At 65.6% G+C, this 57671-nt stretch carries 49 protein-coding genes and 1 pseudogene (1 of these 50 running past the window's edge); 38 read left to right on the top strand and 12 right to left on the bottom strand.

What is annotated here, in order from left to right; genetic code table 11:
* The 8 genes in view from mnhG to G3446_RS12140 are tightly spaced (at most 14 nt apart) and all read left to right on the top strand, a layout consistent with a single transcriptional unit that may run on beyond the window.
* Positions 1–253 carry the 3' portion of a monovalent cation/H(+) antiporter subunit G gene (gene mnhG / locus G3446_RS12175; RefSeq protein ID WP_164453104.1) on the top strand. The gene continues 92 nt to the left of window position 1, outside the view, so only the last 253 of its 345 coding nucleotides appear in the window; its start codon lies beyond the left edge, outside the window; it ends in the stop codon at positions 251–253.
* 14 nt (positions 254–267) lie between these two features.
* Entirely contained in the window at positions 268–828 is a 561-nt protein-coding gene (locus G3446_RS12170) for a DUF4040 domain-containing protein (RefSeq protein WP_245232469.1), read from the top strand.
* Positions 821–1237 (top strand): Na(+)/H(+) antiporter subunit B, encoded by a 417-nt coding sequence (locus G3446_RS12165; RefSeq protein WP_164453103.1) that lies wholly within the window; start codon positions 821–823, stop codon positions 1235–1237. The genes G3446_RS12170 and G3446_RS12165 overlap by 8 nt, the downstream gene beginning before the upstream one ends.
* Position 1238: 1 nt before the next feature.
* Entirely contained in the window at positions 1239–1592 is a 354-nt protein-coding gene (locus tag G3446_RS12160; protein ID WP_164453102.1) for a cation:proton antiporter subunit C, read from the top strand.
* A complete protein-coding gene (locus G3446_RS12155; protein WP_342450106.1) occupies positions 1589–3079 on the top strand; it encodes a monovalent cation/H+ antiporter subunit D family protein in 1491 nt (496 codons plus the stop codon). The genes G3446_RS12160 and G3446_RS12155 overlap by 4 nt, the downstream gene beginning before the upstream one ends.
* Positions 3076–4569 (top strand): proton-conducting transporter transmembrane domain-containing protein, encoded by a 1494-nt coding sequence (locus G3446_RS12150; protein WP_164453101.1) that lies wholly within the window; start codon positions 3076–3078, stop codon positions 4567–4569. The genes G3446_RS12155 and G3446_RS12150 overlap by 4 nt, the downstream gene beginning before the upstream one ends.
* Before the next feature lie 11 nt (positions 4570–4580).
* Positions 4581–4841 carry a hypothetical protein gene (locus G3446_RS12145; protein ID WP_164453100.1) on the top strand — a complete coding sequence of 87 codons (261 nt, stop codon included), beginning with the start codon at positions 4581–4583 and terminating at the stop codon, positions 4839–4841.
* Entirely contained in the window at positions 4834–6522 is a 1689-nt protein-coding gene (locus G3446_RS12140; protein WP_164453099.1) for a Na(+)/H(+) antiporter subunit D, read from the top strand. Before G3446_RS12145 ends, G3446_RS12140 begins: the two co-directional genes overlap by 8 nt.
* 559 nt (positions 6523–7081) lie before the next feature.
* Here G3446_RS12140 and G3446_RS28030 read toward each other — a convergent pair.
* A complete protein-coding gene (locus G3446_RS28030; protein ID WP_342450105.1) occupies positions 7082–7477 on the bottom strand; it encodes a Uma2 family endonuclease in 396 nt (131 codons plus the stop codon).
* 2346 nt (positions 7478–9823) lie between these two features.
* Here G3446_RS28030 and G3446_RS12130 point away from each other — a divergent pair.
* The 11 genes from G3446_RS12130 (at position 9824) to G3446_RS12080 (ending at position 24344) form a co-directional block, all read left to right on the top strand.
* Entirely contained in the window at positions 9824–10126 is a 303-nt protein-coding gene (locus G3446_RS12130) for a hypothetical protein (RefSeq protein WP_164453098.1), read from the top strand.
* 25 nt (positions 10127–10151) lie between these two features.
* A complete protein-coding gene (locus G3446_RS12125; protein ID WP_164453097.1) occupies positions 10152–13202 on the top strand; it encodes a PhoPQ-activated protein PqaA family protein in 3051 nt (1016 codons plus the stop codon).
* A 196-nt stretch (positions 13203–13398) separates the two neighbouring features.
* Positions 13399–14886, top strand: coding sequence for an MFS transporter (locus tag G3446_RS12120; protein ID WP_164453096.1), 1488 nt, complete (start codon positions 13399–13401; stop codon positions 14884–14886).
* Positions 14883–16034, top strand: coding sequence for an alpha/beta hydrolase (locus tag G3446_RS12115; protein WP_164453095.1), 1152 nt, complete (start codon positions 14883–14885; stop codon positions 16032–16034). The genes G3446_RS12120 and G3446_RS12115 overlap by 4 nt, the downstream gene beginning before the upstream one ends.
* Entirely contained in the window at positions 15968–17086 is a 1119-nt protein-coding gene (locus tag G3446_RS12110) for a hypothetical protein (RefSeq protein WP_164453094.1), read from the top strand. The genes G3446_RS12115 and G3446_RS12110 overlap by 67 nt, the downstream gene beginning before the upstream one ends.
* Positions 17087–17193: 107 nt before the next feature.
* The gene (locus tag G3446_RS12105) at positions 17194–17526 is read left to right on the top strand and encodes an STAS domain-containing protein (protein ID WP_164453093.1); all 333 of its coding nucleotides are present in this window, start codon (positions 17194–17196) and stop codon (positions 17524–17526) included.
* A gap of 7 nt (positions 17527–17533) precedes the next feature.
* Complete coding sequence (locus tag G3446_RS12100; protein WP_164453092.1) at positions 17534–17977, top strand: ATP-binding protein; 444 nt, start codon at positions 17534–17536, stop codon at positions 17975–17977.
* Positions 17974–19941 (top strand): SpoIIE family protein phosphatase, encoded by a 1968-nt coding sequence (locus tag G3446_RS12095; RefSeq protein ID WP_245232467.1) that lies wholly within the window; start codon positions 17974–17976, stop codon positions 19939–19941. Before G3446_RS12100 ends, G3446_RS12095 begins: the two co-directional genes overlap by 4 nt.
* A 471-nt stretch (positions 19942–20412) precedes the next feature.
* Positions 20413–21801, top strand: coding sequence for a L,D-transpeptidase (locus G3446_RS12090; RefSeq protein ID WP_164453091.1), 1389 nt, complete (start codon positions 20413–20415; stop codon positions 21799–21801).
* Complete coding sequence (locus G3446_RS12085) at positions 21798–22922, top strand: aminotransferase class V-fold PLP-dependent enzyme (protein ID WP_164453090.1); 1125 nt, start codon at positions 21798–21800, stop codon at positions 22920–22922. Before G3446_RS12090 ends, G3446_RS12085 begins: the two co-directional genes overlap by 4 nt.
* A gap of 120 nt (positions 22923–23042) precedes the next feature.
* A complete protein-coding gene (locus G3446_RS12080) occupies positions 23043–24344 on the top strand; it encodes a glycerophosphodiester phosphodiesterase family protein (protein ID WP_164453089.1) in 1302 nt (433 codons plus the stop codon).
* A gap of 463 nt (positions 24345–24807) precedes the next feature.
* On the opposite strand, the gene G3446_RS12075 is transcribed toward G3446_RS12080, so the two are convergent.
* On the bottom strand, positions 24808–25248 hold the full coding sequence (locus G3446_RS12075) for an acyl-CoA thioesterase (RefSeq protein WP_164453088.1): 441 nt from the start codon (positions 25246–25248) through the stop codon (positions 24808–24810).
* Between the two features lie 249 nt (positions 25249–25497).
* Here G3446_RS12075 and G3446_RS12070 point away from each other — a divergent pair, with 249 nt between their 5' ends.
* Entirely contained in the window at positions 25498–28575 is a 3078-nt protein-coding gene (locus G3446_RS12070) for a PAS domain S-box protein (protein WP_164453087.1), read from the top strand.
* A gap of 86 nt (positions 28576–28661) precedes the next feature.
* On the opposite strand, the gene G3446_RS12065 is transcribed toward G3446_RS12070, so the two are convergent.
* From G3446_RS12065 to G3446_RS12055, 3 genes are all read right to left on the bottom strand, one after another.
* On the bottom strand, positions 28662–29162 hold the full coding sequence (locus G3446_RS12065; protein ID WP_245232466.1) for a hypothetical protein: 501 nt from the start codon (positions 29160–29162) through the stop codon (positions 28662–28664).
* A 160-nt stretch (positions 29163–29322) separates the two neighbouring features.
* Complete coding sequence (locus tag G3446_RS12060; RefSeq protein WP_164453085.1) at positions 29323–30183, bottom strand: pirin family protein; 861 nt, start codon at positions 30181–30183, stop codon at positions 29323–29325.
* A 10-nt stretch (positions 30184–30193) separates the two neighbouring features.
* Positions 30194–30799: an FMN-dependent NADH-azoreductase gene (locus G3446_RS12055; protein WP_164453084.1), complete on the bottom strand. Its 606-nt coding sequence runs from the start codon at positions 30797–30799 to the stop codon at positions 30194–30196.
* Positions 30800–30908: 109 nt separating this feature from the next.
* Here G3446_RS12055 and G3446_RS12050 point away from each other — a divergent pair, with 109 nt between their 5' ends.
* The 5 genes from G3446_RS12050 to G3446_RS12030 all read left to right on the top strand — a co-directional run bounded on the left by G3446_RS12050 (position 30909) and on the right by G3446_RS12030 (position 36606).
* The gene (locus tag G3446_RS12050; RefSeq protein ID WP_164453083.1) at positions 30909–31814 is read left to right on the top strand and encodes a LysR family transcriptional regulator; all 906 of its coding nucleotides are present in this window, start codon (positions 30909–30911) and stop codon (positions 31812–31814) included.
* 552 nt (positions 31815–32366) lie between these two features.
* On the top strand, positions 32367–33401 hold the full coding sequence (locus G3446_RS12045) for a phytanoyl-CoA dioxygenase family protein (protein WP_209262379.1): 1035 nt from the start codon (positions 32367–32369) through the stop codon (positions 33399–33401).
* Between the two features lie 115 nt (positions 33402–33516).
* Positions 33517–34347 carry a methyltransferase domain-containing protein gene (locus G3446_RS12040; RefSeq protein WP_164453081.1) on the top strand — a complete coding sequence of 277 codons (831 nt, stop codon included), beginning with the start codon at positions 33517–33519 and terminating at the stop codon, positions 34345–34347.
* Positions 34348–34427: 80 nt separating this feature from the next.
* Positions 34428–35717, top strand: coding sequence for an MFS transporter (locus tag G3446_RS12035; protein WP_164453080.1), 1290 nt, complete (start codon positions 34428–34430; stop codon positions 35715–35717).
* Positions 35704–36606 carry a class I SAM-dependent methyltransferase gene (locus G3446_RS12030; RefSeq protein WP_164453079.1) on the top strand — a complete coding sequence of 301 codons (903 nt, stop codon included), beginning with the start codon at positions 35704–35706 and terminating at the stop codon, positions 36604–36606. The genes G3446_RS12035 and G3446_RS12030 overlap by 14 nt, the downstream gene beginning before the upstream one ends.
* A 1170-nt stretch (positions 36607–37776) precedes the next feature.
* On the opposite strand, the gene G3446_RS12025 is transcribed toward G3446_RS12030, so the two are convergent.
* Positions 37777–38181 carry a hypothetical protein gene (locus G3446_RS12025; RefSeq protein ID WP_164453078.1) on the bottom strand — a complete coding sequence of 135 codons (405 nt, stop codon included), beginning with the start codon at positions 38179–38181 and terminating at the stop codon, positions 37777–37779.
* Positions 38182–38191: 10 nt separating this feature from the next.
* A complete protein-coding gene (locus G3446_RS12020) occupies positions 38192–39499 on the bottom strand; it encodes a hypothetical protein (protein ID WP_164453077.1) in 1308 nt (435 codons plus the stop codon).
* Positions 39500–39725: 226 nt separating this feature from the next.
* On the opposite strand from G3446_RS12020, the pseudogene G3446_RS12015 reads away from it, so the two are divergent.
* The 3 genes and pseudogenes from G3446_RS12015 to G3446_RS12005 all read left to right on the top strand — a co-directional run.
* A pseudogene (locus tag G3446_RS12015) lies at positions 39726–39794 on the top strand (methyl-accepting chemotaxis protein); the annotation flags it as partial.
* A gap of 37 nt (positions 39795–39831) precedes the next feature.
* Complete coding sequence (locus G3446_RS12010; protein WP_164453076.1) at positions 39832–40074, top strand: hypothetical protein; 243 nt, start codon at positions 39832–39834, stop codon at positions 40072–40074.
* Between the two features lie 391 nt (positions 40075–40465).
* Entirely contained in the window at positions 40466–41140 is a 675-nt protein-coding gene (locus G3446_RS12005; RefSeq protein WP_164453075.1) for a cysteine hydrolase family protein, read from the top strand.
* A 9-nt stretch (positions 41141–41149) separates the two neighbouring features.
* Here the strand turns inward: G3446_RS12005 and G3446_RS12000 are convergent, their stop codons facing one another.
* Positions 41150–42112, bottom strand: a complete 963-nt coding sequence (locus G3446_RS12000; RefSeq protein WP_164453074.1) for a cation diffusion facilitator family transporter — start codon at positions 42110–42112, stop codon at positions 41150–41152.
* 56 nt (positions 42113–42168) lie between these two features.
* Positions 42169–43068, bottom strand: a complete 900-nt coding sequence (locus G3446_RS11995; protein ID WP_164453073.1) for a cation diffusion facilitator family transporter — start codon at positions 43066–43068, stop codon at positions 42169–42171.
* A gap of 289 nt (positions 43069–43357) precedes the next feature.
* On the opposite strand from G3446_RS11995, the gene G3446_RS11990 reads away from it, so the two are divergent.
* On the top strand, positions 43358–45811 hold the full coding sequence (locus G3446_RS11990) for a glycoside hydrolase family 31 protein (protein WP_164453072.1): 2454 nt from the start codon (positions 43358–43360) through the stop codon (positions 45809–45811).
* An 11-nt stretch (positions 45812–45822) separates the two neighbouring features.
* Here G3446_RS11990 and G3446_RS11985 read toward each other — a convergent pair whose 3' ends face one another.
* Complete coding sequence (locus tag G3446_RS11985) at positions 45823–46278, bottom strand: hypothetical protein (RefSeq protein WP_164453071.1); 456 nt, start codon at positions 46276–46278, stop codon at positions 45823–45825.
* Positions 46279–46483: 205 nt separating this feature from the next.
* On the opposite strand from G3446_RS11985, the gene G3446_RS11980 reads away from it, so the two are divergent.
* From G3446_RS11980 to G3446_RS11950, 7 genes are all read left to right on the top strand, one after another.
* Positions 46484–47014: a DUF805 domain-containing protein gene (locus G3446_RS11980; RefSeq protein WP_164453070.1), complete on the top strand. Its 531-nt coding sequence runs from the start codon at positions 46484–46486 to the stop codon at positions 47012–47014.
* Positions 47015–47084: 70 nt separating this feature from the next.
* Positions 47085–48281 carry a Bcr/CflA family multidrug efflux MFS transporter gene (locus G3446_RS11975; protein ID WP_164453069.1) on the top strand — a complete coding sequence of 399 codons (1197 nt, stop codon included), beginning with the start codon at positions 47085–47087 and terminating at the stop codon, positions 48279–48281.
* 17 nt (positions 48282–48298) lie between these two features.
* The gene (locus G3446_RS11970; RefSeq protein WP_164453068.1) at positions 48299–48988 is read left to right on the top strand and encodes a Crp/Fnr family transcriptional regulator; all 690 of its coding nucleotides are present in this window, start codon (positions 48299–48301) and stop codon (positions 48986–48988) included.
* A gap of 261 nt (positions 48989–49249) precedes the next feature.
* Positions 49250–49432, top strand: coding sequence for a YgaP family membrane protein (locus G3446_RS11965; protein WP_164453067.1), 183 nt, complete (start codon positions 49250–49252; stop codon positions 49430–49432).
* 191 nt (positions 49433–49623) lie between these two features.
* Entirely contained in the window at positions 49624–50766 is a 1143-nt protein-coding gene (locus tag G3446_RS11960) for a GGDEF domain-containing protein (protein WP_164453066.1), read from the top strand.
* A gap of 469 nt (positions 50767–51235) precedes the next feature.
* Positions 51236–52876, top strand: a complete 1641-nt coding sequence (locus tag G3446_RS11955; protein ID WP_164453065.1) for a tetrathionate reductase family octaheme c-type cytochrome — start codon at positions 51236–51238, stop codon at positions 52874–52876.
* Positions 52876–53529 carry a cytochrome b/b6 domain-containing protein gene (locus G3446_RS11950; protein WP_164453064.1) on the top strand — a complete coding sequence of 218 codons (654 nt, stop codon included), beginning with the start codon at positions 52876–52878 and terminating at the stop codon, positions 53527–53529. The genes G3446_RS11955 and G3446_RS11950 overlap by 1 nt, the downstream gene beginning before the upstream one ends.
* Positions 53530–53596: 67 nt before the next feature.
* Here the strand turns inward: G3446_RS11950 and ubiT are convergent, their stop codons facing one another.
* Positions 53597–54070 carry a ubiquinone anaerobic biosynthesis accessory factor UbiT gene (gene ubiT / locus G3446_RS11945; RefSeq protein ID WP_164453063.1) on the bottom strand — a complete coding sequence of 158 codons (474 nt, stop codon included), beginning with the start codon at positions 54068–54070 and terminating at the stop codon, positions 53597–53599.
* Between the two features lie 138 nt (positions 54071–54208).
* On the opposite strand from ubiT, the gene G3446_RS11940 reads away from it, so the two are divergent.
* A complete protein-coding gene (locus tag G3446_RS11940) occupies positions 54209–55150 on the top strand; it encodes a DUF808 domain-containing protein (RefSeq protein ID WP_164453062.1) in 942 nt (313 codons plus the stop codon).
* A gap of 374 nt (positions 55151–55524) precedes the next feature.
* On the opposite strand, the gene G3446_RS11930 is transcribed toward G3446_RS11940, so the two are convergent.
* A complete protein-coding gene (locus G3446_RS11930; RefSeq protein ID WP_164453061.1) occupies positions 55525–55671 on the bottom strand; it encodes a hypothetical protein in 147 nt (48 codons plus the stop codon).
* A 1606-nt stretch (positions 55672–57277) separates the two neighbouring features.
* On the opposite strand from G3446_RS11930, the gene G3446_RS11925 reads away from it, so the two are divergent.
* Positions 57278–57671: hypothetical protein (locus G3446_RS11925; RefSeq protein ID WP_425338396.1), on the top strand; the 394-nt coding region annotated here is incomplete at its 3' end.

Below are 57671 nucleotides of genomic sequence, written 5' to 3'. Positions count from 1 at the left end.
CGTGCTGCGCTTCCCAGATTTCTTCACCCGGCTGCACGCCGCCGGCGTCACAGATACCCTGAGCGCCGGGATGATCCTGGCCGCGCTGATGCTGCAGGCCGGCCTGTCGCTGATCAGCGTCAAGCTCGCCTTCATCCTGCTGTTCCTCTTGTACACGAGCCCTGTGGCCAGTCATGCACTGGCGCGCGCCGCCGTCCATGCGGGCGTCAAGCCGGTCGATGCCAAGCCGGGAGAGTCGTCATCGCCCAGCTGATCGACATCGTCCTGTTGACCTTCCTGGTCGCGACCGCGATCGCTATCGTGCGGATGCGCTGCCTGTTCGCGGTGGTCATGCTGTCGGGGATCTACAGCCTGACCACGGCCGGGGTCTTCATCATCCTCGATGCCGTGGATGTCGCCTTCACCGAGGCCGCTGTCGCCGCTGGCGTCTCGACGATGCTGATGCTCGGCAGCCTGACGCTGACCGGGCACCGCCAGGCACCTGCGCGGATCGCCCCGATACTGCCGCTGACGGTGGTGATCCTGACCGGCGTCGTGCTGCTCTGGGGCACCAGCGACATGCCACGCTTCGGCGACCCCGAGGCGCCGGTCCACCGCCACGTCGCACCTCGGTACATCCAGGACTCACCGGGCGAGATCGGGGTGCCGAACATGGTCACCTCGGTGCTCGCCAGCTATCGTGGTTTCGACACCCTAGGCGAGACGGTCGTCGTCTTCACCGCCGGCATCGGCGTGCTGGCGCTGCTCGGCATCGGCGGCCGCCGCGGCCGCTCCGCGAAAGACGATCCGGACGACGTCGCCAAGCGACCCACAGACGACCATGAATGACGACATCGTCCTGACGGTGATCGGCAAGCTGCTGATTCCCTTCATCCTGCTGTTCGCACTCTATGTGCAGTTCCACGGTGATTTCGGACCCGGCGGCGGCTTTCAGGCCGGCGTGCTCTTCGCCGCGGGCATCATCCTCTATGCCTTGACCAACGGCACCGCCGCGGCGATGCGCCTGATACCGCCCGGACTCCTGGCCCCGCTCGCGGCGCTGGGCGTGCTGCTCTACGGCGGCGTCGGCGTCGCCACCATGCTGCTCGGCCGTCATTTCTTGAACTACAGCGTGCTCGCCCAGGACGCCGTGCACGGCCAGCACTACGGCATCCTGCTCATCGAGCTCGGCGTCGGCATCACCGTCGCGGCCGTCATGCTGCTGATCTTCTTCGCCTTCACGAGCCGGGAGGACTGAGGTGGATTGGATCGGGCAGTACAACTACTACGTCGTCTTCTTCCTGATGATGACCGGGTTCTATGTGGTCGTCGCCCAAGGCAACCTGGTCAAGAAGATCGTCGGGCTGAACATCTTCCAGTCCTCCGTCTTCCTGCTCTACATCTCGATGGGCAAGGTGCAGGACGGCACGGCGCCGATCCTGCTCGACGGCGAGGCGGTCTACTCCAACCCGCTGCCCCATGTGCTGATCCTGACCGCGATCGTCGTCGGCGTCGCGACCACGGCGCTCGGCCTGGCGCTTGTGGTGCGCATCAAGGAGGCCTATGGGACGGTCGAGGAAGATGAGATCCGGGAGCGGGATGACGACGCGTGATCGCTGAGAACCTGCCCGCACTGCTGGTGGTCATGCCCCTGCTCGGGGCACCCCTCTGCATCCTGCTCGCGCGTGGCCGCTGGGCCTGGCTGCTGGCAACCCTGATCAGCTGGGCCGTGCTCGCGACCAGCATCGCCCTGCTGTGGCAGGTGCGCGAGGGCGCTGAGCTGCACTATGCCTTCGGCGATTGGGAGCCGCCCTGGGGCATCGACTACGTCGTCGACCGTCTCGCGGCCTATGTGCTGCTGATCGTGTCGCTGATCGGCGCCGTCGTGGTGCCCTATGCCGGGCGCAGTGTGAGCACCGAGCTGCCGTCACGCCTGCAGGCGCTGTTCTACGCCTTGCTGCTGCTGTGTCTGGCGGGGCTGCTCGGCATCGTTATCACCGGCGATGCCTTCAACCTCTTCGTGCTGCTCGAGATCTCGTCGCTGGCCACCTATTCGCTGATCGCCCTGGGCCGCGATCGCCGCGCGCTGACCGCCGCCTACCAGTACCTGATCATGGGCACCATCGGCGCCACCTTCTATCTCATCGGCATCGGTCTGCTGTACATGCTGACCGGCACGCTGAACATGGCGGATCTCAGTGAGCGCGTGCCCGCGCTGACTGGCTCCAGCACCCTGCACACTGCCTTCGCCTTCATCACCGTTGGCCTCGCGCTGAAGCTCGCGATGTTCCCGCTGCACCTCTGGCTGCCGAACGCCTATGCCTTCGCGCCCTCGGTGGTCAGTGCCTTCCTCGCGGCAACGGCGACCAAAGTCGCGCTGTACGCGATGATCCGCTTCATCTACTCGGTGTTCGGCGTCGAGTTCACCTTCACCGAGATGCACATCCAGGCGCTGCTGCTGCCGCTGGGGATCGCCGGCGTGCTGATCGGCTCGGTCGTCGCCGTGTTTCAGCACGGCGTCAAGCGCATCCATGCCTATTCGTCGGTGGCCCAGATCGGCTACATGCTGATCGGCATCGGCCTCATGAGCGTGACCGGCCTGACCGCCACGCTGCTGCACCTGTTCAACCATGCCTTGATGAAGGCCGCGCTCTTCCTGGCGATCGGCATCCTGTCCTTCCGTTTGGGCGACACCTGCTTAAGGTCCCTGTCCGGCATCGCCAGGGAGATGCCCTGGACCATGGCGGCCTTCGTCGTCAGCGGCCTGAGCCTGATCGGTGTGCCAGGCACGGTCGGCTTCGTGTCCAAGTGGTACCTGATCCTGGGCGCGCTCGAGCAGGGCTGGTGGCCGCTGGTCGCGCTCGTGATCCTTGCCTCGCTGATCGCCGTGCTCTACATGGGGCGCGTCATCGAGGTCGCCTATTTCGGCCAGCGCCCGGACGATGCCCCGCCGGTGCGCGAGGCGCCGCTGGCGCTGCTAGTCCCGACCTGGATCATGGTCGCGGCCAACCTCTATTTCGGCATCGAGACCAGCGTCACCGTCGGCCTCGCCTCCGAGATCGCCACTGGGCTCATGGGCACGGCCGCGGGGACCCCATGAGCACGCTCGGCGACGAGACATTGCGCCTGGCACTGGCCCTGCTGCTGCCGCTGATCGGCGCGCTCGGCATCTGGCTCGCCGGGCGCCGGCCCGATGTGCGCGAGACGGTGACGCTGTCGATCGCGTCCCTATTGTTCTTGGTGGTGGCGAGCCTGGTGCCGGCCGTGCTCGGCGGCGCCCGTCCCGAGCTGATCGTCGCCGAGCCCTTTCCGGGTATCCAGCTGGCGTTTCGGCTCGAGCCGCTCGGGATGCTGTTCGCGGCGGTCGCCGCGCTGCTGTGGCCGATCAACTCCATCTATTCCATCGGCTACATGCGCGGCAATGCCGAGCAGCACCAGACCCGCTTCTACGTCTTCTTCGCGGTCGCGCTTTTCGCCACCATGGGGATCGCCTTCGCGGCCAACCTGGTCACGCTGTTCCTCTTCTACGAGATCCTGACCCTGTCGACCTATCCGCTGGTCACCCACAAGGGCAGCGACGCGGCGCGGGACGGCGGGCGTGTCTATCTCGGCATCCTGATCGGCACCTCGATCGGCCTGCTGCTGCCGGCGATCATCTGGACCTGGTCGCTGGCCGGCAGCACCGAGTTCGTCCCCGGCGGTCTGCTGGCGAGCCTGCCCGAGCCGCTGTCGCCCACGCTTCTTGGGGTGCTGCTGCTGATGTTCATGTACGGCATCGGCAAGGCGGCGCTGATGCCGGTCCACCGCTGGCTGCCGGCGGCGATGGTCGCGCCGACACCGGTCAGCGCGCTGCTGCACGCCGTGGCCGTCGTCAAGGCCGGCGTCTTCACCGTGGTCAAGGTGATCGTCTACACCTTCGGCGTCGAGACGCTGCAAGGGGTGCCGGCGGCGCAGTGGCTGCTCTACATCGCGGGCTTCACCGTCGTCGTCGCCTCGCTGATCGCGCTGCGCCAGGACAACCTCAAGCGGCGCCTCGCCTATTCGACGATCAGTCAGCTCTCCTACGTCGTGCTCGGCGCCGCGCTGTTGGCACCCCTGTCGCTGGTCGGGGCCGCGCTGCACATCGCCGCCCACGCCTGCGGCAAGATCACGCTCTTCTTCGCCGCCGGCGCCATCTATACCGCGGCGCACAAGACCGAGGTCTCGCAGCTGCGCGGCATCGGCTGGCGGATGCCCTGGACCATGGGCGCCTTCACCGTCGGCGCGGTGTCGATGATCGGCCTGCCGCCGGCGGCCGGTTTCATCTCCAAGTGGTATCTGCTGGGCGGTGCACTGGAGACGGGGCAGCTCGTCGCCATCGGCGTCATCGTGCTGTCGACGCTGCTGAACGCGGCCTATTTCGCGCCCATCGTCTTCAACGCCTTCGCCCGCCCCGCCGCCGAGGATGCGGCCGATCACGGCGAGGCGCCCCGGCCGATCGTCATCGCGCTGACCGCCACCGCCGCGCTGACCCTGGCCCTGTTCCTGTTCCATCAGGTGCCGCTCGCGCTGGCCGGGCAGATGCTGGCCGGGCCCGCCCAGAACGGCTGAGGAGGTTCGCGATGACCGAGCGCACGCACTGGCTGTATCGCCCTGAAAACCGGCCCAAGCTCTGGGCACTGCTGATGGTCATCCTGGCCCTGGTGCTGCTGCCGGAGCTCTTTGTTCATCACCATGCCCACTTCCCGCAGCTCGGCTTCGAGCTCGACACCCAGGTCGGCTTCCATGCCTGGTACGGCTTCATCGCCTGTGCAGCGATGGTCGTCGCGGCCAAGGTGCTCGGCATCTTCCTGAAGCGCCCGGACGACTACTACGATGATTGAGCCCGTGCTGCCGCCCGCGCTGGTCATGGTGCTGGGTGCCTCGCTGATCCCGGCCGTCCGCGGCAAGTGGCGAACCGCGCTGGTGCTCGGGCTGCCGCTGCTGACGCTGTTGCTGGTGTGGCTGGTGCCCGAGCAGGCCGGGCTGATGCTGCCGTTCCTGGGACTGGAGCTGATTCCGAGCGCGGCCAGCGCGGAAGGGCGGCTGTTCGCGACCGTCTTCGCGCTGATGGCCGCCGTCGGGGGGCTCTACGCCCTGGGCTCGAAGGCACGCCCGCTCGAGCTGGCCGCAGCCTATATCTACGCCGGATCGGCGATCGGCGTCACCTTCGCCGGCGACTTGGTGACGCTGTTCATCTTCTGGGAGCTGATGGCGATCGGCTCCACGGCGGTGATCCTGCTCGCCGACACCCAGAAAGCACGCAAGGCGGCGTTCCGCTATCTGCTCGTGCATCTGCTCGGCGGAGTGCTGCTGATGGGCGGCATCATCGCCCACTGGCTCGACACCGGCAGCATCGCCGTCGCGGTCATGGCGCCGGAATCCCTCGGCACCATGCTGATCCTGGGCGGCATCCTGGTGAACGCGGGTGCACCGCCCCTGTCGGCCTGGATCGCCGACGCCTACCCCGAGGCCTCGCCCAGCGGCACCGTGTTCCTGTCCGCGTTCACGACCAAGACCGCCGTGTTCGCGCTGCTGGTGCTGTTCCCGGGCACCGAGCTGCTGATCTGGGTCGGGCTGTACATGGTGTTCTACGGCATCATCTACGCGCTGCTCGAGAACGACATGCGGCGCATCCTGGCCTACAGCATCGTCAACCAAGTCGGCTTCATGGTCTGCGCCATCGGCATCGGCACCGAGCTGGCGCTGAACGGCGCCGCGGCCCACGCCTTCGCGCACATCATCTACAAGGCGCTGCTGCTGATGTCCGCCGGCAGCGTGCTGATGATGACCGCGAGGCGCAAGTGCACGGATCTCGGCGGGCTCTTCCAGAGCATGCCGCAGACGGCCCTATACGGGATCATCGGCGCGCTGGCGATCTCGGCGTTTCCCTTCACCTCCGGGTTCGTGACCAAGTCGCTGGAGACCGCGGCGGCCGCCGAGCAGGGTCTGCTGGTGGTCTGGATGCTGCTGCTCGCCGCCTCCGCCGGCGTCTTCCTGCACGCCGGCATCAAGTTCCCCTGGTTCGTGTTCTTCCAGAAGGACTCCGGGCTGCGCCCGCCGGAGCCGCCGGCGGCGATGCGCTGGGCCATGGCCATCTTCGCGGTCGCCTGCATCGCGCTCGGTGTGTTCCCGCAGCCCCTGTACGCCATCCTGCCCTACCAGGTCGACTATCAGCCCTACACGGTCGGACATCTGGTCAGCCAGCTCCAGCTGCTGCTGTTCTCCGGATTCGCCTTCTTCGTGCTCTTGGGGCAGATGCGGCGCACCCTGACCATCAGCCTGGATTTCGACTGGTTCTATCGCAGGTTTATGAACGCGCTCGCGGAGGAGTTCGCGCTGCGCGCGGCGCATGCGTTCGAGCGTCTCGAGGCGCGCGCCGCCGGGCGCCTGCGCGCCCTGATCGACGACCTCTATGTCCACCACGGCCCCCAGGGCATCCTGGCGCGCAGCTCACCCACCGGAAGCATGGTGCTGTGGGTCGCGCTCATGCTCGGCTGCACTCTGCTGCTCTATATCTTCTGACCGCACCCTCCGCGCAATGCCGACGCAAGGCTGCTCGTCGACGCGCCCCGCGTTCTCCCGGGGCGGCGCCATCCGCCCCAGGTGAATGCGAGCTCCAGGGCGGCCAGCGGGCCGAGCAAGAAGGACTGGGTCATCTTGCAGGTTTCGACGAGCTCTGATCTCGGGCGCGAAGGGAGGTGCCGGTGGCACCAGGCCGAACCTTGTCAGAGATGCAGTTGTCCGCCAGCGCGAGGAGCGACACAGCCACTCGAATTCAAGGATCACGGTGATCGCCGCGGGCCGTGCGTCGTCCGGATCGTCGCTAAAGAAGCGCCAAAGAACTTGCGTGTCGAGGGCCTTCTCGAACTGGCCAGGGACGTTGTGTTGAGCCCGGCGCGGGCCAGGACGATTCAGGAAGGCAGGGGACCGACAGCGGAGCACTGATCGGGCGATAGCCGGTCGACCTAATCGGAGCATTCAGCTTGCAGCTCTTTCTAAGGTCAACGGCCTGCCCCCGTGGGACTGGACGATCTGGATGCCACTACCCGAAACTGGCCTGGCGTTCTCGGCGGACGCGTGTCTAATCATACCCCGCCGCGCCGTCGGACTCTGCGATGCTCCCGGGAGTTGGCAGCCACAAGCTAGCAAGATCAAGCGTGATAGCATCGAACGGCGAAATCGCGGCCCTGTCGGTATCGGAGACACGGCCAATCTGGTGCCAGCTGCCGGATCGAAGTTGAACGGCCTCCAACGTCCGTTGGCTCGGATCGACGAGCCACCCGAGCGCGACCCCGTAATGCGCGCAGAGCGGCATCTTGATCCGACGATCCCGACTCTCGGTGGAGGGCGATAGGATCTCGCACACCCAGTCGGGCACGACGTCGAAGCGCTGATCCTCCGGCGGCATCGGCATCCGCTCGCGCTTCCAGCCGGCAAGATCGGGGACCGCAACCTCAGTGTCGCGGACGAAGTGCACCTCGGGCTCAACGAAGATCCACCATCCTCCAGGACCGTCGGTGCTATCGTCATAGCTGCGTTCGATGGTGCGGTCAAACCGCGACGCGACGCGACGCGGGCATGCGGGCCCGTGGGTCGTGGCTGGGTGTGCAGCTGGGCGTTGAGAATCTCACCGATCAGCGCCGGAGGCAGGGCCTCGGGCTGTTCGTACGGGGTCGGTTGCAGGACCGGTTGCATCGATGACGGCGCTCGTTCTCAGAAGCCGGCGATCATGGACAGCCTGCCAAGAGCAGCCGACGGCGTGAGTCGGCTCGCTTGGCCCCGGGGCCGCCGTGCGGCCGACAACGCATATCCGGATCAACGACAACAGATGAAGCCTCGGGCACAACGATGCGCCATGCGAGCTGGAAAGCTGGATCTTTCGTTGAGGTATTGCAGCGTTATATGGGAGACCTGATAAGCATCTAGCCGCCCCCTCCGCTGGGTTGTACGTTTATCGGGCGGCGACGCCGAGCCCGCCGTGGGGTTGGCTGACAACCATCAGAACTGATTCGGCCGGCGTCGTCTCCCATCAACCGACGTCAAGAGCAGGTTGAGACGGATGCGCCTCTGTCATGAGCCACGAAGGGGTTGGACTTCCACCGCGCAAGGAGTCAGCGATCTGTTAGGTGGGGCGGCGCCAGTGAAGAGGGCTTGCCCCGAGACACTTGGACATGGCAGGGAACCGACGCATTTCTGGGGCTCAAGCGAGCTAGGGGCCGGCTGTCGACCTCCCGCGAGGCGAGGCCAGTGCCTTGATCCAGAAGGGTGACTGGTGCGGATCCACGAGAGTCCGTCACCGACGAAATGAACGCCGAAGGCGCGCACAACGTCGCCGACTGAGCGTGACGCCTACTCAGGAACATGGAGTCAGCCATGAACGAAGAAGTGCGTTTTGTTGATCGGGGGCAGCTAAATGGTGACCCTGGGGAGGTATGCATCTGGCGTATGCATCTGGCGCAAGTGGCTGAACCGTCGCTCCTATCGGCCTTCGCTCGACTGGGAGGCTTTTGCGCGCCTGATCCAACGCTATCCTCTGCCGCCCGCACGTTTTATTCATAGCAACGCTGTCGCGTAGCGACTGCTCAACCGAGGAGCCGTGTACGGTAGTCCCGCACGTCCGGATCTGTGGAAGCCGCGGGTGCTTGAGCACCCGCGGCCACCCGGTGCCAGTCGTCTCCGGGAGCCACCAACGCCGGCGCGGGATTCGGTGGACTTCGCTCTCGCTCGTCGACCCTGCCGGCCAAGCTGATGACCAAGGCCCGTCCCCTCGTCGCTGACGGGTCTCCCGACAGGGGCCGCTCGGCGCCGAGCGGCTCAGCCGTCTTTCGAGCCGACACCGCCGAAATCTGGAGGCAATTGCTGGACGGCTCTTGGCCAGGCATGCCGATGGCACGCTCTCCTGCGAGCACTGGAAACCTGGATACAAACTCGGTTTTCGTCCCTACTTTTTCCTTTATCGTCGACTGAAAGTTCGGGATCTTGCCGCCAACTTCCAGCGGCAAAGGGTTAAGGAACCGGCGGACCATGATGGGGAGGCGAGCCCGTGAAGCTCTACCGCGCAGTGATGCGTGACGGATGGACGACCTCACCGACTCTTTGGCGTCACGATTGGGATCTGCGGCATGTCGCCCCCTCGATCGAGCGGATCTATGTCGCGAATCGGCCACGTGAATGGTATCAGTGGAATGGAGCACACTGGGAGCCTGGTCCGACTGCAGTGCGGCCGAGCCCGCGCCGGCGACGTAACGACCCGAAAGTGCCCTTGCCGAGCGCCTAGCATCGATCTTTCTCCCGCTCGGCTGCCTGTGTAGAGCGCATCACCATTTGACGAAAGTGGTGAATTGCGGCTTGACGGACCTGAGCCCCTCTCCTAGCTTCATATCACCCATAGGTCATATTCAGTGCCTCGAGAGGGAGTGGTGGTATCTGGTCCGAGTGATCTCTACGCCCCAGCCGCACGGGCGGCCGATGCCGGCCCCGATGCCGCAAAGACGTCGCCCAGACGCTATGTGCCGAGCAGCGACATCCCCGCGCTCTTGGACAGCGCCGAGCGGCGTCTCGCAGGGATCAGGGTTGAGATTTCGCGTCTGCAGCAGATCGCAACGCAGAGCCTTGCCACGAACAGGCAAGTGGCTCTTGCGCTGCGGGAGTCTCGCGAAAGCCATCGCCAGCCAGGCGAAAGCTCAGGCCCTCGGCCAGCTGTTTTGAGGCCTCTCGGGTGGAGCTATCCTCGGGATCGACACTGACTCAGCGCCTATCTCGACCCGACGCCATCAATGCGCATCGCCCCAGATGCGCATTGCCCCAGATGAGCCACCCCCAGATGCACCGCTTCAGAGCTGCCCTGCCGCCCGACACGTCCCGTCGACTTGAAGACGTTTCCCAGGAATGGGAGGAGGCGCGAAGAGCCGCACTGCGCATCCTCGAGCTGGACTCCAATGCGCTCAGGAAGAGTATCGAGAACATCGAGACGGCCGAGGCCATGCTCTGGCTCTATGAGCAGATCAACGACATCGTCGCTTGGCACCAGGCGGAGTCCAAGCTCCTGAAGACGGCCGCAGAGCGTCTGCTATGCGTCCTGAACGACTCCATCGACGAGATGCGGGACGACGGGCCGCCGGACTGAAGCACGTCCTCGCCGGAGAGCTCCTATGACGAAAGGCTGGATCTGCGCCTTGGCGCTGCTCTTGCCCGCGGTTCTGCTGCCACCACAGGCAATGGCGGAGACCACGGCGCTCGACGACTATGTCGCCAAGGCGGACCCGAGCTACGGCTACGGCCACAGCGCGACGCGACATGGCTGGGGCTACAGCGTGCATGTCGTCGACATGACCTCTCAGCAATGGCGCTCGTCCGCGGAAGTCGATCGGGTGGCCTGGACGCACGAAGTCTTGATCGCCGTTCCCTGGGCCTTTCATTCGGGCAATCAGAATACCGCCATCCTCATCGTGAACGGCGGCCACAACGGGGGTGCCGCCGGGACGGAGAACGACGAGCTCATGGGCGTACTGGCGAGTGCGACCGGCTCTGTGGTCGCCATGATCAGTCAGGTTCCCAACCAGCCGCTCCAATTCGCCGATGAAGCCGCCCCTCGCGAGGAGGACGCCATTCTCGCCTACGGCATGGACAAGTACCTGCTGACCGGCGACCCGGAATGGCTCGCTCAGCTCCCCATGACCAAGGCCGTGATCCGCGCCCTGGACACGGTGCAGACATTCTCCGCGACCTATCCAGAGATCCTGCCGAGACTGCCGCGTATCGACGACGCCGTCGTGCTTGGCGGCTCCAAACGCGGCTGGACGACCTGGCTGACAGCGGCGGTCGAGTCGCGCAAAGGGCCGGGCTCCAGGGTCAGGGCCATCATTCCGCCCTCCATCGACCTGCTGAACATCGCCGAGCAGTTCACCCACCATTGGGAGGCCTACGGCTTCTACTCGGACGCGGTTCAGGACTACGTCGCCTTCGACCTGCCGTGCCGAGCCAGAACCCCCGAGGCGCGGGCGATGCTGGAGATCATCGATCCCTACGCCTACCGCGACCGCTACACCATGCCGAAGCTGGTGCTCAATTCGGCCGGAGATCAGTTCTTCCTGCCGGATTCTTCCCGGTTCTACTGGCGGGGGCTGCCCGGACCCAAGCACCTGCGCTACTCGCTCAACACGGATCACGCGCAAGACCAGGATTTGACGGGCATCATCCTGCCGACACTCTCCTGGCTGAGCGATGTGCTGGACGACAAGGCCAGCCCGCAGATCGACTGGAGCTTCGCGCCCGACGGCTCCATTCATGTCTGGACGGATAGGCCGCCCCAAGGCGTCAGGCTCTGGCAAGCGACGAATCCCAGGGCGCGCGATTTTCGCTTGGAGACCATCGGGGCCGCCTGGACCAGCAGCCAGCTCGAGCCAGGTCCGGACGGCACCTATGTCGGCTATGTCCCACCGCCCCCTGAGGGCTGGACGGCCTTCACGGTCGAGGTGACCTTCCCCGGCTCCACCCTCATCCCAACCCCCTTGGAGAGCGACCAGGTCTTCGCCACCGGCATCCGTGTGACCCCTGATCTCCTGCCGTACGAAGGCACCTCCTGCCCAGACGATGCCGACGTGCCGATATGGCCCTCGGACGGCCCGGCGGCCGTCGATCACCGCTGGTCCTTCATCGAAGCAGCCTCCGGATTTCCCGAAGCAGTGGTCATCGCCGGGCCGCCGAGCTACCGCGGCAGCCATCCGGGTGTCGCGCGCCTGCAGCATGTCGGGCCGAGCGGATTCGAGCTGAGGTTTCAGGAATGGGACTACCTGGCACGGGATTTCGGTGACCGCGATCACGCGCTCGAAGAGATCCCCTTCCTCGTCCTCCAGTCCGGCCGCCATATGCTGAGCGACGGCTCCCTCTGGGAGGCCGGCACCTTCAGGCTCGGCGGAGCCCAGGCCTGGAGCGCCGTCCCCTTCACTGGGCCCTTCGCGGACCCGCCGGCCCTCTTCCTGACTGTCCAGACCACCAACGGCGGTCAAGCCGTGTCCGCGCGTGCGCGCAATGTGACAGCGACCGGCTTCGAGGCGGCGCTCTTCGAGGAGGAGGCCCTGAACGACGGTCACAACGACGAAATCGTCGGCTATCTGGCCATCCATAGCCCGTCCGGCTCGGGCCTGCTCGAGCTCCACGACCAGCGGGTGCCCTACCTCTTGCAGCGGCTTGTGGGCGACGAGCGCTGGACGCCGGTTCTGAGTCAACGTCTCAAGGTCGAGGAAGAGACCTCGCGCGATAGCGAGGTCGATCACGCCGACGAGAGGCTGCATGTCCTAGCACTCGGCACCGAGCTCTTCGCCCAGCAGGTCAGCAGCGAAGGCGCCGACACCACGGCCATCCGCCGGCTCGAGCCGACCGCCGACGCACCGCTGGAGTGGGGGCTGCTCAGAGACGTCGATCGGAGCTGGCAGGTGCTCCCCTTCGCCAAGCGCTACACGGATCCTGTCGTGGTGGCCCAGCCGGTGTCGCGCGCCAGTGCCGAGCCAGGTGTCATTCGCCTCACGAATATCGGCGCCGACGCCGCGTGGCTGCGCTTCCAGACCTGGGATGATCGCGACAGCCCGACCGCACCCGAAGGTGTCTTCTACATGGTCGCCGAGGCCACGCGGCCAACCGTCGGTGCCCACCGCTTGGGCGGGCTCACCGTGGAAGCGCATCAGCTCAGCACAGATGCCCTCGCGCCCTCGAGCCAATGGGAAGGCGTCACCTTCTCCGCCAATCTCGCACCAGACGGACTCACCGCGCCCGCGCTGCTCACCAGCGTCATGGCCTATAACGACAGCGCCCCGGTCACCACGCGCGTCGACAACCTGTCCCCCTGGGGCTTCGACCTGGCCATGAGCGAGAAGACGACCGACAGCGTCGCCCACCTGCCCGAACGGCTCGGCTGGATTGCGCTACAGACGGGGCGGGGTCTCACCCGCGAAGGGCGGCAAATCGATGTGCTCTTCCGCACGCTGGACCAGACACCGACCTCAGTCGTCTATCCACGGCCCACGAGCCATCGTCACCCCTCGATCCTGGGAGCTGTCGACAGCAGCGTCGATCTGGACCCCGTCTTCCTGCGCTACGCGAATCCATCAGACACGCAAATCGAGCTCGAGCTGTCGGTCGAGGGCGCTGGCGGCGGAGATGGCTTCCACGCGCCGGAAGACGTCGGGATCTTCGTCGGAGAATAGGGGCTGCCTGTCGCCGGCAACCTCACCGATGGCGATCGCGCCGGCGCCAACCCCATCACAGACCGGCCTCCGAGCCTTCGCTAGGATCCTCCGCACCTTGTCAGCGATTCCATCGACGCCTGGAGCCGATCTCTATGACGCCGGACCCGAGCCCACCAAGCAGGACGCGGTCTCCCTTGCCCCCTAGGCCTACCGCATGAGCCCCGACGACGCTCGGACCGTCGAGCGGGACCAAGGCGTCCCCGGAAAGTGGCTGATCCTGCTCATGGCGCAGATCGGCGTCTTCATGTGCACCTTCGACAGCGGCGTGGTCAACCTGGCGCTGCCCGTCATCAGCGAGCAATTCGGCACCTCCCTCGCCACCATCAAGTGGGTCGCCGTCATCTACACCGGCACCGCCGCCCTGGCGCTGCCGACGGCCGCCTATCTCGGCAGGCGCTTCGGGGTCTGTCGCGTCTACATGATCGGACAAGTGCTCTTCACCGTCGGCTCCGTCTCCTGCGGCCTCGCCCAGGACCTCGACGTCCTGGTTGCGCTGCGCTTCGTCGCCGCGCTCGGGGCCTCGATCATCCTGGCGCTGAATCAGGTCATCATGCTCTCGGCCTTCCCAAAGCATCAGCATGGGCGCGCACTCGGCTTCAGCGGAACCACCTTCGCGCTCGGCATCCTGGTCGGCCTGGCCGCGGGCGGCATCCTCATCCATCTGTGGGGCTGGCGCTCCATCTTCCTCATCAACCTGCCCTTCGGCATCGTCATGATCGGTCTCGGGCTGCGCGTGCTGAAGGCCCAGGAGCTTGGGCTGGACAAAACGGAATCGCTCGATTTCGACTGGAAGGGCATGGCCCTGGCCGGCGCTGCCCTGGGCTCACTGGTCCTGCTGGTCTCCCAGCTCCTCGGCCACGGACACGCCTCCCCATGGGTGGACGCCGGCATGGTCGGTTTCTCAGCCCTGGCCCTCTATGCCTGGCTCAAGCACGAGCTGCGCGATTCGGAATCCTTCCTGAACCTGCAGTTGCTCAAGACTTCACCGCTCGCCTTCAACTTCACCAATGCCTTCACCGTGCGGGTGATCATGGGGTCCGTCACCTTCATCATCCCCTTCTATCTTCAGTACACCCTGGACCTGACGCCCTTCCACGCCGGTCTCACGCTCAGCGCGGGCGCGGTCGCCATGGGGATCTTCGGCCCCTTCGCGGGGGCCTGGGCGGACAGGTACGGGATGCAGCATCTGGCGCGCATCGGTGTCACGACCATGGCGGTCGCGCTCTGTGCCCTCGCCTTCCTGCCGCCCTCGGTGACGACCAGTACCCTGGTGCCGGTGCTGGCCCTGGTCATCGTCGCCCAGTTCATCAACGGGACCGGCAGCGTCTCCTTCAGCGCCGCCAACACCAGCGCCTGCCTGCACTCTGTCATCCCACGCTACTGGGGGGCGATCTCCAGCCTGCAGTCCGTCACCCTGATGGCGGGCACCGCGCTGGGCTCCACCATCGCCGCGGACCTCGTCAGCTTCTGGGGCGCGCAGGATCAAGGCGCCGTACGGGCGGCCGATGCCGTCGGCAAGGCCTTCCCGCCCAACGCGCTGGCGCTCCTGTTCGGCGGCGGCGCCCTCGCCCTGGCCGTGCTCGCGACGGCGGGCTGGATGCGCAAGACAACCGCACCTCGAGCCGAGGCCGAAACGACATGACCGCACCCGAAGAGGTCTCCCAGCCGCCCCCAGGCGAGCGGCTCTCGCGCCGCAAGCGCCTCTACTATTACCTGATGACCGCGCTCCCCCTCTATGTGGGGGTCGCGGCGCTCTACGTACTGCTGTTCACGGACGTGCCCGAGGACCCCTCCTCGGCGCCCATGCACCTGCTCAAGGTCCTGGGCTTCCTGGTCGCGCTTGGCGTCACTATCCGGCTGGGGCTCCTGACCTATGGGCTGGCCAAGATCAACAACCCTCAGGGTGGATTCGGCTCGATTCGCGACACCAACACCATCCCGGACTGCCAGCCGCTGAGCTACTCGGCACATCAGAAGAAGCCGCACGTCGTCGTTCTGCTCCACGGCTTTACCTCCTCGCCCATGATCTTCGACCACCTGGCGAAGGAGCTGCGCGAGAACGGCATCGACTTCCACGCCCCGCTCATCGAGGGCTTCGGCCTGATCCGACACGACCTGCTCTTCACCCTGCGCGAGGAAGACTGGGTCCGCCAGGTCACCGAGCTCTATGACCTGCTGAGCAGCCAGTACGAGGAGATCAGCGTCATCGGGCACTCGCTCGGCGGGCTGCTGGCCGTCTATCTGTCCCAGCTGCGGCCGGTCAAGCACCTGGTGGTCGCGGCACCGGCCATCTTCCCCGACCCCACCCAGCGCCTCTATCGGCGCCTGGCGCACTCGCAGGTTGGCGCGCGCATCATCGCCTGGACCATCCCCTTCCTGCCCAAGCTCAAGCGCAAGGGCCGCTCGACACCCAACGACGTACTCTCGGACGAGGCCGCGGCCAAGTATTTCCAGTACCCGGTCGCCCCCGTGCGCGGCGTCTTCAACATCCTCAAGCTGCAGGCGCGGGTGGACTTCACCCAGGCCAGGTTCGAGACGCTCGACATGCTCCTGGGCAGTCAGGACCTGACCGTCGACGGCAACAAGATCCTCGAGCACGTGCGCGGCCTCGGCATCCCGCACCGCGTGCACAAGTTCGACGACACCGCTCACAACCCCTTCGTCGATAACGAGTCCGAGCTCGCGGGCTGGATCGTCATCTACATCCTCAACGGAGACCTCGAATGGCCACCCAAGTCCTACGTGAAGCCCAGCCAGACACAGATGCCCCCAAAGACACAGGCGGCCTAGACAGGTCCGAAGGAAAAACCACCGGAGAGGTCATCGCCCTGGCGCGCAAGTTCGTCGAGGACAATTACCTTGGCGTCGACGGCTTTCGCGGGGCGCATCTGGTCGGGTCCATCAACCACACCGAGCACAGCCGGCCCTTCCCGACCTATCGCGACGTCGATATCGCCATCGTCCTGGACCGCGTCGACTATCAGGAGATCGAAGAGGTCTTCCACGAGGGCTATGTGCTCGAGTGCATCCTCTCCGGCGCCAAGCGCTACGCGAGCGCCGAGGAGATCCTCGCCCTGCCCGGGATGGCCTGTAATCTGGAAATCGACTCCGTCTTGGTGGATCCCGAGGGCCATCTGACGCAGATCCAGCGCCGAGTCTCGGCGGACTTTGCGAAACGCCTTTGGGTGCGCAAGCGCGTCGACGCCGGTCTCGAATCGGCGCGCGGCGCGCTCGTCGCCGTCCAGCAGGCCGGCAGTCCGATCGAGGCGGTTCACGCGCTCGGCGAGCTGATCATGCATTGCTCCGAGATCCTCACCGTCGCGCACCTGAATCCGCCTACCCATCGGCGCAGCCTGGCCGATCTCAGGCCCCTGATGGAGACCGAGGAAGAGCTGCAGCTCTACGAGGAGCTGCTCGCCGCCTTCGGCTCGTCCCAGATCACCGAGCCCGAGGCGCGCCGCTTCCTCGACCAGTGCCTGGAGGCCTTCGACCGCGCACTGGAGGTGAAGCGCCGGCCGGTCCCCTTCGAGTGGAAGCTCGATCCCTGCATCCGCGACTATCTGGAAAAGGGCACGCTGGAGATGATCGAGGAAGGCAACCACCGCGAGTCGCTGTTCTGGATTACCCTCTTCTTCGTCATCTCGACCGCCGCCATCCAGCAGGACGGAACGGCCGCGGACAAGCAGGCCTTCGGCACGCGCATGGTCGAATTCCTCGACGCGCTCGGGGTCGGCTCCGAGGCCGCAATCGCGCAGCGCATCCAAGACTGCGGCGGCCTGATCGGGCGGATCCAGGACTATTCCGACCGCTTCATCGCTACCTCGCCGAAGTTGCGGGACTAGAAGGGCGCGAGACGCACGGAGCGCCCTGGGACAGGCTCGGACGGCCAAGGACACGACAACGACATTCCGCCAACCAACGCGGCCCGAGGCTGCGAAGGAGCCCGACCATGGATCTACGCATCCAACAAGAAGACAAGGCACTGGTCCTGGCCGTCGCCGGCAAGCTGGACACACTCACGGCCCCGGAGTACGAATCCTCCGCCCTGGGCCTCATCAACGAGGGCGCGACCAAGATCGTGCTGGACATGGCTGAGCTGTCCTACATCAGCAGCGCCGGCCTGCGCTCGCTCGTCGTGACCGCGAAGGCATTGAAGTCGAAGGAAGGGGCACTGCTGCTGGCCAATGTCGCCGGCAGCGTCCGCGACGTCTTCGAGATGGCGGGCTTCGGCGCCATCTTTGCGACCTATGACTCGGTGCCGGCCGCGCTCGAGGCCTGCTGAGGCCAGCGTGCCGAGCCGCCAGCTCAGACGTGATGCGGAGGTCTCCGCGCTGCCGGAGGTCCAAGCCTTCATCGAGCAAGAGAGCGAGCGCGCCGGCCTGGACCCGGCCGCGGCCGGACGGCTAGCGCTTGCCACCGAAGAGATCTTCGTCAACATCTGCAGATACGCCTATCCGGACGCTGGCCCCGGATGGGTCGAGCTCGTCGCCTGGACGGAAGACGGCGACTTTCATCTGGAGATCAGCGACGCCGGCATCCCCTTCGACGGTCCCGCACGCGCCGAGCCGGATCTCTCCGCCCCCTTGGAAGACCGCCAGATCGGCGGGCTCGGCTGGATGCTGGTGCGCAAGATGGTGGATGCGCTGAGCTACCGCCGCGACGCCGGCCGCAATCAGGTGCGGCTGACCATGCATCTCCCCGAAGACCCTGACGCACAGCGAGACAGGGTTTGACCGAGTTGCGCGCAAGCCTGAGCGTCGCCGCCCGGCTCAGCCTGGTCGTCTCGCTATTCACCTCGTCGATCCTGCTGGCAGTGCTGGGACTCGACTACCTCCGCTCGGTCGCGACCCTCGACGCCGAGATCGACCGCAGCGCCCGCAGCATGACGCGGGCCTCGGCGAACTATCTCGAGACCGTGCTCATGACCGTCACCAGATCGGCCGAGGCGCTGGCGATCGCCTTGGAGACCGGGCGCTTCGACGACGCGGAAACGCGCGCGCTGGTGCGTCGCGCCATCGGCAGGAGCCGCAACGTCTTCGGCGGCGGGATCTACTTCCACGCCAAGGCCGACCAGGTCACGAACGGCCCCAGATCCGATCACTATTGCCACTGGAGCGGGAATCGGGTCCAGTGCATGGGCGCCGCGAAGGGCGTCGATCTCTGGTCGCGGGACTGGCTCCGCCTACCCGCGGAGAAAGGCCGCGCGGTCTGGTGCGAGCCCTATTTCGACAGCGACTTCGGCCGCATCCTCATGGTCACGCTTTCCGTGCCCTTTTATCGGCACGAGGGCGAAGCGCGTCGCCTGGAAGGCGTGGTCACGGCGGATCTCGCCCTGGACTGGCTCACCCAGGAGGTCTCTAGCCTGCATATCCTTGAGACCGGCTATGGGATGCTGCTATCCCCCAACGGGACCTTCATCGCGCACCCCAAGGAGGAGCTGCTCTTCCACGAAGACCTGCATTCCATCCCCGAGGCCCTCGGCGTCGACGAGCGCTCGGAGATCGCGGCCGAGCTCATGAGCGGAGCTCCGGGCGTCATCGAGGGCGCCAGCGTCTTCGGCTCCGCCGCGCGTCTCTACCATGCCCAGGTGAAGCCCGCCGGCTGGACCCTGGTGCTGGTCGTGCCCGAGGACGAGATCGACGACCAGGTCAGCAGTCTCACCCTAACCACCGCCAGCGTCGGCATCGCGGGCTTGATCCTGATGCTGTTGGCGATCGTCATGACCGCGCGCGCCATCACGCGGCCGCTGTGCACGCTGGTGGCCGCGACCCGCGAGGTCGCCATTGGCCACTTCGACACCCAGATCCCGGACCAGAGCCGAGGTGACGAGGTCGGCCTCCTGGCATCCGCCTTCGCCACCATGACGCAAGAGCTGCGCGACTACATCGCTCGGCTCACGACCACCACCGCCGCCAAGGAGCGCATCGAAAGCGAGCTTCGCATCGCCCACGACATTCAGATGTCTATCCTGCCGAAGCTCTTTCCGCCCCTGCCCGACCGCCACGAGATCGACCTCTACGCCCTCATCGAGCCCGCCAAGGAGGTCGGCGGCGATTTCTACGACTTCTACGCCATCGACGACGACCATTTCTGCCTGGTCATCGCAGATGTCGCCGGCAAGGGCGTGCCCGCCTCGCTCTTCATGGCCGTCACCAAGACCCTGATCAAGTCGACCGCCAAGCCGGGACGCTCCCCCGGCGAGATCCTCTCGCTGGTGAACGCCGACCTGGCGCGGGACAACGATCAGAGCATGTTCATCACCGTCTTCTGCGCCATCCTCGACCTGAGATCCGGCGAGCTGATCTATGCCAACGCCGGCCACAATCCACCGATTCGCCTCTGTGCCGAGGGCGAGGCCGAGCGCCTGCCAAGCAGCAACCAGCTCGTCCTCGGGCTCATGGAAGACGTCCGTTATCGGGATACGGAATTCCAGCTCCGCCCGGGCGACCGCCTGCTGCTCTACACCGACGGCGTCACGGAGGCCATGAATCTCCGCGACGAGCCCTTCGGCGATCAACGCCTCGAGAGCGAGCTGATCCAGCTCGCCTCCGAAAACGCGCGCCAGATCAGCGAAGGAATCGTGGACTCCGTCAAGGCATTCGCGGGCTCGGCGCCCCAGTCGGACGACATCACCATCATGCTCTTGGAATACCAGGGAGCCGAGGGCCAAGCCGAGCGGGACTCGCCCCCGGCTTGAGAGACCATCGAGTCGTTTCGCCCGGTTTGGCTGAGGTACGGAGCCCAAGCAAGCTGACGAGGCGAGGCACCCAGCCGCGACCGAGACCCACTTCGCCCAGCCTGCTCCGGGCATCGAGAATCCTGCCGCCAGGGACGTGCGACACCTCCCCGCGTACATCGAGCGCCCCCTGCTCTTGCCGGGCGAATGGCGCGAGAAAGCATTGAAATTATAGGTTTAGGGGTGTTCTCTGGAAGCGTGCGCGGTATGCTAGCCAGCCACGGGGCAATTGGCTTCGCGGCAAGACCGGCAATGCCGGCCGGGTGGCAAGACGCCACCATGCGGGATTTGCTCGAGACGCACGCATGATGTCCAGGATGTCCGAATGCGCGATCCAGGCATTCGGAATCCGCGCCGCGGCCCAAGATCATCGACTAAGAGACAAGGCGTAAGAACGCACCAAAGTGCCCGCATCGCTCGGGAATGACATCTATGACGAATACAAATGACGCTCTCTCGCTCCCCATGGGCCCGCTGAAGGTCGCACTCGGCTCCCTCATCGCCATCAGTCTGCTCGGCTGCGACGGCTTGGCGCGCTTCACGGCGAAGCCCGACAAGAAGGCGGAAGAGACCGTCGCAGCCGAGGCTCCCGCCGAGCCGGCCCCCATTCCCGCGTCCAAGGAGAAGAAGCCGGTCGAAAAGCCGAAGAAGACGGCCCTCTATGAATGGAAAGGGGATGGCCGACCGGTTACGCGCATCGTCATCGACACCAACGACCAGAAGGCACGCTTCTACGCGGGCGAGGACGAGGTCGGCTGGACCACCGTGGCGACGGGCGTCTCCAGGCATCCCACGCCGACAGGTCAGTTCGAGGTCATGGAGAAGGTCGCGAACAAGCGCTCCAATCTCTACGGCAAGGCGGTCAAGAACGGCAAGGTCGTCAAGCGCGGCGTCAAGGTCGGTCGTGACAGCATCCCCGCGGGCGCACGCTTCCAAGGGGCCAAGATGCCCTACTTCATGCGTCTCACCTATGACGGTGTCGGGCTCCACGCAGGCCCGATCCCACGCCCAGGCAGTCCGGCGTCACATGGCTGCATCCGCATGCCCAGCAAGTTCGCGCCGCTCGCCTTCAAGCACGTCTCGCATGGAACCCCTGTCGAGATCGTCGGCAAGGGGCCGAGCTATGGGGACTATGTCGCGAAGCAGCGCGCCATCGCGGCACGCCGCGCCGCCGAGCGGAAACGCCTAGCCGCCCGGAAGCCCGCCGAGAAGCCCGCCGCGACCAGTGCCGCGAAGGCCGCTCCCAAGCCTCCGGCTGCGCCCGCCGCGGCGGCGGCAGCGGTGGCCGCGACCGATGCAGTGACAGAAAGGGCCCAGGCGAGGGACAGCTCGGGCGTCACCCAGACGCTAGAGACCTCGCCGCCGCGCGAGACTCACATGCGCGCACCGGCCGAGGAAGGTGTCGAAGCCCCGGCCACCGTCCAAACCAGCGAAGCAAGCGAGCCCGAGGTGTCCTCGGCCTCCAGTCCTGAGCCCTCCAGCGCGACCGCGCAGGCTCCAGCCGAGCAGGCTTCGGCAGCGCCCGAGGGCGCCGCACCCTCGACCGCAGTCGAGACCGATCCTCCGGCGGTCGCCGCCGAGTCCGCCCCCGTGAGCACGACAGAGCCAGTGGCCCCTCAGGTCGTCGCGCCCAAGCCGGCCGAGCCCGTGAGCACGCCGGAGGTCAGCACACCGGCCGCCGCGCCGGCACCAGCGGCTCCCCCCGTCGTCGAGAAGCCCACGGCCGCACCCAGGCCCGAGGCCGCGGCTCCAGCTCCGGCTGCCCCGGCGCCGGCCGCATCCGCTCCCGAGCCGGCAGCCGCCGACAGCAACGCCGGATGACCGAGGAGTTTCCACTCGCCCCGGACCTCTGCCATCTCAACCACGCCGCCGTCGGTCCCTGGCCGCGGCGCACGGCAGAGGCCGTGGCGCGCTTCGCCGAGGAGAATGCCTCTCAGGGCTCCGTCGGCTATCCCCAGTGGCTGGGCGTGGAGCAGCGGCTGCGCGAGCGTCTGGCACGCCTGATCGCAGCGGAGTCAGCCGACGACATCGCCCTCGCCAAGAACACCTCCGAGGCGCTCTCGATCATCGCGCACGGGCTGAGCTGGTCGCCTGGCGACAACATCGTCGGTATCCGCCAGGAGTTCCCCTCCAACCGCATCGTCTGGGAGTCCCTGGCCGATCGCGGCGTGGAATGGCGCGCCTTGGACCTCGCGGCCTCGAGCGATCCGGAACCCGACCTCCTGGCCCTCTGCGACGCGAGCACACGCATGATCGCCGTGAGCTGGGTCCAGTACGCCAGCGGGCTCCGTCTCGATCTGGAAGGGATCGGCGCCTTCTGCCGCGCAAACGACATCCTCTTCTGCGTCGATGCCATCCAGGGTCTCGGCGCCCTGCCCTTCGATCTCGCCAGCACGCGGGCCGATTTCGTCGTCGCCGACGGCCACAAATGGATGCTTGGGCCTGAGGGCGTTGCCCTCCTCTATGTGCGGCCCGAGCTGCGAGACACGCTCAGCCTGCACCAGTTCGGCTGGCACATGGTCGAGCATTGCGGCGATTTCGACCGCACCCATTGGACCCCGGCCGCCAGCGCGCGGCGCTTCGAGTGCGGCAGCCCCAACCTGCTCGGCGTGCACGCCCTGGAGGCCAGCCTCTCCTTGCTCGAAGAGGTCGGCATGAACAAGGTCTGGGAGGGGATTCAAGCGCGGGCCGACCACCTGATCGCCCTGATCGACCGGCGCGGCTTCGATCTGGTCACACCCCGCGAGTCGGAGCGGCGCGCGGGCATCCTGACCTTTCGCGTCCCTGGTGTCGCCTCGGATCACCTCTACCCCGCGCTCATGGGCCGCCGCGTGCTCTGCGCGCACAGGGGCGGCGGCATCCGTTTCTCGCCACACTTCTACACCCCGCTCGAGGTGATCGACCGCGCCATGGAGACCCTGGACCAGATCGTCCGGGGCTGAAGAATCCCGTCATCCCCCCTTCACGGGGCCGTCACGGCAGCTTGCTAGCCTTGCTCATCCGAGAAGATTCGCGCCCGGCGGGACTCGCGTCCTGCTCCCAGCAACCATCCGGAGTGTGCTATGTCAGCCCCCAGACTCGCCTCAATGATCACCGCGCTCTCACTCGCCATCCTGCTCGCGCAGAGTCTGCCAGCGCTCGCGCGCTCGGACGGCGCGAAGCCGGTCCAGTTCCTGGGCGCAGCGGCCCAGCTCGGTCCGCGCCCCTTCTTCCTGGTGAACGACATGGCCGAGGGCGATCTCAAGTCGCAGCTGCAGCGTTGCGCTGCCGACAGGGGCCTCTACGAGCGGACCTCCTTCTCCATCGGCCACCGCGGCGCCTGCATGCAGTTCCCCGAGCATACACGCGAGTCTTACGAAGCCGCCGCTAGACAGGGCGCAGGCATCGTCGAGTGCGACGTGACCTTCACCAAGGATCTTGCGCTGGTCTGCCGCCACTCGCAATGCGACCTCCACACCACGACCAACATCGTGGACACGGAGCTCAACGCCAAGTGCACTCAGCCCTTCACGCCCGCAGAATTCGACGCCGACGGGAATCTGTTGACGGCCGCGTCCGCTACCTGCTGCACCAGCGACGTCACGCTCGCGGAATTCAGGACGCTCAAAGGCAAGATGGACGCCTCCAATCCGGCCGCGACAACCCCGGCCGAGTACCTGACCGGCACTGCCGACTGGCGCACCGACCTCTATTCCGGGCCAACGAGCGGCACCCTGATGACCCACGCCGAAAGCATCGTCCTCTTCAAGGCGCTGCAGGTGCAGATGACGCCCGAGCTCAAGGCGCCCAGTGTCGCGATGCCGTTCGACAGCGACGGGGATGGCGTCGGCGACTACAGCCAGGAGGCCTACGCCCAGCAGATGATCGACGAGTACAAGGCCGCGGGAGTCAGCCCCGTGCACGTCTACCCGCAGTCCTTTCAGATCGAGGACATTCGCTACTGGATCGCCAATGAGCCAGCCTTCGGCTCCCAGGCGGTCTACCTCTACGACGCCGACGCGGTGGCGGAGCTGCCTGGCGCGGCCGAGCTGATGAGCTACAAGGCGGAGGGCATCAACTATGTCGCGCCGCCGCTCTGGGCGCTGGTAAGCGCCAACGGCGAAGAGATCGTCCCTTCCCAATACGCCCTGGACGCCAAGGCGGCCGATTTGGAGATCATCACCTGGACGCTCGAGCGCTCCGGCATCCTGGCCGACGGGGACAACGGCTGGTACTACCAGACCTTCGACGGCGCCATCAGCCGCGAGGGCGATACGCTCAGGCTGCTCGATGTCCTCGCCCGCGACGTCGGGATCAAGGGCATCTTCAGCGACTGGCCGGCGACCGTAACCTTCTACGCCAACTGCATGCGCTCGGCGCGATAGCTGAGAGGCGGATCCGCGCCCGGCATCCCGAATGCCGGGGCAGGGCCGCTCCCAGCGGCAGTCGCAGCGACACAGGTTGGAGCAGTCAGCTACCAGCCGCCAGCCGCCAGCCGCCAGCTTTTTGGGAGCAGTCGGTTGGTCGTCTCCTGGTGCCCGCCCGGGCTCACCCAATGGTTGAAGGCGTCCATAGGCGAGAACCTCGGCCAGCCAACAGTTGGAGGCTGATCGCTGGCGGCTGACTGCTCTTTCCAGGGCTACAGGGCTGAGCGCGGCGCCTCAGGTGATTTCCGGGAAACAGATTCCCAGAGGATGGGCAAAGCGCAGCCTGCCCATCGTCCAGGCGCCTGAGCGATCTGGGTGGGCACGCCCCACAAACCTCTTCCCCATGCGCGCCGGCGTGCCAGGGGCTTTGCCCATCCTACTGGAGGCGCTGTTCTGGGTAGGATCATTTCAGGAACTCGCCTCAAACTTCCACAACCCGCGGCTCGCACGCTAGCGGCGGCACCGGCCGCGGGCGCCCCTCCTCATCCACGGCGACATAGGTGAAGCTGGCTGCGGCGACCTGGTGCCGACTGTGTGGGTCCGGCTCGCGCTGCGCCCAGATCTGGATCTCGATCGTCATCGAGGTATTGCCGGCACGAATCAGACGGGCGAACACCTCGACCAGGTCTCCGACCAGCACGGGCGCGAGAAACTGGAAATCCTTGACCGCGACTGTCGCGACGCGCCCTTGGGCGGCCTGGATGGCGATGGTCCCGCCCGCCAAGTCGGCTTGCGACAGCAGCCAGCCGCCGAAAATGTCTCCGAATGCGTTGGTATCCGCTGGCATGGCGACCACGCGTGCCGCGAGCTGCCAGGTCGTCGGATCGGTCACCGGTGAGGTGGCTGGGTCCATCCTATCCATCTGCTGATCGCTTGCCTCTCTCGGGTGGAATGGCTATGGGCAAATGCCTGAGCAAGTCCCATTCTAAGCGAATTGTCCGCAGGCCCAGGAGATCTGGCCACCAAGCGTCCTCTCGGGAGCCCGCCGCGAGCGGTTGGGCCAGGGCTAAAAGCTGACAGCTGGAAGCTGAGCGCTCGATTCCAGATCAGCCGCTATTGGGGTAAACCTCTATCGTTTCGACCACTTGGGTCGCGGCGAGCGTCCGAGCTTATGGCACCGACCGACAATCAGAAAACACCGCAAGGCTCAGACGCGACCTCTCGCCACAGGGTCGCGTCCGGTCTTCAGCTCAAGCTCTGGCTGGGGGTCGGGCTGGCCGTAAGCACCGCATTCGCCGCCCTACTCGTCTACCAATACCGCTCGGCGCGGGAGAGCGCCCTGCAGCATTTGCTGCAAGAGGTCCGCGTCGTTCAGGAAGTGCTGTCGATCAGCGGGCAGCTCACCCATCAGGTCATGCTCGATGCCGGTCTGCCGGTCACGGACCAGACGCTGGACCTTCTGCCCGTTCACGCCTTCGCGCGCATCGCCAAGGCACTGGATGCACGCCGGCCCGGAGCACTTCGGATCACTCTCGTCCTCACCAAGCATCAAGACCCGAGCGAGCGCCAGGACCCCATGGATGCGGAGGCGATCAACTTCTTCGTCGCCAATCCCGTGGCAAGGGAGCGGATCGCGCAGAGCATCGACGCCGAAGGCCATGGGGTCTTGGCCTATACCCAGCCGGTGTGGACCCAGGGCTATTGTCTCGGCTGTCACGGCGAAGGGGCTCGCCTGCCCAAAACCCTGCGGGAGCGTCGCCCGCCCGCCTTCGGCTATCGCGCCGGCGAGCTATTCGGCATTCTGAGCTTCCGGCTACCGATCGAGCAGCTCAGACAAGAGACCTTGGCGCTCTTCTGGCATTCTCTGGGCGCCCCGCTCTCGGTCTTCGCCACGCTCTTCCTCGTCGGCGGGGCATTGCTGCAGCGGGTCGTGATCGGGCGAATTCGCAATATCCAGGGCGCAACCCAATCGCTCGCCGCCGGCGACTATCAGGCTCGGCTCGAGGTTGGCGGACAGGACGAGCTCTCAGACCTTGCGCAGGCCTTCAATCAGATGGCCGACAAGATCGCCGCGCGCGACCAGCGGCTCTCCGAGAGCGAAGAGCGGCTGAGGCTATTCGTCGATCATGCCCCCGTCGCGCTGGCCATGCTGGATCGCGACATGCGCTATCTCGCCTGCAGCAAGCGCTGGCTCTCCGATTACGGCATCGCCGAGCCAAGCCTAGTCGGGCGCTCGCACGATGAGGTCTTCCCCAAGGTGCCACAGCGTTGGCGGCAGGCCTATCGCCGGGGCTTGGCCGGCGAGGTCGTCAAGTCCATGCAAGATGCGGTCTCTCAGTTGGACGGCAGCCTCCGTTGGGTCCGCTGGGAGGTGCGGCCCTGGCACACCGCGGATTGCGCGGTCGGCGGGATCGTCGTCTTCACAGAAGACATCACCGAGCGGAAGCGCGCCGAGGAGGCCCTCAAACAAGCCAATGGGCACAACCGGGCGCTGTTGGAGGCGAGTCTGGACCCCTTGGTCGTGATCGATGGGGAGGGGCACATAAGCGACGTCAACGGCGCCACCGAGCAGGCCACGGGGATGCCGCGCGAAGATCTGATCGGCGCCGATTTCGCCGACTATTTCTCCGACCCCGAGCAGGCGCGCGCCGGCTGCCGAGCCGCCTTCGAGGAAGGCGAGGTCCGTGACTACGCGCTCGAGCTCAAGCACCGTGACGGCACCACCACCCCGGTGCTCTACAACGCCAGGGTCTATCGCGATCCCGGCGGCGCCGTCGAGCAGGTGTTCGCGGCCGCCCGCGACGTCACCGCGATCAAGCGGCTGACAGGGATGCTCGAGGCCAGACTCCGACTCCTGAACAACGCCGAGCAATGGTCGCTCGAGGAGATCCTGCGCGCCACCCTGGATGAAGCGGCCGAGCTCACCAACAGTGCCATCGGTTTCTACCATTTTCTGGAGCGGGATCAGGAGACCCTCGCGCTGCAGACATGGTCGACCCGCACCTTGACGGAATTTTGCCGGGCCGAGGGCTCCGGGCTGCACTATGCGCTCTCCGAGGCCGGGGTCTGGGCCGATTGCGTGCGCGAGCGCCGGCCCATCGTCCACAACGACTACCCCAGGCTTCCGCACCGGAGCGGCTTGCCGGAGGGTCACGCCGACGTCAAGCGCGAGCTGGTGGTGCCCGTCACGCGCGACGACCGCATCGTCGCCATCCTGGGCGTCGGCAACAAGCCGCGGGACTATGGCGATCGGGACTTGGAGATCGTCGCGACCTTCGCCGATCTCGCCTGGGACATCGTGGAGCGCAAGCGCACGGAATCCGCGCTGCGCGCCAGCGAGGCAAGCTATCGGCGCATCGTCGAGACGGCCACCGAGGGGATCTGGAGCGTCGATGCGGAAAACCGCACCACCTTCGTCAACGCCCGCATGGCCGAGATGCTCGGCCTCAGCGCAGACGCCATGATCGGCCGCCCCCTGGAGGATTTCCTCTTCGAGGAAGACAAGGCCGCGCACCGCGCCCGCAACCAGGCAGCGCAAACCGGCGATGGCCGCCAATACGAAGTGCGGCTGCGCCATCGCGATGGCTCCGAGCTTTGGGTCCTCGTCGCCAGCGCGCGCATCGCCAGCTCGGAGCAGGCTGGCGGTGGCTCGTTCGCGATGCTGACGGACATCAGCCTGCTCAAGGAGCAACAGAAGCGGCTCGAGCGCATGGCCCATTTCGACACCCTCACGGGACTGCCGAATCGCGCCATGCTCGCGGACCGCCTCCATATCGGCATGGCCCAGGCGCGGCGCAATGGCACCTTGCTGGCGGTCTGCTATCTGGACCTCGACGACTTCAAGCCGGTCAATGATACCTATGGCCATGCCGTCGGCGACCGTCTTCTCATCGCCGTCGCCGAGCGGCTGAGCGGCTCGCTGCGCGAGGTCGATACCGCCGCGCGCCTAGGCGGGGACGAGCTGGTGGTGCTGCTGGGGGATATGGCCAGACACGAGCAATGTCTGCAGAGCGTCCAGCGCATGAGCGACACCCTGGCCGCACCTTACGAGATCGCGGAGGCCGGTGCGCTGCAGGTCTCCGTCAGCATCGGCGTCACCCTCTATCCGCTGGACGCGAGCGACGCCGACACCCTGCTCCGCCACGCCGACCGGGCCATGTATCAGGCCAAGCAAGCCGGGCGCAACTGCATGCGGCTGTTCGAAGCCGAGGCGAGGCGCGAGCCGAGCCCGCCCGCCGACTCAGCCTGAGCAGCAGTGGGCTCGGCGGCAGGAGGCTCGATCGCGATCACGCCCCAGGCCTTTCCGTGCAGACGGATGCCTGAATCTCCTCAGCGTCATGACTCGGCGCCGAAATCCCCAAGCTCGAGCGTCGCCCGTTCACCCAGCGTGGCGCGAATCTCAGCCAAGGTGGGTGGGCGCGTCGAGGCGGGCTCGTCGTGACGCCCCAGGCAGGTCAGACGCATCAGGTTCGGGTCTTGGCCGTCGTTCAGCCAGAAATGGTAGCCGAATCGCACCATCTGCCCGCCGCCACTGTCGCCGTAGCTGGCCAGCTGAAAGCCTAAGGTCGCACCTGGTGCTTCCTCCACCCTGGAGACCAACGCCAGATAGTTCTGTATACGGGTGATCCGATAGGTGCCGGCGGCGACTAACTGCACGCCTTCGTGATCGATGCGTCGGACTTCGAGCGCGCAGCTCGTCCCACCGGCCAAGGCCGTTGCGGTCGACACGAAGGCACGCGCCCGACCGGGCGGGATCTCGACGGGCCGATTCAGCCGGATGGCGCTTCCCGGCGGGATCTCCACCCAATCGCCGGGCACGGATTCACGAACTAGCATTTTGCACCCCGACAGGGATGCCCCCAGACAGACCACGCCGAGCACAAGCAGAAATGTCGACCGCATCGTCCCGTACCTCGCTCTTCTTGCCGTTCTTATCGTCCGCACTGCTCACAGCCAACCCTAGCACGGCTGATCCTGAGCAGCGCATCCGCGCGCGTCAGGCCGCAAGCCGGCCCGACTCGTAATCCGCGATCGCCTGGCGAATCTCTTCCCGAGTCGTCATGACGAAGGGGCCATAGTGCGCGATCGGCTCGCCCAGCGGCCGCGCCGCCAGCACCAAGGCTCCGGCCGGCTCGCGCTCCGCTCCCACATCCGTTTCGAGCCGGACGCTATCGCCATCCGTCAAGATCGCCATCTGACGCGCGGCCACCGGCTCCCCAGCGACGGCCAGCTGTCCGTGATGGACATAGACCAAGGTCCGATGCCCAGGCTCGACCTGTACCTCGAGGCTCGCGCCCAAAGGGATTCGCACGTCCAGATAGAGCGGACTCGTGCTGATGCCCTGGGCCGCGCCCTGGAGCCGGCGCTGGCCATCCGAGAAGCTGCCCGCGACCACCTTCACGGACACGCCGTTTGGCAGCGTCGCGACAGGGATCTCCTCGGCCGGCAGATGCCGGTAGGCCGGGTCCTTCATCTTCTCGGCGGCCGGCAGATTGACCCAGAGCTGCATGCCGCGCATCCGACCCGCCTCTTGCTGCGGCATCTCGGAATGGATGACGCCGCGGCCCGCGGTCATCCACTGCACGCCGCCGGATTCGAGCAGGCCGCGATGGCCTAGGTGATCCTCATGCAGCATCCGGCCCTCCAGCATGTAGGTCACCGTCTCGAAGCCGCGATGCGGATGCGGCGGGAAGCCGGCGATGTAGTCGTCGGCCTGATCCGAGCCGAAATCATCGAGCATGAGGAAGGGATCCAGCCCGCGCATGCCGTCCGGCGCCACGATGCGGTAGAGCTTGACACCGCCCCCGTCGGAGGCGGGCGCCGCGGTCAGAATGCGCTCGATCGTGCGTGCTTTCATCTCATCCCCCCTAGGCGGCCGCCAGCCGCTGCAATGCTTCGGTCGCCTTGCGGATACTGGCCGCGCGCTGCTCCTCGCCGAGATTCAGGCCCTCCGCGTAGATGACCTCGATCTCCGTCAGGCCCAAGAGCCCGAGCGTCGTCCTGATGTGGTCGATCTGCGTATCCGTCTCCTGTCCGCGATGGAAGCCGCCGCGACTGGTGACGATGACCACCCGCTTACCCTCCAAGAGACCGACCGGGCCATCGGCCGTATAGCGGAAGGTCACACCGGCGCGGGCCACGTGATCGATCCAGGCCTTGAGCTGGCTGGGCACCGCGAAGTTGTACATGGGCACTCCCAAGACGAGCAGATCCGCCTCCTGCAGCTCCGCGATGAGCTGGTCGGCCTCCGCCGCGATCGCCCGCTGCTCCGGCGTGCGCTCCGCCTCCGGCGTGCCGATGGCCTGCAGCCGCTTGAGATCCAGATGAGGAATCGGATCGGCCGCGAGATCGCGATGCAGGACCTCGATCGTCGGATCCTGCTCGCGCAGCCGCGCGACGTAACGACCCGCCAGGAGCGAGGACACGCCCTCGCCCGAGAACAGGCTGCTATCGATGTGTAAGACCTTGGTCATGACTGGGCTCCTATTCGACTGAATGTCAGGTACAGCTCGAGAATAGGCCCGCTAGAGCGATCTTTTTAACCTAGTATTCGCTCTTACCCATCGATTATCTTGATGAATCATGAGTGAGCAACCACCCCGCACGACCCTCGAGCAATGGGCCACGCTCGCCGCAGTGCTGGATGAAGGCGGCTTCGAGCCAGCCGCGGACCGCCTCAAGCGCAGCCAATCCTCCGTCAGCTACAGCCTCAAGCGTTTGCAGGAGCAGCTGCCCCTGCCGATCACCACCGCCCAAGGCAGGCGCACGGTTCTCACGCCCCAAGGCGAGCTCATCCTGCAGCGCGCGCGCTCCATCCTGCAGGAAGCGGCCAGACTCGAGCGCTTCGCCGAGACCCTGGCGCAAGGCTGGGAGCCCGAAGTCCGGCTCGCCGTCGAGATCATCCTGCCCCCGGAGCTGCTGCTCGGGGTCCTCGCCAGCTTCGCCGAGCAGGCACCCCAAATCCGTGTCCAGCTCATCGAATCCGTCCTCTCCGGCACCAGCGAGGCCCTGGTCCAACGCCAGGCGGATCTCGCGGTCACCGGGATGGTGCCGCCCGGCTTCCTCGGCGACCCGCTCATTCAGGTCGAGTTCGTCGCCGTCGCCCACCGCGACCATCCCCTGCTCGCGCTCAATCGCAGCCTCACCCAAGAAGACCTGCGTCACCACCGCCAAGTCGTCATCCGCGACACCGGCCGCTATCGCCAGATCGACAGCGGCTGGCTCGGCGCCGACGAGCGCTGGACCGTCTCGCACCTGACCACCGCCATCGCCATCATCCGCCGCGGACTCGCCTTCGCCTGGGTGCCGCGCCACTTCATCGCGCAAGACCTCGCCGCCGGCGCGCTCAGCACCCTCCCCCTCGCCCAAGGCGGGGCTCGCACGGAAACCCTCTATCTCGTGTATGCAGACCCTGCTAACGCCGGACAGGCGACGCGGCAGCTTGGGGAGATGCTGATGATGGAGGCTTCTGTCATCGGGCAGCGATAGAAACGCAATGATGAGCGCCTCCGAAAAGCCGTGTCTCCGCAAGACTTCCGGACCGCGAGCCAGAGCATTGGGACGAGATGCTCGCCGCGCATGCAAGGGCAGTCTTACACGAAAGGGATGCAGACAGCGGCCAGGCTGAGGTGCTTGTGGCAAAGAAGGCCGCACTTGCAGCGGTTGAGTTGGGCTTGAGGGGCTTCGGCCCCCGCTCAGGTTTCAGCTTTTTCTTATGGGCGTGTTAGACGAGCTGAAAGGTGGCCAGGTCACAGCAATCGAGCAGACAGCCGACACCCGCCCGAGTCACCTATACTACCTCTTGGACCCCTCGTGACATGAACGCCTCGCGTCCGCTCTCCCACTCCCGATCAGCTCCAAGCACGGGTCCACGCGAGCGACGGCAGATCGCCAGGTCGTCGCGATCCGAAGGAAACCACTGAAGATGCGCGACGAATCAACCTCGAGGGGGCGTTCCATCGACATGTTTACAGAGCAAAGCAGCGCCGACGATGCAAAGGCGAAGATCTATTTCCACTGCCTGGTCTGGCGCGGATGACCATGCCTAAGAAGACGGCTCAATCCAGCCCTAAGCTGGTCGGCGAGAACGCCCGGCGCAGCGATGTCGACCAGCCCTGGGAACAGGACAACCAGGCTTGGTGGGATTGGTACATGACGCTGGCCGACAACAGCGGCGAGCCTGCTCCCGCTCCCGAGCGTCTGGCGTCGCAGCCGGCGGCGTCCGTTGCCGACGGCCTCGACGCAGCGGCGGACATCGATGTCGCGTCGATCCGCGGCGAGCTTTCCACGCCCTACGCACTGACGCCGGATCAGATCGACAGCTTCCGTGCCAACGGCTACATCAAGCTGCCGCGCGTGCTCTCCCCGGGCGCGACGCGGCTGCTCCGAGGCGAGATGGTGCGGCTGCTTGGCGATGCGTTCGACACGCGGCTCGATGGCGGCACCAAGGGGCGTTTTCTTAGCCTGGAGCTTGCTTGGCTCGAGCATCGGCTGATGCGCGCCTTCGTGCTCAGCGCGCGCATCGCCAAGCTCGCTGCCGACCTGCTCGGCGTCCCCCGCGTCAGGCTCTATCACGACAACCTGATGTCGAAGGAGCCCGGCTGCGGACGCACGCCCTGGCACTACGACGCCCACCATTTCCCGCTCGCCACCAACGACGTGGTGACGGCCTGGATTCCGGCCCAGCCGATCCCGCGCGACATGGGCCCGCTGTGCTTTGCGTGGCCGATCGATGTCCACAAGCTGGTCGAAGGCCTCGCTTTCAGCAAGTTCGATACCAGCTACGATCGGCGCATCCTTGAGGTCTTCCGCGAGCGCGAGGTCGCGGTGGACGACGGCCCGTTCGAGGCCGGCATGGTCAGTTTTCACCACAACCTGTGCTTTCACTCCGCCGGTGCCAATGGCTCCGGCCAGAGTCGCGTGGTGTTGGCCAACACCTTCTACGCGGACGGCGCCCGGGTGTTGGAGCGACCGACCATGGTCTCCGGCGATTGGCAGAAATTCATCCCCGGTGCTGCGCCGGGCGCGGTCGCCGCGAGCGAGCTGAACCCGGTCTGCTGGCCGCCTGAGGCTTAGGTGCCGCTTGGAGTCCGGCGGACCGCGCGGCGTATATCTCCCGGCGCCAAACACTTCATGGGCATGCCTCAGGGTCGGCCCCGACTTCGACAATTCCGACCGAGCGGGCAACGCCATGACAGATACCTTCGAGCGCAGCTGCGAGCATTGGAGCGAGGCCGGGCGCCGGGAGATGGAAGACTTTTACGCCCTGGCGTCGGTGGATTACCGCCATCTGGCCGAGGCGCTGGACTGGGTCGACTGGCTGCGGACTCGGCAGGCGAGGGCCGGGCAGCGACCGCTGCGTGTGCTCGATGTCGCTTGCGGCTCGGGCAAGTTTCCATCCGCGCTTGGGCGCTATGCCGGCGTCTCGCCGGGCAGCGTCGGCCCCATCGACTACGCCCTTCTCGATCCGTCGGCCTTCTCGATCGCGGAGACCCGGCGCGTCTTGTCCGCCCCCTTCGTCGCCGGTGAGGAGTACGAGACGACCTTGCAGGCGCTGGAGTGTCCGCGCGACCACTTCGACGTCGCCTGGGCCATCCATGCGCTCTATGCCCTGCCGGCCGACGCGCTGGAGGCGGGGCTTGAGCGTCTGGTGCATGCCGCAGCCGAGACGGGGCTCATCGCCCATGCCTGCCGCGACGCCCACTACCTACGCTTCTATCGCGCCTACCTGGAGGCCTTCCGCGGCGGCGGCACCCCCTACCTCGCCGCCGAGGAGATCGTCGCGGCGCTCGAGCGCCTTGGGCTGAGCCCGCAGGTGCACGAGATTCGCTACGAGAACCGCGCCCCCGTGGAACAGCAGGCACAGGTTCAGGGCTATTTGCAGCGCTGCCTCTTCGATGACTCGCTGGACTTGGCTCAGATGCTTGCCGACCCAATCATCGGCGCCTACTTGGAGACCTGTCGGCACGAGCGCGAGTGGCGCTTCGCCCAGCGCGTGCTGATGATCTTCTTCGAGACCTAACAACGCCGGCGCCCCGGCCCGAGCCGGAGGCGTGCGGGTGAGCGCCGACGCCATCACTGCAACAATGCTTCGGAGGCCTCGTGCGGCTGCGACAAGCGGGCCCGACCCTGGCGCTCGGCTTGCTGCTGACGCTCAGCTCCAGCATCGGTCAAACCTATTTCATCGGGCTGTTCGCCGGCGCCATCCGCGGCGATCTGGTCTTGAGCCATGCCGGCTTCGGCGGCATCTACACCCTGGCCACGACCGCGAGCGCCGCGTGTCTGCTGTGGCTCGGCAAGGTCGCGGACCGCGTCGAGCCTGCCCGATTGGCGGCCTGGGTGATGCTCCTGCTGGCCGTCGCGGCCTTGGCCATGGCCATGACCGATGCCCTTTGGCTGCTCGCCGTCGCCCTGTTCGGGCTGCGCTTCTTCGGCCAAGGCATGCTGGGTCACATCGCCGTGACCTTGTTGGCACGGCGTTTCGCCGCCGGTCGTGGCCGCGCCCTCGGCATCGCGATGCTCGGCTACCCGATCGGCGAAGCCCTGCTGCCGTTGCTCGTCGCCCTGGCGCTCGCGGCCTTCGATTGGCGTGCGATCTGGCTGGCAACGGCGTTGGCGATGGTCTTGATGATCCCCGCCGTGCTGGCGCTTGGCCGGGCTATGTGCCGACGCCTGCCCAGCCCGGCGCCGACGCCTGGAGCGGATGGCGGTCTCGACGACGATGGCTGGACCCGCGCCGAGGTCTTGCGCGATCGCCGCTTCCACGCCCTGCTGCCCGCGCTTGCGGCGGCGCCCTTCTTGGTCACCGGCGTGCTCTTCCATCAGGTGCACCTGGCGCAGGCGAAGGGCTGGACGCTGGCGCAGCTCGCCGCCTGCTATCCGGTCTACGCGATCGCCTCGACCGCCGCGGCACTGGGCAGCGGTTGGCTGATCGACCGCATCGGGGCCGTGCGGCTGCTGCCGCTGTTCCTGCTACCGATGGCGCTGGGCTTGGCGCTTGTCGGCGGCGACATCGGCCAGGGCGCCGAAGGGACTGCACTGATCATTGCCGCCTGCTTCATGGGCCTGCTCGGCATCACCCCAGGCAGCGCGACGGTCCTGTTCGGCGCCCTCTGGGCGGAGGTCTACGGCACCCGCCACCTTGGCGCCATCCGCGCCCTTGCGATGGCCTGCATGGTGTTCGCAACCGCGCTGGCACCTGGGGTCTTGGGCTGGCTGCTGGACCGCGGCGTCGAGCCGCAGCCGCTGCTGCTCTGGCTTGCCGGCGGCGCCCTGCTCTGCGCGCTCAGCACGCTGCCACTGCTGCCCAGTCTCCGGCAACCCCGTAATAAGCCCCGCCACCGGCGGCCACTCCCTGCAATCCAGCGAGGCCCTACCGATGACCATGCATGAGCCCAGCCACATCGACAGCCGCTGGGCGCAACGCCTGCGCCGCGGCGAGCAGCCGGACGCGGAAGACGTGCGTGAGCACTTGTTGGCCGTGCATCAGCGACATGCCGGCTTCACCGAGGCCATCGCTCGAGGCTGCCGCGACGCCGCCGGGCGAAACAGCTATGAGTGGCTGGCGGAGGCGATCGACCAGGCGCGCCATCGGACCGTCCTGGATCTTGCCTGCGGCAGCGGCGTGCTTGCCGAGATCTGTCTGCAACGGCACGGGGATCGCGTCACGCTGACCGGCGTCGATATGAGCGCGGACGAGCTCGCGTTGGCGCGTCGCCGCATCCCGGACCCGGCGGTCAGGCTGCACCAGGCCCTCGCCCAGCGTATGGACTGCGTTCCGGATGCAAGCATGGATGTGGTGCTTTGCCACTGGGCGCTGACGCTGATGGACCCGATCGAGCCGGTACTCGCCGAGATCCGGCGCGTCCTGCGCCCGAACGGCACCTTGGCGGCGATCATTGACGGCGAGATCCTGAGCTCCCCCGTCTACGCGGCGGTCCATCATGTGATCTACTCCGCCGCATGCAACGAGTACCCCTGCTACGGCGAGGCGGATCTCGGTGACTCCAGGGTCCGCACCCCGGAGCCTCTCGCGGCACTGATACGGCAAACCTTTCGTGACGCCGAGGTGCAGGTCGAGCCCGGACTGGTCAGCCTCACCGGCACGCCGCGCGGCCTGGCGCAAGAGGCCACACGCTTCTTCTACGCCTCCTTCGTGTTGCCCATGGAGGCGCGAGCGCGGGTGTTGGCTGACGTCCAAGAGGTGCTCTCGGCGCATCACGGCACCGACGGCCAGTGCCGCTTCGACATGCCGATCCATCGGCTTGTTGCGCAGCTATGAGGCGGGTCCACGGCAGCGAAGCTGGCCTCTACCAGCTGCACGCCCTTCGCAAGTTCCCGGACGCTGGCTCGGCCGAGACTCGGGGCGACAGCCGACGCCACGGCGCAGGCGAAGGGCATCGGCTTCCGGGTGTCGAGCGATCACTGGTCGTACCCAATACGCCGCGCTACCTTGGGGCGGCTTAGCGGTGGTGGAGCCCATCAACTGTCAGGATCGAGCGGACGCCGAGGGAGAAAGGCCTTGCGACAGCGACTGGGGTGGTCTAGCAGTTCGCTCGGAGAGCTCGGGAGACCAGACACGACCCCACGACGGCCAGTTCTGGAGTCTGTATCCGGATGACTTCCGGGTGGCGGGCTTGAATTGGAATGGGCACTGGTTGCATCTGCTGCCCGATTCCGCGACGAAAGCGGTCGTCTTCAGGGTGACTCCGCCCAGTTCCATGACGGTGCTGTCCAATGTCGCGTCGTTGGTGATCAATCTCTTGAATCTGCGACTCGGTTTCATGACTGAGCCCGCGTTGCCGAAAGCTCCTGGAACAACCGACATAACGCCAGTGTGCCCAATCTCGTGATCTCGTGGTCGATGGGGCCTCGGCGGCCACCGAGAGCTTGGCGGAGCAGGCTCGCTCAGCGAGAACGTCTCGGCCGTCAAGCTGAGTACGGATCTGGTGCCGGTGCCGCAACAGCAGCTCGTTTCAGGCGGCTGAGACAACCGCCCCGCCCTAAAGCAGCCGCCCCTGGGCGAGCGCCTCGGTCGGTGTGTTCTTGCCCGCGCTGTCTTCGCACATGGGATCGTCCGGCGCGGAGGCTGTCGCCCGCAAGCGGGCTCCTACAGGGACGCCGCCGTAGGAGCCCGCTTGGGGGCGATTCGGCCGTCTCAAGAGCTCGCCGTCGGCAGGGATTCGATGATCCTAAAAAGAGCAGTTGAACCGCAAAGGGCACAAAGAGCGCGAAGGATTTCAACGCCTTGTCTGCGAAGCGATGCTCACTCAAAGGGTGAAGCGACGCAGCGATGCAAGCCAATGTTTTCTTCGTGTCCTTCGCGCCTGTGCGGTTCCAATTGCCGAATCTAGGATGATGCTTCGGCTGGGCGGGCATCGCGTCGGCGACGCCCCCAGCCGGTGAGCCAAGAGAAGCTCTCCTCGCTGGAAGCTGACAGCTTGTTCGAGCATCAAGGACTGCGCAGCAGGATCTGCACCCCCTCCGGGACCTCGACGGACTCGACATAGCCGATGGCGCCCTCGGTCTTGGAGACGAACTCGACCACCTCGGCGCTGCTGGGCAGCTCCGGCGGCGGCGTCCCCTTGCCCACATAGCGGCGCACGGTCCAATAGCCGGTGTACTTGTTCTCGTCCTGGGATAAGTAGTGCCGCAGGAAGGCCTCCCGCAGCTCGTTTCCCTGCGGCAGGTTGACGGGCGTCACGCGGACACCGCCGATCTCGACGATACGGCCCGTGTAGATCCGCTCGAGCGTCTTTCTGTCGAGCGGCTGCAATCCGGCGTGACCGATGACGACCGGCTGCGCAAGTGCCGGACCCAAGGTCGAGAGCAGCAGAATGGTGGGTAGGATCCGCATCTTCGGCTCCCTAGAACGTAAGGTTGTAGGAGAGCGAGAAGACGTTGACCGCCCGGTCGCCGCTGTCCTCGTCGGTGGGCGCATCCATGAAGCTCGACGCGACCCCGGAGCGCGTGTGCGCCCATTCGGCCTTGAGCGTGCTGCTCGGCGTGACCTGATAGGAGGTCCCCAGAGCGACGGTAGTTTGGTCGTATGGCAGCAGCTGATCCGCGCCGAGGCGCTGCGAGGCGTTGATCAGCGATGCAAAGGGCACAGAATCGGGGACTCGCGTGCCATTCATCGACTCGTAGAGGTCGAGCAGGTCGTCGTCCGAGCGGATGCCGGCGACATAGACGTAGGGCGTCCATTTATCGATCGTTCTAAGCAGCCCCAGGTAGGCGGCATGCGTCTCGATCCCGATGGTGGCGTTTTCCATGCGCCTGTGGGCATATTCGCCGATCAGCTTGAGATCCTTGGGCAGCGCGATCTGCAGGCTGAGGGTCAAGACATCGACCTTCAGAATATCCACCGTTGGGATCCCCGGCCCCGGCAGGTTGGGCAAGGTCTGATAGTAGCCGACCCCGGGTGCGATCGAGACATAGGGATAGTCGGATGGGAAAGGCCCGGAATTGGCACTCGCTTCCACCAGATGCAGCCCCACAGCGAAGGCGTTCTCGCGCCGCCGCAGCGTCAGCACCAGCCCGGCCATGTCGGCATCCACGCCAACATAGAGCGGGCCGGCCGAGCTCAGCGGCGGGATCCCATCGCGCAGGTAGAAGCGCCAGTCCGTATGGGTGTGACCGCCGTAGCCCTCGAGCGTCCAATCGCTCTCGCCGCTGAGCCAGCTCCAACTGAAGGCCGCTCCGACGACATCGGTTACGGGGAAGACCGAGTAGACCTCGACGGGGAGACGGGCGAAGGGATAGGTGATGCCGACATCGCTGTTGGCGGAATAGAACATCAGCGGGACCCGCAGCTTCCCGACACGGAGCAGCAGGTCATTGGTCGGTCGCCAGGAGACAAAGGCCCAGGTGAGCTTGGGATCCCAGCCGTTCTCGCGATGATCGGACGGCGCGGCCTTGGCCTGGATGGTCAGGCTCCAGGCCGGTGTGAAGCGGCCGTCGAGCTGAAAGCCAATGACGGAGTCCTGATTCAGGGTCCCGTCCTGGCTGATGTTGCCCAAATAGTCGAGGTCCTGATCCGAAACGGCCCCGCCCAGGGTGCCAAATCCGGCGATCTCGAGCTCCGCACTCGCGATGGCGGGAGCCATGAGGGCGATTGCGATCAGCCAAGTGCGTCCGCGTCGTCTGAAATCGTTCATGAATCTGGAGTCCGTCATGCATTGGCGCCTTGTGCAAGGCCGGTCGGAAGGCCTACCAGAGTAAGGATACCCGCACCGCAGGCTCTAGACCGCAGGTTCTAAAGGCGTTGCTCCGAGGCTCGGGAGACTGTGACGCAGGTCGCTGTTTCAGAGCCCCCGGGAGGAATAGGCACACCTCAAGCAAGGGATTTGCGAGCGCCCATCTCTGCGCTTGGCCTTCGCAAGGTATCCAGACCTAGGGGCCATCACGGACCAGACAAATCTGCTGGCACTCAATGCCGCGATCGAGGCCGCCCGCGTCGGCGAGCACGGGTGTCGCGGTGAGCGCCTTTGGTGAGATCGATGCGGCAATGACGCGCATCGACCAGCTCAACACCGACATCGCGCGCGGCGCCGACCAGCAGCGGCTCGTGGTCGAGGCGCTGCAGACGAGCATTCGGCAGATCTCCATGGCGGCGGAGCACAACCGCTCCGGCGCCGAGGAAGGCACCAAGCGGTCGCAGGACCTGAGGGCAGTCGCCGGCCAGCTCGAGGAATTGCTCGGGGGACTCAAGGTGGAAGCGTCCCCTGCTCTGGTGGCCAGCTTGCACTGAGAAATCGGGCATCCCGAAGTCGTCGATGCCGGCGTGATCTCATCCAGGCCAAGCCGGCGTCGCGCCTACCCGCTGCCGAAGTCGGCTTCGCCGCAGTCGCCTCCGGCAACGGCGAGGCCGCCGCGTAGGCTGCTCATCCCCAAGCTGCCCGCCCCAAAGTGGTCGATTCCTAACCGGACTCGAATTTTGGTCGCTACATCAGTCGACTAATGCAGTGCGGCACAGGTTATCCACAGATACGGCCACAGCGCATGGGGAAAACTCCACCCTGAGCTTGGAATGGCCGTGCGGGGATCTGTATCGTTGGACAGCTGCAAGGGCCCGGCCGGCTGCGATCCGAGGTCAGGGCGCTGGGCTCACTGGTCTTGTCAACGCGAGCGAGGTGGAGAGCATGAGCTGGAAGACATCCCATCGATCCTTCTATTACGAGAACGCGCCCGAGCCGGACGTGCCGACGCTGCTCCCGCACGAGACGGCGATGCTCTGCATCGACGTGCAGAATTACGGCATGGTGCAGCATGAGGATCCGGCCGAGCGGGCGCGCTGGGAGCCCTTCCATACGCGCATGCGCGGCACCGTCATCCCGCAGATGAAGGCGATGCAGGAGCGCTTCCGCCGCAATGGCATCGACGTGATCCACGCCCGCATCGCCTGCCTGCTCGATGATGGCCGCGACCGCTCGCTGAGCCAGAAGCTGCCGGGCTGGAACAACCTGCTGATGCCGCGAACCACAGAGGCCTCTCAGATCATCCCGGAGCTGGCCCCGGCGCCCGGCGAGATCGTCGTGACCAAGACGACCGACAGCGCGCTCACGGGCACGAATCTGCGCCTGATCCTCAGCAACATGGGCATCCGTAACCTCATCGTGACGGGGATCTACACGGACCAGTGCGTCTCCTCGACCGTCCGCAGCCTCGCCGACGAGAGCTTCTTCGTGGTGCTGCTCGAAGACTGCTGCGCCGCCGGCACGGACGAGCTGCACCAGCGCGAGCTGGAGATCATCAACATGATCTACTGCCATGTGATGAGCAGCGATGAGCTGGTGGGCCTCATGGGGCTGAGCTGACCAGGCGAATCAGGCCACCCTCGGCTTGCTGCCGTCGCGGCTGAGGGATTCGGCCTCGATGAAGATGCGTCGGATCTCCGGATAACGCGCGCGAATCGCCTGCTCGATCCTATCCACGGCGGACATGAGGCTCGCATTCGACAAGCCTTGCTTGAAACGGATGTCGAGGTTGAGCAGCACCTCCTTGGGGCCGAGGTGCATGGTGAGCGGATGACCGGCGACGGCGACGTCCTGATCGGCGCTCGCGATCTCGCGGATTCCGGCGACGACCTCGGGATCGGCGGTCTCGCCAATCAGGAGGCTACGACTCTCGTAGGCGAGGAAGGCAGCGACGGTCGCGAGCGTCAGACCGATCAGCATGGAGGCGATGCCGTCGAAAACGGGGCTGCCCGTGAGCTGGGTAAGCAGGACGCCGAAGAAAGCGAAGATCAGACCGGCGAGTGCGGCCGAGTCCTCCAGGAGCACGGTAGCGACCGTCGGGTCCTTGGTATCGCGCAGCGCACTCAGCAGATCGCGTCGCTTCAGATCGGGCCGAAACTCGTGCAGCGCGATGACCCAGGAGGTCCCCTCGGCGACCAGGGCGATCCCGATCACCGCATAGTTCCAGAGCGGGCTGCCGCGCCCCTCGCTGGCGTGGCCGGTGAGATGGGTCAGCCCTTCGTAGAAAGAGATGCCGCCGCCGATGCCGAAGAGCACGATGGCGACGATGAGGCTCCAGAAATAGAGCTCCTTGCCATAACCGAAGGGATGATGGGCGTCCGGCGGACGCCGGCCCCGATGCATGCCGAGGAGCAAGAGCCCTTCGTTGGCGGTGTCCACCACCGAGTGGATGCATTCGGACAGCATGGCCGAGCTGCCGGTGAATGCCGCGGCGACCCCTTTGGCCACCGCGATGGTGGCATTGGCGGCCATGGCGCCGTAAACGGCAATCGGCTTCTCTTGTCCCTTCTTGATACGGTCGCGTGCACCCATGGCCGCTCCTCTCTGTCGATTGAATCCGGCCAGGCCCCTTGCCCAGCCGACGAAGCTCAGCGCCTCAGCTGAACGATGGTTTCGATCGGCTCCGGCTGGAGGGTCACATGCCTGACCGCAAAGCGATGCTCGAGCAGATGGCGCAGCCGGCCCAGCACTGGCTCCCAATCGTCGATGCGCTGGAGCACGACGTGCGCCGACAGCGCGGTGCGCTCACCGGACAGCGACCAGATGTGCAAGTCATGAACCTCGATGACGCCCTCGGTCTCCGCCATGGCCTGTCCCACCTCAGCGAGATCCAGGTGCGCGGGGACCCCTTCCAGCAGGGTGCGCAGGACCTCACGCAGCACCTGCAGGCTGGACAGCAGGATCAAGAGCACGATGAAGAGGGCCAGGATGGGGTCGATAAGCGTCCAACCTGTGTAGAGGATGACTACGCCGGACACCAGGGCCGCGACCGAGCCGAGCAGATCGCCCATGACATGCAGCAAGGCCGCGCGCACATTGATGTTGCCACGCCCGCCCATGAGCAGCCAGGCCGCGCCGATGTTGATGCAGAGTCCTACCAGGGCGACCCAGGTGACGACCCCAGCCTGCACGGGCCGAGGCTCCAGCAGCCGCCCGACGGCGGCCGCGCTGATGGCGGCGACCAGGCCGATCATGAGCACGGCGTTGAAGAGCGCGGCCAGGGTCTCGACGCGACCGAGACCATAGGAGTGGCGCCGCGACGGCGGCCGCTTGGCCAGCCAAGCGGCAACCGCCGCGAGTCCCAGCGCGGCGCTGTCTGTGACCATATGGCCCGCGTCGCCGAGCAGGGCGAGCGATCCCGACAGCAGCCCGCCGATGGCCTCGATCGCGGCGAAACCGAGCGTGAGCCCAAGTGCCAGGGTCAGCGCCCGTCGGGAATCCGTCCCATGGTGCGCCTGAGCATGGTCGTGTCCGTGGTGTTGCTGCATTGGATACGGCTAGGCCAACTGAAGACCGAATCGCGTCGGGCGTTGAGACAAGGCTCTGACCAGCGACCGCATGATGAGCTGTGCTGCAGCCGGTCGCCTCGATGACCCCGAGGGGTGTCTTACGCGCGCCGCCGACCCCATCTGGTGAAGACGGCGCCAGCTGGGACGTTTCCGAGGAGTGGATCGGCACTGCGTCCTCATGTCAGACTGCGGCCGCTTTCGCTCGATCCAAGCGCCTCGCCATGGGCCTGTCAGCTGCCGTTCTTGCCAGACCAAGTAGGAGCACCCGATGGATGAGATCCTTCCAGAGAGCCCCTGCCCCATCCAGAGCTGGGTCAACCAGGCATCTGCCTTCGTCGCCCACTATGCCCAGGGACTCCTGCGCATCGACGCCGTCGCACCCGACATCTTGAGGGTACGCTTCGCGCCCTCTGGGCGACTCGCGCCCCCTCGATCCTGGAGCCCGGTGCTCGACCTGCCACCGGCCGGCCTCTCCGTCACAGAAGACAACCTGGTGGTGCGCATGTCGACCGACAGCATCGGCGCCACCCTCGATCTGCAGTGCGGCCTGCTGCAATTTCTCACACCCGACGGCCAGAGCTTCGCCGCGGATCTCGGGCCACCGCTCTGGCGCGAGGTCGCGCTGGAAGAGATCAACATGGAGCACATGCCGGAGCCCGAGCTGCCGGAGGGCGACGCCCGCATTGGCGTCTTTCTCCAAAAGCTCATGGCGCCCGACGAGGGCTACTTCGGCTTCGGTCAACGCACCGGGCAGCTGGACCGGCGTCACCGGCGCCTGACCAACTGGACTATCGACCGCTCCTCCCCCGGGCACAGTCGCGGCGACGACAACATGTACCAGGCCCACCCCGTCTTCATGGCGGTGCGCCCCGGCCTGACCTGGGGGCTCTTCCTCAACTCGACCTGGTATAGCTCCTTCGACGTCGGCGCACAGGATGACGACGTCCTCAACATCTTCACGCTCGGCGGCGAGCTGGATTACTTCGTCTTCGCCGGCCCCACGCCGGCCGCCGTCGTCGAGCAGCTGACGCGGCTCACCGGACGCCCCATGCTGCCCCCCCTCTGGACCATGGGCTATCACCAGTCGCGCTGGAGCTACGGGACGGATTCGGACGTGCGCGAGATTGCCCGCACCTTCCGCGACCACTGGATCCCGCTCGACGCCATCCATCTCGACATCGACTACATGGACGGTTACCGCGTCTTCACCTGGGACGAGGACCGCTTCCCCGCACCGAGCGAGACCATCGCCGCGCTCCATGCCGACAATGTCCGCGTCGTCACCATCATCGACCCGGGCGTCAAGAAGGATCTCGAGACGGGCTACCAGGTCGCCGAATCCGGACTCGGTGCCGGGCACTTCATCGCGCATGCGGATGGCGAGCCCTTCAGCGGCTGGGTCTGGCCGGATGAGTCCTTGTTTCCGGATTTCTGCCGCGACGCGACCCGGCTCTGGTGGGGCGATCAGCACAGCGGTCTGGTCGAGGTGGGCATCGACGGCTTCTGGTGCGACATGAACGAGCCCTCGATCGTGGACCGCCCCTTCCGCGAGCCCGGCGTCTGCGAGCAGCCGGTGCCGCTCTCGATCGCACAGGGGGACGACGGCGAGGCCCTCCATGCGGAGACCCACAATCTCTACGGCCAGCTCATGGCCCAGGCGACCTGGGAGGGACTGAAGCGGCTGCGCCCCGGGCAGCGCCCCTGGGTGCTGACCCGCTCGGGATTCGTCGGTGTACAGCGCTGGGCGGCGAGCTGGATGGGCGACAACAATGCCTGGTGGGAGCACTTGGAGATGAGCCTGCCCCAGCTGGCCAGCATGGGGCTGTGCGGCTCGCCGCATGTCGGCGTCGACATCGGCGGCTTCTATCAGAACACCCATGCCGAGCTCTATGCCCGCTGGATGGAGCTCGGGACCTTCTACCCCTTCATGCGCAGCCATGCCCACTGCGACAGCCGCGCCCAGGAGCCCTGGTCCTTTGGACCCGAGATCGAAGCCACCGCCCGCTCGGCCATCGAGCTGCGCTACCGCCTGCTGCCCTATCTCTATACCCTCGCGCACCTGGCCCATCGCAGTGGCGAGCCCTTGTTGCGGCCTCTGCTCTACGACTTCCCGGATGCGGCTCACCTGCATCAGATTCACGACCAGGTGATGGTCGGGCCACAGCTCATGGTCGCGGCGATCTATTCGCCAGGGGTCCGACGGCGCCTGGTCGAGCTGCCGCCCGGGCACACCTGGTATGACTTCAGGACCGGGCTGCCGGTCGATTCCGATCATCTGGTCGCCGACGCGCCTCTCGGCGGGATTCCCATCCTGGTGCGGGGCGGCTCGATCCTGACACTGGGCAATGTGCGGCCCTGCACCGCGGAGCCGCTCTCCGAGCTGACGCTGGAGATCTACCCGGACCACAACAACCCGGGCGCCTGGACCTTGATCGAGGACGACGGCGAGAGCTTCGCCTATCAGGATGGCATGCTGTGCGAGCGAGCGATGTGGATCTCTCCGGGCTCGCAAGGCGCCGAGCTCAGTATCGCGGCTCAGAGCGGAGACTTCGCGCCAGCGCTACGCCGGCTAGCGATTCGCTTGCACCTGGCCCAGCCGCCCGCGTCCGTCCTATTGGACGACAACGCGGTGGAGGACTGGACATGGGACGAGGCGCGCCATGCCGTCGTGCTCGGCCTGGACGACGACGGCCAGGAGCATCGCATCGTCCCGAGATTTTGACCCGCGCCCCGTCAGCCGGAACGCTCTCCCGGCACCCCAGGCCAGAGCGTCAGGATAAGGATGACGGCGGCCGCCCCGAGTCCGAGCGCATGGAGTCGATCCCCGCCGATCAAGACATAGACCAGGCCGAGGACGGCGGGAAGCTCGGCGATGGCAACGGCGACCAGGTAGCGGCCGAGATCGGGCTGTGACGACTGCGCCTGCTGCGTCTCGGTCGGCACCGCCTCGTGGATCTGAATGTCGGATCTCTGGCGTCGTGCGCCGAGCACGCGGGCTAGGATGATGGCCAAGGGAACCGCGGCAACGCCAACGCCCAAGACCGGCAAGGCGGCCGCGGGGATCGGCTGGATCTGGATCAGCTCGGGCAGCCACCAGGCCAGCGCCGTCATGACGAGCGCTGAGGCCAGCTGGGCGCCCCAGAGGACGATGCGATTCGGGGCTAGGTTCGGCATGGGAGTCGATGACATCGGCATGGGCTCGCAAGATCGCTATGGATGATAGCGTTATAGATGAAGACGACAGATTAGCCGGGCTGCGCCCAAGTGGCGCGCCAAACCGGTCACGCCGCGATGAAGACGACACCAACAGGCCCGGCCATCTTCGGCCCGAAGGACGCCACACCACTGAGCTCAAGCCATTCTGTTCAAGCCATTCAGCGAAGGAGGCCGCACCATGAGCCCTGTAGATCCCTACAAAACACCTAGCTCGAACCTCAGCCAGCCGGCGTCTGGAGAAACCGATCAATCCAGCGTCTTCTCTCCGAGCGGGCGCTTCACGCGGCTGAGCTATATCGCCTGGGCAACGCTGCTCTATATCCTTGTGGTCGTGATCGCGACAGGACTGGTGGCGGCCGGTCTCATCGACGCGACTGCCACCGAAGGCGCGGGGTTGGCGCAGATCATCATCTCCATCCCTGCGGCCATCGTCGGCGTTCTCTTCGGCATTCGGCGCTTGCATGACATCAACGCGAGCGGCTGGTGGATGCTGCTTTCTCTCGTCCCCATCGTCAACCTCGGACTGATGCTCGTGCTCTTCCTGAAAGGCGGGACGCCTGAGGCCAATCGCTTCGCGGCCCCGCGTCCGGCACCGACCTGGGAGCGCGTCCTGGGGATCATCGGTGCGGTCTTGCTGGTGCTCTCGCTGGTCGGTATCGTCGCCGCGCTTCTCATTCCGCTCGTCGTCGGCGTCCAAACCGGGGCCTGATCGAAGCTGGGCTGCGCTGTCCCGAGCCGGTCGGCGAGCCCCGCCGGCCGGCTTCTCGATTGGTCGTCGTATGCCAATCCGTCCGACACTCCTGATCGCCTTGGGCCTGCTCTCCGGCCTGACACCCTTCGCGATCGACCTCTATCTTCCCAGCCTGCCCTCGATCGCCCGCGATCTCGGGTCGCCGATCGAGCTGGCGCAGCTCAGCGTCACCGTCTATCTCGGCGTCTTCGCCCTCGCCCAGTTGCTCCTGGGACCAGTCTCCGATGTCTTCGGTCGCCGCAAGACCATCGGCTGGGGGCTGATCCTCTTTCTCCTGGCTGGGCTGGCCTGCATGCTCGCGCCCAGCATGGACGTTCTCTTGGCTGCCCGCGCCGTGCAGGCTCTCGGCGGGGCCGCGGTCGCGGTGAGCGTTCCGGCGCTGGTCCGCGATCTCTACGAGAAGGACGACTATGCGCGGGTCATGGGCTTGGTCATGCTGGTCATGGCCATGGCGCCCCTGGTCGCCCCGACCCTCGGATCCCTCATCATCGGCCTGACCTCCTGGCGCGCGGTCTTCCTGTTCCTGTCGGCCATCGCTCTCACCACCACGCTGCTCTTCTTCCGCACGGTGGGCGAGACGCTGCAGGCCCAGTATCGCCATCGCTTCGACCTTGGGCGAATCCTCAGGAACTATGGCCGCGTTATCGGCAACCGCCGTGGCTTGGGCTATCTGCTCACAGGCGCGGCCAGCTTCGCCGGCATGATGACCTTCATCGTCAGCTCGCCCTATGTCTACATCGAGCTGCACCAGCTGCCCGCGACCTGGTTCGGCCTGGCCTTCGGCGCCAATGTCGCGCTCGGCATGCTCTTCTCCTCGCTGAACGCGCGCTATGTGAGGCGCCTGGGTGCGGATCGGCTCTTGCGCATGGGACTGCTGACCCAGGCGACGGCCGCCTCGATCGCACTCGCGGTGGCCATGATCGGCGACACGCCGCTGTGGGGCATCGCGGGCGTCGCCGCGCTCTATCTCAGCATGACAGGTGTCGTCATCGGCAATTCCATGGCCGGCTTCATGGCCTTCTTTCCGAAGATGGCGGGGACGGCATCCGCGTTTGCGGGGGCGGTCCGCTTCGGCTCCGGGGCGGCAATGGGGAGCCTGGTCAGTCTGGTGCACGACGGCACCGCGTCGCCGCTGCTGATCGGGATGGGGGCATCCGGATTGCTCGCCGTCGGCGCCTTCGGCATCCTCTGTGACGGCTTTCGTAACCCTCGGCCTCCCGCATAGGAGTGAAATCTCGCGTCATGATCAGCGAGCCCGATCAGCGCGCGCGTCTGCTCGCACGCTTCCCCTTCCTAGCCAACAGCGATGCGCCCTTGCGCGAGGCCTTCTTCCGGCGTGCCCTCATGGCGCGGCTGCCGGCTGGCCACATCATTTGCCATGATGGCGGCGAGTGCTCGCAGCTGGCGCTGGTTCTGGAGGGGTGCGCGCGCATCTATAAGCTCGGCGAGAACGGCCGCGAGGTCACGCTCTACCGGATCGAGCCGGGGGAGAGCTGTGTGGTCACGGCGTCCTGCATCCTGAGTCACCGTCCCTTTCCGGCCTTCGCGGTCTGTGAGACCGATGTCGAGGCGGCGGTCGTCGCCAAGTCGGACGTTGAGACTTGGCTGACCGCATCGCCCTCCTGGCGCGCCTTCGTCTTCGAGCTGGTGGCCGAGCGCATCGGCGAGGTCTTCTCGGTGCTCGACGCCGTCCTCTTCCAGCCGCTGGACCAGCGCCTCGCCGCCTATCTGCTCAGCCGCTGCGAGCGCGCCGCGCCGCCCAGCCGGATCGTGCAGACCACCCACCAGGAGCTGGCCTCAGAGCTGGGGTCATCGCGCGAGGTGGTGACCCGCGCCCTGAAAGAGCTCGAACAGGCCGGCGCCCTGATCACGGGCCGCGGGCAGATCACGCTGGTGAATCCGGGCGTGCTCAAAGCACGCGTCAGCCGCTAGCCAGCCGCCGCCACTTCGCCCGCTTCGAGCAGCCGAGGCAGCTCCCGCGCGCCTGGATGCCAGTCGATGACGACCGAAGCCAGCACGCGGGCGCCAAGGACGGGCAAGATCGGGTGACTTCCCCCAATACCTGATTTGATTTATGGTAATCGGGCTGTGATGTCGTCACAGCCCATCACTGCCAGCTCGAGTCGCTAGCGGCCAATAGAGCCGCATCGCTGCGCTCGAGGTCAGAAAACTTCTGTTTCTGGGAGCATTCATATGTTTAAGCAGAATATCGGCGATAAAGATCGGCTCGTCCGCGCCATTCTCGGCATTGCTATCATCGTCTGGGGCATCTCCAACCACAGCGCCCTGGGCCTGATCGGCTTCGTCTTCCTGGCGACTGCCTACTATCGGACCTGCTTGGCTTACATCCCAATGGATGTGGACACCACGAAGTAGACGAGGCTGCTCAGCTCGCTTCGTCAGGATGCATCGCAGGCACAGGGAGCGTGCCACCGAAACGCCAGGACAGAGCCCCTCCCGCCGAATCCGCTATCGGTTTCACGCTTCACCCTGTCTCGGCTCGCAACCGCTCCTTGGACCCGATATCCTCTGAGGCCGTTCACCTCATTACGATGTCGAGTCTTTCCATGGTGAAGTTCTGGAAGCGCCAATCCGGCAGCACGACCGCCGAGTCCGAGACCGGCACCCCAGCCGCCCCGGCCGCCGCCCCCGTCCCGTCGGAGCTTGAGAAGATCGCGCTCGATCAGCTCGCCTCGGTCCTCCGTACCTGGGGCGAGTACGCCTTCGACATGGACGAGATCAAGGCCTCCGCGCTCACCGAGCAGCTCGAGCGCTGGAGCCGTCATGTGCTCAACGCCACTCCGGTTGCCGATGGCGCATCATCCAGCGCCAAAGGCGAGCCCGAGGGGAGGCGCGACTGGGCCGGACTGCGCGACTTCACCGGACGCATTCGCCGCAGCGAGCAGGCCTACGTCAATCGCCAGGTCATGGGCACGCGACAGGTGATGGGGGACTTCGTCGAGACGCTAGGCCAGGTGCTCGCCGAGGACCAGGAAGAGCAGAGCCGGGTCATGTCGGTGATCAATCATCTGCGCAAGACCATCGACCAGAACGCTCCGGTCGAGACCCTGACGGAGGAGGCGACCCATGCGATCGACATGATCGCCGAGATCGCCCGTGAACGCTCCAAGCGGCACAAGGGGCTGCTTGCAGACCTCACCGAAAAGCTGCAGTCGCTCCGGGGCGAGCTGGATGCCGCGCAGCGCGAGATGGAGCTGGATCCGCTGACGCGCCTGTTCAATCGCAAGGCCTTCGACATTCAGCTCGAGCGCGTCTTCGAGCTGTGCAAGCTCTCCGGGCAGCCGGCCTGTCTGCTCATGATCGACGCCGACCATTTCAAGCAGGTCAACGATGTCCACGGCCATCAGGTCGGCGACGTAGCACTGCGCCAGATCGCCGATTGCTGCGCCCAGAGCTTCCCGCGCAAGACGGATTTCGTCGCGCGCTATGGCGGCGAGGAATTCGCCGTCATCCTGCAGGACACCTCGGTCGAGACCGCCCATCAGCTGGCCACGCGCTTGCTCGAATCCATCCGCGCGCTGCGCATCGCGCACGAAACAGGCGAGCTCAGCGTCACGGTCTCCGTCGGACTCGCCGAGCTCAAGCCACACCCGAGCCAGGATCTCTGGCTGCGCGCCGCGGACAACGCGCTCTACCAGGCCAAGAGCAGCGGCCGCGACCGCATGTCCGCATTTAGCACCGGCAAGTAAAGGCCAGGCGCGCCTGGAATCTGGTAAGGAAGTGTCCTTCAACTGCTTCCTGCTTTTCTGGTCACGAAGCTCCTGCTTCGTGACCGCCGCGACGAAGCTCTGCTTCACGACGCCCACTACTTCCGGCCTCTGCACCAGACCGAAAGCAGCGCTTATCCTCAAACTCGCGAAGCGGAGCTTCGTCGCGCGGGTGACGCAGCTGGAGCTGAGGCACCAGAGACCCGAATCGGGAAACAACTGCTGGTCGCCAGCGGCTGGCTGCGCTTTCCTGGCGCGCGCAGCCCAGCCGGCCTGTGGTCGGCTTTGATTGAGCCAGATCAGGGGGCAGTCTGGAAACATGTGATTTGTCATGGATCCGTCATCGCTGGGCCGCGACGATGGGGCGCACAATAACGACCGTGCGACGCTGCATCAGCACGGCAGCTAGGGACTGCGAAGAGCGGTCTCGCCCATCCCCGGAGGCCGTTCCATGCGACCCGTTTTGCGACCCTTCTTGGCATTGCTGCTATTGGGGCTACTGAGTCCTGTCTTCGCCTCGGCCCAAGGCCAATGGCCAACCCCGCCGGTGGAGGGCAAGCCACCACCTCAAGTCTCCGGCCCCCTGTCCGGCGGGACTGGGGACCACACCAAGTACGAGGCACTGAAGCAGCCCTTCGCCTCCGGCCCGGAGGTCACCAAAGCTTGCCTGAGCTGCCATACCGAAACTGGCAAGCACTTCATGAAGAATGTTCACTGGACTTGGGAGTACCGCAATCCAGACACCGGCCAGCTCCTCGGCAAGAAGCACCTCATCAACAACTTCTGCACCAATGCCCGCGGCAACGAGGGCATGTGCGCGCAGTGTCACGCCGGATACGGCTGGAAGGACGAGAGCTTCGACTTCACGGACGAGACCAACATCGACTGTCTGGTCTGCCACGATACGACCGGGACCTACTACAAGACCCCCAACAGCAAAGGCAGCCCCGCCTGCTCGGTCATGTTCGAGGGCAAGCCGCCCATCGACTACAACCTGGTCGCCGAGAGCGTCGGCCTGCCCCAGCGCGCGAACTGCGGAACCTGTCACTTCAACGGCGGAGGCGGAGACAACGTCAAGCACGGCGACCTCTCCTCGGCCCTTACGAATCCGCCGCGCGAGCTCGACGTTCACATGGACGCGCAGGGACTCAACTTTGCCTGCACCGCCTGCCACATCACCAAATCGCATGTCTGGGCCGGCAGCCGCTATCAGGTTCTGTCCAAAGATATGGAAGGCACCGGCAAGCCCGGGCAGCGCCGCGACGTGGCCACTTGCGAGTCCTGCCATGGCACGGCACCCCACCCGGTCGACTCGCTCGCGGCCTTCAAGCGCAACGACCATATCGCGAGTGTCGCCTGTCAGACCTGTCATATTCCGGAGCTCGCCCGCGGCGGCGTGGCAACCATCACCGACTGGGACTGGCGAACCGCCGGCAAGACCCGCAACGGCGAGGGTTATCACGAGCACGGCTATACCCAGGGCAACGGCGAGCACCGCTACACCTACAAGTCGATCAAAGGGAACTTCACCTACGGCGAGAACCTGGTGCCGCTCTACCGCTGGTTCGACGGACAGATGCGCTACACCACGATCGATACCAAGTTCGATGTCACCAAGCCCGTCGCCATCAACGACTTCACCGGCTCGCGCGAGGACGGAGACTCACGCATCTGGCCCTTCAAGAAGATGACGACCTGGATGCCTGCCGACATGGGCAACGGCACCCTGGTCTACACCCATCTGTGGGGCGAGGACGATGACTCCTACTGGGGCAACTACGACATGGGCAAGTCGATCGCCCACGGCATGAAAGAGTTCGGGCTGCCCTACTCCGGTGAGTTCGGCTTTGTCGAAACCTTTTCCTACTGGCCCATCACTCACACGGTATCCCCGAAGGAAGACGCCTTGACCTGCCAGGATTGCCACGCCAAACAGGGGCGCCTCGAGGGGGTTGAAGGTGTCTACATGCCGGGCCGAGACAACAATCGCTGGCTAGACCTGATCGGCATCATTGCCGTTCTTGGAACCTTGATCGTCATTCTGGGCCATGCCCTCATCCGTATCATCGCGCCCAAGGGAGAGAACCACTGATGACCGTTCGTCGCGTAAGGATCTTTAGTCTGTTCGAGCGCTTCTGGCACTGGTCTCAGATGCTCTTGATCGTCACCCTGATGTTCAGCGGATTCGGGCTGCACGGGTTTCATCACATGCTCGACTTCAAGCAGGCGGTAAACCTCCACACCCTCGCCGCCTTCCTGCTGCTGCTCCTGTGGGCCTTCAGCATCTTCTGGCTCTTCACGACCCGAAACTGGCGTCACTTCATCCCGACCGTCAAAGGCATGTGGCAGGTGCTGCGCTTCTACAGCTTCGGGATCTTTCAGGGCGAGCATCACCCCTACCGCAAGGCCTACTGGCGCAAGCACAACCCGCTGCAGGCGCTGGCCTATCTGATGCTCAAGATCGTGCTCTTTCCGCTGATCTGGATCTCCGGCCTGGTCTATCTCTTCTACTTCCTATGGCGGGATATCCCACACGCCACCCAGCTTCTGGATGGCGTGGCGCTGGTACATACCGGGGCGGCCTTCACGATTGTCGTTTTCGTCATGATCCACGTCTACATGCTCACCACCGGACACTCATTCAAAGAGCACGTGATGCCCATGATCAATGGGTTCGACGAAGTCGACCTGACGCCCGAGGAAGAAGCCTATCTGCTAAAAGACCAGCCGGAGGTCCTGGGCTAGCCACCACAGCCGCCGCGATGCTCACGGGTCGACGCGCAGGGATTCGCGCCGGCCCGCACAGAGGCCATCAGGCGCGCGACTTGCCCGGCAACCGAATGCTTGCCATCTTGTCGAGCGCCCGCACCAGCGGCTGGTATTTCTCCGGCGGCTCGAAGGCATCGAGGAAGTTCTTGAGGTAGAGCCCAAGCTCGGTGTCGCCGGACATCCGCAGGCGACGCTGGAAGAAGAGCGTGTCCGCATCCTCGCGACGCGCCGCCAACAGCAAGAATTCGTGCAGGCCGCCAGCAATGGACGCGTCGGCCGGCATGTCATCCCCATAGCCACGAATCTTCCCGTCGGTAAGGCCCAGCCGATAGCGCACGCCGATGTCGTCGATCTCGATCGCGATGCGGCGCCCGATCAGGAAATCCAGCTCGCCGTCCTCCAAGGCCTCCTTCATGACCTGATTCAGCATGGTCGCCAGCGCTCGGCTGTGCAGCACGCTGGGCATGATGCGCAGCGGAAAGGTCAGCGGGTAGAGGAAACGGCTTGGAGCAGACATAGCAATGATCTCGTTCGAAAAATTCAGAAAGACATTCAGAAAAATAACACTCGATTTTCTCCTCTCTCCTCCCTCGACACAAGGGAGCCGGGCAGGTGAAATAGCGGCTCCATCAAGACTCAGGAGTCACAGGGAATCATGGCAACCAGCTTGCTGACGCTGCTCGACGACATCGCCACAGTCCTGGACGACGTTTCCGTTTTGACCAAGGTCGCCGCCCGCAAGACGGCGAGCGTGCTCGGAGACGATCTCGCCTTGAATGCGGAGCAGGTCCAAGGCGTCCGCGCGGAGCGCGAGCTCCCGGTCGTTTGGGCCGTCTTCAAGGGCTCGCTCAAGAACAAGCTCATCCTGGTGCCGGCCGCCTTGGCCATCAGCGCCTTCGCGCCCTGGGCGATCATGCCCTTGCTGATGATCGGCGGCCTCTATCTCTGCTTCGAGGGCGTCGAAAAGGTCGCGCACAAGTACCTTCACACCCCGTCCGAAGACGAAGCCCACCATGCCGAGCTGACCGCGGCCCTAGCAGATCCCAAAGCCGATCTCGCCGCATTGGAGCGCGACAAGATCAAGGGCGCCGTGAGGACGGACTTCATTCTCTCGGCCGAGATCATCGTCATCACCCTGGGGGCCGTCGAGAGCGCCGCCTTCCTGACTCAGGTGCTGGTGCTCAGCGGGATCGCGGTGCTCATGACGGTGGGCGTCTATGGCCTGGTCGCAGGCATCGTCAAGCTGGATGACGCCGGGCTCTACCTAAGCCAGCGCGAGGGCGAGGAGCCGCTCGCGGACCTTTACCGCGCCTTCGGAAGGGGCCTGCTGCGCGCCGCACCCTTTCTGATGAAGGCGCTGTCGATCGCCGGCACGGCGGCCATGTTCCTGGTCGGGGGCGGCATCATCGCGCATGGGATCCCTCCCCTGCACCACTGGATCGCACAGTTCAGCGAGGGGCTTCACGGCATCGCCGGACTCGGCGGATTCCTGTCGGCGCTATCGCCCTTGCTCCTGAACGCACTCGTCGGCATGGGCGCAGGCGCAATCGCCTTGGCGATCTATACACCACTGAGCAAGAGATTCGGCAAGGGGTAGCGTCTCGCTTCCAGTTGCGCCCCCCGCATTGATGTGGGCGTCATCAGGGCTGGGAGTGTCGGCCTCCAGGCCGACGCCTGCTGACCTGGAGGTCAACAGGCCCAGCGACACCCATTCCTGCAACATCGGCCTAGCCAATGTCGGAGAGGCCAACGTTTCGCAAGACAAAAAAAGCCCCTGCAATGCAGGGGCTTTCATTCTCGCGATTCGCGATCGGACGATCGTCAGGCGAGTCAGGCCTCGGTCGCGAAAGATCCCAGCTGCTCACGCCAGCCCGGGAAGAGCTGGTCAGCGGCCGTAGGAGCCACCACCAGGGGTGTTGATGATGTTGCCTTGGCCCAGGTTCTTGAAGATGCCGGGCAGACGCAGCGCGTTCATACCGGCGGCTCGTGATCGAACTGCAGCAGCAAGGGATACTTCAGCCCGAACAGCGCCAGTCCCGACATCAGATGATCGACCAGGGCGATCTCGTTGCAAGTACCATCAAGAATCCTGGCAGCGACCCGGCGCGCCTCGCGCAAGAGTCCAGCCGCCTGTTTCTAAAGGAAATCTTCTTCCGGCGGGAATTGCTGTAATTTTTCTATGGGTCATCGGCGGGCTTTTGCCCTTCTCGTGTTTGCGGGGTTTGGCGAGCCATATCCTCAAGCCCGCCGGCTGTCCTCCCCGCCCTCAATACCCGTACAGAATAAAGGCATATATTCGATAAGTATATTTAGAATTTCTTATCATAATAATAATCATAAACTTATACATTCGCCGACTGTGATCGACGAAATCGAGCACAGCCACCTGGACTGCCCCATCCCCGCGCCTCATCCGGCAATCGCCCAGCATCAAAGGTGCCAGACTAAGTTGACAGCTATACCTGTCACTTAAGGTGATTTCCTGACCGGAGTGTCGCGTCTGCGCTCGTGATACCCGTCGGGTCGATCCCTCGCCGACGGGACTCGCGCAGGGCGACAACCTTCTCAGCCCGGGCCGTCCCGCTCCGGGTCGCTGCTCCGCCTCGAGTAGCGCCGTTGGCGCACTCGGGCTGCGCACGACCCTACGACGAATGACTCTACGGCGTGTGTGACTGCGCTTTGCATATTGCCTTCACGACGAAGGACTCACGTCCTTCGTCATTACGGCAATACGCACGCGCACACGCCTACCCGGGACTACCGGCCTCGCGCTTTGCGCTTCCCTGGCCGGCAGCGAATGATCCTACCCAGAACAGCGCCTCCAGTAGCATGGGCAAAGCCCCTGGCACGCCGGCGCGCATGGGGAAGACGTTTGTGGGGCGTGCCCACCCAGGTCGCTCAGGCGCCTGGACGATGGGCACGCTGTGCTTGGAGAGTAAGCCGGGTTCTTGCCGACGGTTCAGCAGATGTTTGCTTTATCTGTTTGCCGCCTAGTTTCCCGGCGGTGCCGCAATATCTCTGCCATGCGACGGTTCGTTCCCGGCTCCTCGCAGAACCGGACTTGGAGTGTTACCATCCGGCTCCCAGCCGGAGTCTTTCGCAGGGGAACAGGGGAGCGATCCGGCGCCCTGTCGACTCCTCACAGACGGCACCCGCCGCCGCGCAGAGCTTTCCGCGCACCGCCTAGAGGGCGGGCGCACCAACTGCGTGAAACGCGCGGGCATCGTTGACACGGGCACAAGCCTCTCAGTGTAGGGCCGTGTTTCACCCTCGCGCTATCTCAGGCTCAGGCCGCCACCCCTTTGCTCGACCCGCATTACCGGGCGTCATCGCCCGTATGGATGGCTCCGACTTCCACGCACCACCGGCCGTGTTCTCGCTTTCGACACTTGTTCACGGCTGCCCGCATCCGGCGGACCGATACGTGGATCTCCCTGGTTACCGCATGTTCTCAGTGTCAGGCTCGACATGGCCTCAGACCCCGGGGAGTATCCAGCGAACTCGCCATCACGTGCACTCGATCGTGGCCAGGCTCAGCCTGCCAGGTGGGCAAACCCGTCGGCACTCTCCAACGGGTGCAACCTGCCGAGCGCGCCCGATCTGCGTACACGAAGTTGTGATCTTTGACCTGGGTGAGTTGGCAGGAGAGCGCAGCAGAGCGAACGTGACAGACCCCGCGGATCGATGGCGATCGCTGCGGTTGTGCTGCCTTGAGGAGTCTGTGATGTCGTTTCCGCTGCCTGGTTTCCCTGATGATGTCTTTGCCCCGGTACGGAGCGAGCTGGAATCCATGATCACTTCGGTGTGTGAGGCGGTCGACGCAGGAACGGCGGCACATACGCTGGAGGCGGGGCTGTTTCGGCAGTTGCTGCAGCTCGGGCACCGCTTGTTTGAGAGCTTTTTGACCCTGAGTGGTCCGGGCGATGCGGGCGCGCGTTTGGCACTGGAGGATGGCCGCATCGTCAAGCGGTTGACGGCGCGGCCACGCCCGTATCGCAATCTCTTCGGCGAGTACCAGATCGCGCGGTTTGTCTATGGTCAGCGCGAGGGACAAAAACTGGAGGCGATCCCCTTGGATGCACAGCTGCAGTTGCCTGAGGCGTGCACGTCCTATCTGC

The organism is Thiorhodococcus minor, from assembly GCF_010820565.1.
Taxonomy (GTDB): domain Bacteria; phylum Pseudomonadota; class Gammaproteobacteria; order Chromatiales; family Chromatiaceae; genus Thiorhodococcus; species Thiorhodococcus minor.
This window is presented reverse-complemented; position numbering and strand designations above follow the sequence as displayed.

What these genes read in the sequence shown, in the direction of transcription:
- G3446_RS12150 (WP_164453101.1), top strand. Translation starts at nt 3,076, where the DNA reads ATGAGCACGCTCGGCGACGAGACATTGCGCCTGGCACTGGCCCTGCTG.
- G3446_RS12110 (WP_164453094.1), top strand. Translation starts at nt 15,968, where the DNA reads ATGGCCACCCAAGTCCTACGTGAAGCCCAGCCAGACACAGATGCCCCC.
- G3446_RS11960 (WP_164453066.1), top strand. Translation starts at nt 49,624, where the DNA reads ATGGTGAAGTTCTGGAAGCGCCAATCCGGCAGCACGACCGCCGAGTCC.
- G3446_RS12125 (WP_164453097.1), top strand. Translation starts at nt 10,152, where the DNA reads ATGACGAAAGGCTGGATCTGCGCCTTGGCGCTGCTCTTGCCCGCGGTT.
- G3446_RS11980 (WP_164453070.1), top strand. Translation starts at nt 46,484, where the DNA reads ATGAGCCCTGTAGATCCCTACAAAACACCTAGCTCGAACCTCAGCCAG.
- G3446_RS12115 (WP_164453095.1), top strand. Translation starts at nt 14,883, where the DNA reads ATGACCGCACCCGAAGAGGTCTCCCAGCCGCCCCCAGGCGAGCGGCTC.
- G3446_RS12045 (WP_209262379.1), top strand. Translation starts at nt 32,367, where the DNA reads ATGCCTAAGAAGACGGCTCAATCCAGCCCTAAGCTGGTCGGCGAGAAC.
- G3446_RS12085 (WP_164453090.1), top strand. Translation starts at nt 21,798, where the DNA reads ATGACCGAGGAGTTTCCACTCGCCCCGGACCTCTGCCATCTCAACCAC.
- G3446_RS12065 (WP_245232466.1), bottom strand. Translation starts at nt 29,162, where the DNA reads ATGCTAGTTCGTGAATCCGTGCCCGGCGATTGGGTGGAGATCCCGCCG.
- G3446_RS11940 (WP_164453062.1), top strand. Translation starts at nt 54,209, where the DNA reads ATGGCAACCAGCTTGCTGACGCTGCTCGACGACATCGCCACAGTCCTG.
- G3446_RS11970 (WP_164453068.1), top strand. Translation starts at nt 48,299, where the DNA reads ATGATCAGCGAGCCCGATCAGCGCGCGCGTCTGCTCGCACGCTTCCCC.
- G3446_RS12090 (WP_164453091.1), top strand. Translation starts at nt 20,413, where the DNA reads ATGACGAATACAAATGACGCTCTCTCGCTCCCCATGGGCCCGCTGAAG.
- G3446_RS12145 (WP_164453100.1), top strand. Translation starts at nt 4,581, where the DNA reads ATGACCGAGCGCACGCACTGGCTGTATCGCCCTGAAAACCGGCCCAAG.
- G3446_RS12055 (WP_164453084.1), bottom strand. Translation starts at nt 30,799, where the DNA reads ATGACCAAGGTCTTACACATCGATAGCAGCCTGTTCTCGGGCGAGGGC.
- G3446_RS12050 (WP_164453083.1), top strand. Translation starts at nt 30,909, where the DNA reads ATGAGTGAGCAACCACCCCGCACGACCCTCGAGCAATGGGCCACGCTC.
- G3446_RS12025 (WP_164453078.1), bottom strand. Translation starts at nt 38,181, where the DNA reads ATGCGGATCCTACCCACCATTCTGCTGCTCTCGACCTTGGGTCCGGCA.
- G3446_RS11990 (WP_164453072.1), top strand. Translation starts at nt 43,358, where the DNA reads ATGGATGAGATCCTTCCAGAGAGCCCCTGCCCCATCCAGAGCTGGGTC.
- G3446_RS12130 (WP_164453098.1), top strand. Translation starts at nt 9,824, where the DNA reads ATGCACCGCTTCAGAGCTGCCCTGCCGCCCGACACGTCCCGTCGACTT.
- G3446_RS11995 (WP_164453073.1), bottom strand. Translation starts at nt 43,068, where the DNA reads ATGCAGCAACACCACGGACACGACCATGCTCAGGCGCACCATGGGACG.
- G3446_RS11955 (WP_164453065.1), top strand. Translation starts at nt 51,236, where the DNA reads ATGCGACCCGTTTTGCGACCCTTCTTGGCATTGCTGCTATTGGGGCTA.
- G3446_RS12030 (WP_164453079.1), top strand. Translation starts at nt 35,704, where the DNA reads ATGACCATGCATGAGCCCAGCCACATCGACAGCCGCTGGGCGCAACGC.
- G3446_RS12075 (WP_164453088.1), bottom strand. Translation starts at nt 25,248, where the DNA reads ATGGATAGGATGGACCCAGCCACCTCACCGGTGACCGATCCGACGACC.
- G3446_RS12080 (WP_164453089.1), top strand. Translation starts at nt 23,043, where the DNA reads ATGTCAGCCCCCAGACTCGCCTCAATGATCACCGCGCTCTCACTCGCC.
- G3446_RS11975 (WP_164453069.1), top strand. Translation starts at nt 47,085, where the DNA reads ATGCCAATCCGTCCGACACTCCTGATCGCCTTGGGCCTGCTCTCCGGC.
- G3446_RS12040 (WP_164453081.1), top strand. Translation starts at nt 33,517, where the DNA reads ATGACAGATACCTTCGAGCGCAGCTGCGAGCATTGGAGCGAGGCCGGG.
- G3446_RS12005 (WP_164453075.1), top strand. Translation starts at nt 40,466, where the DNA reads ATGAGCTGGAAGACATCCCATCGATCCTTCTATTACGAGAACGCGCCC.
- G3446_RS12165 (WP_164453103.1), top strand. Translation starts at nt 821, where the DNA reads ATGAATGACGACATCGTCCTGACGGTGATCGGCAAGCTGCTGATTCCC.
- G3446_RS11950 (WP_164453064.1), top strand. Translation starts at nt 52,876, where the DNA reads ATGACCGTTCGTCGCGTAAGGATCTTTAGTCTGTTCGAGCGCTTCTGG.
- G3446_RS12010 (WP_164453076.1), top strand. Translation starts at nt 39,832, where the DNA reads ATGACGCGCATCGACCAGCTCAACACCGACATCGCGCGCGGCGCCGAC.
- G3446_RS11985 (WP_164453071.1), bottom strand. Translation starts at nt 46,278, where the DNA reads ATGTCATCGACTCCCATGCCGAACCTAGCCCCGAATCGCATCGTCCTC.
- G3446_RS12060 (WP_164453085.1), bottom strand. Translation starts at nt 30,183, where the DNA reads ATGAAAGCACGCACGATCGAGCGCATTCTGACCGCGGCGCCCGCCTCC.
- G3446_RS12105 (WP_164453093.1), top strand. Translation starts at nt 17,194, where the DNA reads ATGGATCTACGCATCCAACAAGAAGACAAGGCACTGGTCCTGGCCGTC.
- G3446_RS12070 (WP_164453087.1), top strand. Translation starts at nt 25,498, where the DNA reads ATGGCACCGACCGACAATCAGAAAACACCGCAAGGCTCAGACGCGACC.
- ubiT (WP_164453063.1), bottom strand. Translation starts at nt 54,070, where the DNA reads ATGTCTGCTCCAAGCCGTTTCCTCTACCCGCTGACCTTTCCGCTGCGC.
- G3446_RS12000 (WP_164453074.1), bottom strand. Translation starts at nt 42,112, where the DNA reads ATGGGTGCACGCGACCGTATCAAGAAGGGACAAGAGAAGCCGATTGCC.
- G3446_RS12120 (WP_164453096.1), top strand. Translation starts at nt 13,399, where the DNA reads ATGAGCCCCGACGACGCTCGGACCGTCGAGCGGGACCAAGGCGTCCCC.
- G3446_RS11965 (WP_164453067.1), top strand. Translation starts at nt 49,250, where the DNA reads ATGTTTAAGCAGAATATCGGCGATAAAGATCGGCTCGTCCGCGCCATT.
- G3446_RS12140 (WP_164453099.1), top strand. Translation starts at nt 4,834, where the DNA reads ATGATTGAGCCCGTGCTGCCGCCCGCGCTGGTCATGGTGCTGGGTGCC.
- G3446_RS12020 (WP_164453077.1), bottom strand. Translation starts at nt 39,499, where the DNA reads ATGACGGACTCCAGATTCATGAACGATTTCAGACGACGCGGACGCACT.